The following is a 50,157-nucleotide window of genomic DNA, read 5'->3' as shown; positions in this document are numbered from 1 at the left end:
ATACAATATGGTATTTACATTCCCACTTTGTATGTGCTAAACTATTCATATCCATTATTGGATCCCTCCTATGTTATTGATAGTATGGTTGGCGAACCATTTCTATTATAACATAGGAGTTTTTTCTTGAAGCTGAAGCTTATGTGGATCACACCGGCATAGCCGGTGGTTTTTTTTATTGCTATACAACAAAAAAACCACTCAGGTTTCCCTGAGTGGTTCATAATCGTTAGTTTAAAATGGTTGATACTTAGTTCTCGTAATAAGCATCTTCTTTGGCAATGAACTTAACACCTGTGATTTCAACACTCTCAAGAGATGTTGGCCATCCCTTGCTCCAATCAGACTGTGACATCTGAATATTGAATCCTAAAACCTTAGTTCCATCGATATCTTCTGGTATAGTAATCGATACACTTTCAGCGCCTGGTTTCAATCCATCAACCATAGCCTGTCCGTCTGAATATCCGTTAAACTCACTAGCTCTGCAAGCTACTCCGACTTTACCATGTCCAATATCAGATCCATCTTCTCCGGCTTTCAAATTCAATTTGTAAGACACTTCGATACTCTTAAACAACTTAACATCAAAATTAGCTGGCAACTTGTCGCCGAAGTCAAGAGTTTTTCCATTTGATGAGAATTTTGATGTCACTCCTGTAAGATCTACATCAATATCTGTAACCTTAGTCTTTGGAGCCTCTGTTGGAGCTGGTGTTGCATCTCCAGCTGGAGCAGCTTCCTGTCCAGCAGGGCTAAATGGTGCTCTTGTAGCAACCGGTGCACCCTCTGGGTAAACTGTACTTGGATTAGCCTTGAACTTGATTGAAGTAATAGTTATGCTGTAAAGACTTTCTGGCCAACTATAGTTTGCATTGCTGTCCATTGGCTGAACATTTAATCCAACAGCTCTTCCCGTCACTCCACTGAGTGAAAGTGTTGCTGATGAAAGTCCTGGATTAATTACATATCCACCTGCTACTGGCTGAGAATCTGTTCCAAGACTCTTCATTCCATCAAGCATAGCTACATCATTTACGAGTGCGAGCTTACCATTAGTAAGCTTCGACTGATCGCCGCCCTCTTTGAACTTAAGCTCAAACCCTACTTCACATGAGGAGAAGTATGACATGTCGAACTTGTCTGGCAACTGGTCATCAAGATAAACATATCCTGCCTTATAGAAAGTCTTGGCATTAACCTTTGACATATCGATTGTTACATCCTTTACAGGCTCTGCAACTGGTCCTGCTGTTGATGCAGCATTTGGATCTGGAGTATTACCAGTAACATATGTAATGTTAACGATAGTCTGTCCGGCTGCTGTAGGTGTAGCTGATGGCTTTCCACTAATTGCAGTAGGATCTAATACGGATACATTACAAAGATAAGTCTTTTTTCCAACCTTTGCTGCTACAACGGCTGTGCCGAACTTCTTAGCCTTTATCTTTACACTCTTCTTTTTCTTGCTCTTAAGCTGAATGTACTTCTTTCCTTTTCTGATTGACCACTTTGCCTTTTTAGCATTCTTCACCTTCAGTGTTTTAGTCTTTCCAACTTTAATGCTTAATTTCTTTGCGCTAAGTTTTACTTTTTTAGCTGCATCTGCCTCTGAAAATCCAAGACTTCCAAGAACAACAGCACCTGCCAAAACGATACTTAGCATCTTTTTACTCTGATTACTCAATTGAAAAACCTCCTAAATTTTTTTTCAACCTTTTTAACTACTCTTTCTGCCGTCTCAAATGCTGAGATTATTCCTCATTAACTCATTATATACTGTTTGTGTGAATTTGGCAACTACTTTTTCCACGTACTTGGCGAAAACAGCAGTAGCATAGGGAAAAGCTCCAATCTTCCCACTATCATATCGAATATCAAAACAATCTTGGACATTGCCGAATACATGGAAAAGTTGCAGGTCGGGCCAACTTTATTAAGTCCAGGTCCTATATTATTAATTGTTGCTGCAACTCCAGTAAAATTCGTTGTAAAGTCAAAATTGTCCAACGATATCAGTATTACCGAAGTGAGGAATACGACTATATAAGCTACTAGGTAGACATTTACCGATCTCACGACCTCATGTTCTACCTTCTTTCCATCTACAAGAACCTTGTAGACATTTCTCGGATGAATCATTACTTTAAGTTCCTTTACAAGTGTCTTAAACCAAATGATTACTCGAGAGACTTTCATACCGCCTCCTGTACTTCCCGCACAGGCACCTATAAACATCAAGGTGACGAGGATTGTCTTCGAAAACTCAGGCCACTTATCAAAGTCCGTTGTTGCATATCCTGTTGTGGTTATAATTGTAACCACTTGGAATGCAGAATGCTTTAGAGCTTCGAGGGGTCCTCCGTAAAGCCTACTGATATTAATTGTTATAATTATGGTAGCAATGACTATGATTGCCCCATATAACTTTACTTCGGACATTTTCAGCGCATCCTTTACCTTTCTTTCAATAAAAATAAGATAATAGAAAGAAAAATTAACGCCGAACAGCAACATAAACACAGTAACTACTATCTGAATATAAGATGAAAAGCTTGCAAAACTGTCATTATATATTCCGAATCCTCCTGTTCCCGCTGTTCCGAAGGTGGTTGTAATGGCATCATAGACGCTCATTCTTCCGATTAATAACATTATAAACTCTAAAAGTGACAAAATTATGTAAAGTCCATATAAAATTTTTGCAGTGGACTTAACTTTTGGAACAATTTTTCCAACGCTTGGTCCCGGTGACTCTGCTTTCATAAGAAACATATTGCTTCCGCCGGCCAACGGAACAACCGCCATCATAAACACCAAGACTCCCATTCCACCAATCCAGTGTGTAAATGTTCTCCAAAAGTTTACACACTTTGGCAAATCCTCTACTGATGGACATATAGACGCTCCCGTAGTAGTCAGACCTGAAGCAGTCTCAAAAACAGCATCGATGTATGATGGTATGGATCCTCCCATGTAATATGGTAAAGCACCTAGTAAACTCATGAGGATCCAGCTTATGGCGACTACTACAAAACCCTCTCTTGCGTAAAACGAGTTGTCCTTAGGCTTAAATCTACTTATGAGCAAACCCAAAACGATACAAACTGCTGAAGTCAAGAAAAAATAACACATGTCCGACTCGCGATATATCGCTCCTACTACACCCGGCAAAACTAAGAAAACTCCCTCAAAAAAAAGCAACCACCCAAGTAAATATACTACCATTCTGTTGTTCATTTTCCTTATCTCCTATTACGACCTACTTAGCTTTTTCATGTATAACTTCTTCTATGTCGCTGATTCCCAATTTTTTGGTCACAACAACTACCGAATCTCCCGGTTGCAACATGTGGAATCCACGAGGAATGATAACCTCTCGTTTCCTGACTATACATGCCACAAGTGTATTCTCATCAATAGACATATTCATAAGAGGAATATTGGTAAAGCTTGATTTCTCTTTTACCACAAACTCCAAGGCCTCTGCCTTTCCATTGAAAAGGCTATACATTGTCTCAACATTTGTCCCCTTAGAATTTCTCATGGCTCGAACAAATCTCATGATTTTATCCGCGGTCACCTGCTTAGGATAGATAACCGTATCAATATTCAACTCTTTGATGAGTCCATCATAATTATCTCTGTTGATCTTAGTAACAATCTTTTTGTTGTTTGCCCCTGTACTTCTAGCATACATCGACAATACGATATTCTCTTCATCGAGATTTGTAAGCGTAACGAAGGACTCGGCTTTTTCTATACCCTCTTCGATAAGAACAACCTGATCAGATCCGTCCGCATTTATAATCTGTGCTTTTGAGATGGACTCTGACAGAAAATCGCATCTCTTCTCATCTTTTTCTATAAGTTTGACATTTATACCACTGTTAATAAGGTCTTTGGCGAGATAGTAAGCAACATCACCGCCACCGACAATCATAGTATCCTTAACTTTGTGAGATTCAAAACCAATCTTTTTGAAGAACTCACTCGCCTTGCCCTTTGTGGCCATAAACGAGATAATATCATCCGCCTGAAGCTCAAAATCTCCCCTTGGAATAAAGATTTCTCCATCTCTGTGAACCGCACAAACGAGGATATCTACCTTCAAAGAATGCTCCATATCTGACACGCGCATTCCTGCAAGCGGACAATTTTCCGTAATTTTCAGCTTGAGCATCTCCACTCTTCCCTTAGCAAATGTATCCACCTTCATGGCTGATGGATATCTCAACACCTTGGAGATCTCCGCTGCTGTTGCCAGCTCAGGATTAATTGTCATCGCCAAACCCAGCGACTCCTTGACAAAATCCGCCTCACTTATATACTCCGGATTTCTAACACGGGCTATGGTCTTACAATTTCCGACCCTCTTGGCAACTATGCAACACAAAAGGTTCAACTCATCAGAGCCTGTAACAGCTATAAGCAAATCTGCTTTATCGATGCCCGCGTCTGTCTGAGTTGCAATACATGCTCCATTTCCGGCAATACCCATGACATCATACTTATTGGATAACTCCTCGACTATTCCGTATTTCTTATCAATGATTGTGATATCGTTGCCCTCGTTGTATAACCCTTCCGCAAGAGTGGCACCAACCTTACCACAACCAACAATAATTATCTTCATCCTTTCGGACCTCCTCCATCTTCATTGTCTCCTCTTACTATTATACACATTATTGTTAAAATAACAACCATTAAAAATGCCACGGCGCTGACAAGTATGCCAAATGCCCGCTTTGGATATGTTATTCTTAATACAATATCCTTTTCCTTAATATGCAACAGATTCTTATCCGAGTAAAATGTTCCGCTAGATCTAAAATTGTCCTGATAAGCAATAGTTGTATTGACATCTCCTTCATCAGAGTGAATCACAATCTCCTCCAGACCATTTTCGATCTTCATAGGAACAATTCTTCTCTCAAGCATCTGCGTCCTGTCCACATCCAGGATCTCATCCATCACCTCGAAAACATCTGTATCCCTTGTCTCGATTGCATGATACATTACATTTAGTCCCAGGAAGTAGACATTCGGAATATTTTTCTTGGTTCCAAGCCAAGTCACTTCCCTATTATCAAGTTGAACTGTTCCGATGGAATTATCCACATGTGTCACATATCCTGTAAACCACTCGGTATAATCCGCCGAAAAGTCCTTGGCATTGATATATCTATCCCCGTAACGAAGCGCGGGAAAACGCCTCTTGATAGAGATTTCCTGGTTGTTTATACCCAAAAATGTCTCTTGTTTTGTGGTCGAGTCCTCCTGCATATGGGTTGTATCTATGACAATTCGAACTCCTGCTTTTCCCGCATCACTTATTATGCTCTCAGCCTTCTCCTTGTCATGATAAAGCATTCCACTGACAAAAACTGACTTGTATTTTTTCAAATCCTCAACTCTATAATCGTCTATATACTTACTCTCGCCCTCTTCAAAGGCCGGATAGTACATAGTCATGATATCCACATATTTGCCTATAGCCAAACCTGCATAACCTGATTTAACGCCAAATTGCTTAGGAACATTTTTCTTAAAAATAATCATATGCTCAGTTTCCTTGACGGGCCTATAGCCACTCTTTAGAGCACTTTCCTCTAAATCCGCCCTAGTACTTCCTCGCATGCCGATGCGGTCTTTGCGAACTGCAACCGTGTCATTTCCCATCTCAACGCATCTGTCAAACATATAATCATATCGATCATACTCAAGAGCAGTATTGAGCATTACTATATTGTGGCTTGTAGTTGCTCCCTGCCATGCCCATCCAAAGGTGCTATAAACTTTATTATCGCCTGTGCTAAGTCCCCATGACGGATAGGATCCAAACAAACTCAAATCCATCAATGCCACCCTATAATCCGTCACGCTCTTGATTTCCTCCACCTCTTCCTTGAGGACTTCCGAGGACTCCGTCTCGTACCTGGGAAGATTCATAGAAGGAAGGCAGTCAATCAGCAATATGGCAAAAACAATTATGCAATATTTTTTCTTCAGAGTTTTCCACTCCATGAGGGAGAACACGAAAAAACCATAGATTATTGTGGCAAACCTTGTCATCCAAAAAAGAGTGCTCATGGGAAGTTTGGACAATATCGGAACAAAATCCGTGGTGGATGTAATAAGTATCAGTAGAAATAGCACAAATCCCGCCTTCCTCTTCTTAGCCGCAAAAAAAACTCCAAAAATGGATATAAGCACGAAAGATATGCCGTAATAAAAATTATCTGTCATCCCACTAATTCTGTTCATAGGATTCAAAAGTGTAGTAATCTTGCCGGTCCACACCTTCATTACACTGTCGCTTGCAGACGATGATTCCATGGACATAATTCCTCCCGAGAGAGCAGGTGCAAGCCATACTCCCACTAATAAAAGTCCTGCAAACATGGATAGCATAACATATATTCCATCTTTGTAATTCTTATTCTTAAGCAAATCAAATATAAGAAAGACAAACGTCGCAAGTCCCATCATAGCCGTTATCATGACATGACTTAATAGCATGAGAGACGTGCACAAAACTATGCCAAGCAAGGCGCACTTTTTCTTTTCTCTCAGATATTTCCACACAAAATACATGACATAAGGTATGACGATTGCCGACATCATACGAGGCATATTTCCCTCACAAAAGTATACTCTCAAATTCTCAGGAAAGAAAAACCATAAAACCGCCAATCCCGTTGCAAACACAGGTCTTCTGATATCTCTTCCCCATATAATCCAAGGTATTCCACCAAGCACAATCGACACCCCGGCAAATAATCTATAGGCTCCCACTATGTCGCCACCGGAAAAATATTCCAACACAGCCACAGTATAGTAGGACAGTGGCGCCCAGTATCTGAAAATCTGAGTTCCATTGTACCAAAAAGGCGAATATTTTTGATACCATATGCCATTTTTCAGATTGTTATAAACCACATCTCCCTTATAGAGATGACTCCATATATCATTTCCGGAGGGATCAACTCTGTTAATTGTAAGATAAGAAACCACCGCTACTGCCGTGATTATCAAAACTATAAAACCTGCCAATGCAAGTAAATTGTTTTTTGATTTGTCGCTTATCTTATTCACTCTTTATATCCTCCAAAATCGAATCCACCAGCATCTCAATACTTCGCTCTCTCTCACTCTCGCTCTCATCTGTGATGCTCAAAACATAGGATCTTGCTGGAGTCTCGCTCATTTCCATGCTGAGGAGAATCCATCCCTCTTCCGTCAAAATCTCCGATATTTTGCCCTTGAAATAGTGACAGCAATTCTCCAAAGTTGGATTTGTCACATCAAAAGGCTCTATTTCATTGATGAACTTGTCCTGATAAGGTTCAATCACTTCCTCAATCTTTTTTTCCAAGCGGTCGAATCGTACAAATCCATCCCTCGCTTTTATCATGTAGAGCGCAATCTCCCAAGTATGAGGATGTATCTCTCCAAGCTTGCCCTTTATATATATGGCATGCCTTGCATTTAAGTAAAACTTGAATTTATATTGTCTGTATTTATTCATGCTTACTCCTCTCCAGATATCTATTTCTATCCATTCATTATCTCATAATAGCGCTCCAAAGGCCGCATATCCGGCTTGTCCTCGTAGAGCTTCAATTCATAATTCATATCTTTATCTTGCATATAACTAGCAAGTTCATCATCAAAAGTCTTTAATTTATGCCTTGCATAATTCTCATCTGTCTTGTAAAGAAGCACTATGAAAAATCCTTTTCTTATCTCACCTATAATAGTCTTCTTATCCGCATATTTCCTTATGCACTCTATGGCATCAAATATCTCATCCCTCTTATAATACCTATTTTCCATAAGTATCTTGCATGTTATAATGGACAGTGGTCGAAGTTTAACATCATCTGATTTTTTCAAAAATGTTTCGATAATTGCTACCTCATGAAAAGTCTTATTGTATTTGAACGCCTTTTCATCGACTACCTCCACCTGATCATTTTTCATTGATTCGAGATTATCAAGCTTTTCATTCTGCTCTTTTAAGGTCTTTCTCACCTTGTGAAGTCTTGTCTCCACTCTGTTTAGTCGCGAAGTCAACCACAGTATAGCCATGATAGAAGCCATGATAATCACTGCAAATGCTATATAAATATATATCTCGTGAACAAGCATTTCTCCCTGATCAAGAGCATATTCTCTGTCTGTCACTGCCCCAAAGGTATACGTAAAACCGTTAAATACCTCATCTCGGCTGACCATAACATAATCTGCCTCCGATATGCTTCTCAAAAAGATTTCCCTTTTTCGCTCTTCCGGCTTAATTCCACTCAAAGTCTTGACATCTCTGGCCATTATTACATCATCACCTTTGATGATAAAAAGCCAATTTGCTCCGGAAGTCTCCGCCTTGGTATATAGGTACTCCACAACTTCCTCATCAGATTTACCGGAGTACTTTAAATTTTCTACTTGATTTAAAATCTGCCTCAGATACTCCTGTTGCTTCTTTTCATATACATTTATATATTCTGTTTTTGAGCGATTGTTCTGGACAATTACAAAAACAGTACTGATAATCATCGCAGCAAAAACGGATATCAGAACCGCAACCATCCTTGTCTTTCTACTTGTAAAAAAACCAAAAAACTTTGACATTATTCTGCACCATGTCCTTCCATGTCATCCGATTCCGGATTATTTACCTCATTTCTGATTTTCTCTAATATCTCAGAAATACATTTGAAATCTTTCTTTACTGTCTTTTTAAAAGACATTTTTTCTTGGGTGAAGTTCTTTGTTTTCCAAGTCTGTACACCCTTAATAGAATTAACTATTCCTGCAAATCTAAACCAAAATACGATAAAATTAAAAATTGGCAAGAAAAACGACATATACCATTTTTTCGCATAGTAATTGCGCAAATCCTTAAATCTACTTAGGAACAATACGATAGTTAAATATAACATAAATGATGAAATTACATATAATATATATATAACCACTATCGACTCCACCACTAGTTTCATGGGATAATTGATAAATGCAAGACATATAAGCGCAAAGTACCATATCATCCTTGGAAAGGCAAACGTGTGATCAAACATCACAAGCCTCATGACAAAGTTAGAGAAAAACCCCCTTACCGGATCTAACTTGTTGCGCATAAACATGTGGATTACTTCCATCTCGCCGCGCTGCCACCTCTGCCTCTGGGTGTAGAGCTTGTTCATGTTTTCTATAGGTTCTACGAAGAAAATAGCCGAATCACAGAGTACAACTTTTTCTTTCAGATTATCTCTTATCTGAAATGTAACATGAGTATCTTCGCATATCGTATCTGTATTATACAAATGCGTCTTGAGAATCGAAGATTTTCTAAAGGCAGAAAATGCTCCTGACAAAGTAAACATGCTATTGTATTCCGACTGAAAATTTCTTCCCGCCAAGAACGCCTGACAGTACTCGAAAAATTCCATCTTCAAAAATAGTCGTCTGAAGAATCCCTTGGACTCATCGATTCTATCCGGGTTAGTCATAATCGCCCCCGTGACGCAGTAAACATCCTCATTATTCTCAAACTTGGCCACAATATTTCTTATGGCATCCGGGTGAAGCACTCCATCCGAATCCACATGTATGATATATTTTCCTGAACTATTAAATAAAGCTAGATTTAATGCCTTGGATTTACCCTGTTTAGAGCTCATCCAGTTAATTGTGAGCTCCGGATAATCTCTCTGACATTTACAAAATACCTCAAAACTGTTGTCAGTGCTCATATTATCAATGGCCATTATATATATCATCTTATTGTCATAATTGGAGTCATATACCGACTTTATGCACTGATAGAGGGTTTCTGCCGAATTGTAAACAGGAATAATCAAGGTTATCTCCGGCATATACTTTAATTCCATATTTCCCTCGCCCCTTATCTTTCGCTTCAGGAGTATCAGAAAATTAAAAAAAGTAGGTATAATCTCCATCATCAATGGAATTATTATCCATGCCACCCAAAAAACCATGGAACTGTATAACATATTAATCATTGATGTCATAACTGAACGCCCCCACTTTCTGCCTTATTATATGCGACTTCGTGAACACTAAGAAATAAAGGAGAATCGTGCAGAAGTAGAAAAATATTCTGGCATAGACGGTATGTGCATAGAAGTATATGCCCTCGCCAAATATATAAACCAGAACACAGATGAGTACAATTCTCAGAACATTTGTCACGAATATCGCGGCAATTCCCAAAAGGCTTACAATGATTCTCTCGTGAAACTTGTAAACCGGGAAAAACCACAACAACGCCAAAAAAGCCATCATCTCTATAACCCCCGAGCACTCGAAGTCGATATAGAGAGATAGGCTATCTCCACCATGTTGAATAAATAACATTCCGTTTTGGAAAAACGAGTCGAAAATCCCCGTCAAGGAACCTATAACTCCGGCCACTGCAGCAACCGACTTTTGAAGCGGTGCCACTACTACCGGCTCTAACCAGATGAGCATGAATACAAAAAGTCCCACGCTTCCCAATACAAACTCCCAGAAAAACAGATTACTTCTCTTACATACTGTAATTACATAAACCCATATTATCGCAAACATAATCGTTATCCAAGTCATTGAACTTTTTCCTTTTTTCTTCTTGTATATGCAAGGGATGCAATTGTCGCAATGATTATTGCTATAACTACTCCAATTACAGGTCCGGATGATGTTCCGGCTATAGTCAATCCCTCAGGTCCAAGATTGTCATTGGAAACTCTTATTGAATTGATACTGTCTGCTTCCACATTAAATATTTCACAAATATCCTTGATGGATACCTTGAATTCTATGTCATCTCCCAAAGTATTGGGATTTCCGTAATTCTTATCATGAACTGTCAATGCCGCACTTCCATCGCACAAATGTCCCTGATAATCGAGATAAATCAAAAATGCTGTGTTTACCCCAACAGGATATTGCCCGTAGGTCTGTCCATAGTCAATCTGCCCATGTCCGTTATCCGCTTGGATAAGCAATGCCTTTCTCTGACCATTTACATCAAGATTAAATCTCTGAAATGGCATCTGACTGGTGTACAAGTCGCTGGCATGCACATGTACATACAGATAATCATCATCGCAGTAAATATGCGCTTTGTGATTACACTCGGCATTGTTGGACATATACGTAATCTGAGTCTCGGGATAACTCTCCCAATCATCATAGTATCCGTCAATATTTATACCACTAGCTGCTTCCACTTTCTCAGTGCTTATAAATCCAATCACTGCCATCATGAAAACCGCTAATATCAAAGTATTCCACAGTTTTCTTCTCATTTCATCATCTCCTTGCGCTCAAGAAGCCACTCTATGCTCTGCATGTGCTTCTCCTCACTTTTAGATTGAGACATAATCTTGTTGGATACCATATATACTCGCAATGGATTATCCATAATTTCCAGCTGATAAAGCCATAATCCCTTGTCCTCAAGTAGCTTGAATATATCATCATAAAGCTTTTCTCCTATATCCTCAAGACTCGCCGTCGTCCCTGCAAATTCGGGTATCTCCGGCAAGAATACGCCGTCAAATCGGGATAGATAATTCTTTATATCCTTGTCAATTTCTCCGAATAAATATTCCTTCTCCTCATCTTGCTTGATATACAAGGCTATCTGAAAGGTATGGGAATGCATCCTCTCTTTCCCTCCGTCAGCACTGTGAGAAGCATTGAAATAATACTTATATATGTAGTATCTGAGCATTTTTCCTCCTGAACTTAACAAATTCTAGGTAATCCCTCGCCCTGCAGAATATCTAAGCTTCTCAGCCCACCTATAGAAGTTCTCAGGCGTAGCTCTCCCTTTCCTACCTCAGTTTTTTCAAGCACGTTTCCGATAATCGTAGCACCTTCCCCGTACTTTGAATTCTTGACAATCTCTAATGCCTTCTGGCCCTGGTCTTCCGGAACAAGAGCCACAAGCTTTCCCTCATTTCCCATATACAATGGGTCTAATCCGAGAATTCCACAAAAATCCTTCGTTCTTATATCGACAGGAATTGCATTTTCCATTAACTCAATCCTAAAATCACCGGCTTTTGCAATCTCTGTCATTACAGTTGCAAGCCCACCTCTAGTCACATCCCTGAGAACATGAATATCAATTCCGGCTTCTATCATTCCCTGTACCATCTCGACCAGAGGAGCATTGTCACTCTCTATGTCATTTTCTATGGCCATTCTCTCACTTAATATGGCAGCATGATGGTCTCCCATATTTCCTGAAACTATGATAACATCTCCCTCAGCTGCATTCTGCACAGAGATATCCACTCCGTCAGGTACGAATCCAAGACCGGTGGTATTGATGATAAGTCCACCATCGCCCTCGACTACCTTGGTATCCCCTGCAACAATAATGACTCCTGCTTCCCTTGCGGTCTCGGCCATGGAGTGAACCACTCTCTCGAGAATATCAATCTCTAGACCCTCTTCTAATACAAAACCACAAGTCAGATATCTTGGTGTCGCGCCTCTCATGAGAAGGTCATTGACGGTGCCACATACACTGAGCCTGCCTATGTCGCCTCCCTTAAAGATAAGGGGTGTCACCACAAAACTATCTGTAGTCATAGCTATTTTACCACAACCACTCTCTAAATCTAGGACAGCTGCATCTTCCATCCTGGACAAAATCTCATTGTCAAACTCTCTCTCGAAAATCTTGTTAATTAACTTACTCGTCGCACTTCCTCCACTTCCGTGCTCCATTGATATTCTTGCCATCTTCGTTCTCCTCTTCTTCTATTCCCCCGACAAATACTTGTGATAACAGCTTCCCTCCAGAGAAACCATACATGCTCCCTGTGGGTTCTGCGGTGTACAAGCTTTTCCAAAAAGGGGACAATCTCCGGACTCCAAAAGCCCCATCAATATCTCACCACACTTACAATGAGCATTCATCTTATTATCCTCTACTAACTCCAGACTTCCCATGTCATATTCTCTGTACTCATCTCTCAACACAAGACCGGAACCTTGTACGCATCCCATCCCGCGCCACACAGCATCACATGGTTCAAAATACTTATTAATCATCTGGTCTGCAATGGCGTTTTTACCGTGTTCTACAACTGACGTATAGTAATTATTGACACTATAATTCTTCTCTTTTACCATCTCAAGAAGCCCATATATTGCAATCACCAATTCCTTATCTGAAAATCCGCTGACTGCAAATGGAATCTCATGCTTCTTTGCTATCGGCTCAAATATCTCACTTCCTGTAACTGCACACACATGCCCGGGAGCGATAAATCCGTCAATCTTGGCCCCATTGTCTATCAACCACTCGATAACTCTTGGCATGGTCTTGATAGCCGTCAACAGCCGAATATTTTTAATATTTTTCTTTGTGATTTCATCCATCAGCAAGGCAAATACAGGTGCAGTGGTCTCAAATCCTATAGCAGCAAAGGTAAAGCAAGTCTCCGGTTCCTTTTCAGCGAGTCCTATGACATCCAGAGGAGAATAAACCATCTCCACGCCGGCTCCCTGGCCCTGAGCTTCCCTGAGAGTCGACCGGCTTCCCGGCACTCTGAGCAAGTCCCCAAAAGAAGCGACTTTATTGCCTTCTTTACTTGCAATCTCAATCAACCTATCCACATATGAGGACGGTGTGACACATACCGGACAACCCGGTCCACTTATCAACTTGATTTTATCGGAAAGAATCGAACGAATACCATACTTGGCAATCGCCGCTGTATGACTTCCACAGATCTCCATAAGCCTAATCTCCGGCCCGTCATAATTCCTCAACTTTTCGACAATATCACTAATCTCCATCTTCTTTGCCTCTCTTATCATCTTCTATCGAGAATCACATGCCACCCATTAACTCGATAATCTCTTCTGCCTCAGTCTTCTTCACCTTCTGGATAACACATCCCGCATGAACTAACACATAGTCATCCACCTGTACATCCACAAGTCCGACATGAGCATTTACTTCATTGCCGGAGAAGTTTACGACAGCAGTAGAGCCATCTATTTTCTTAACAATTCCAGGCATAGCAACACACATAATTATCATCCTTTCCTTATTCCACCAACTTGCAGGCAAGCAATGCCTGTCCCACACACAAGCCGGCATCTCCCGGCGGTAGTTCTTCGCTTATATAAACCCTGCCGCCAATATCTTCTATCCTTTTAATTATCATCTCAGTTAATATCTTATTGCAAAATGTTCCGCCAGACAAGACAAGCTTATAGTCAATCTCATCCACGGCGCAAACTGCATTATATATGCCGATAATATAATTTGCAATACCCTTAATAAAGCTAAAGCTCAACATGTCTACAAATGTAGACTGTTCTTTTTTGCTTCTCTTTCCCTTCGCAAAGAATTCTGAAAGATGCTCCAGAAGGGCATTTATCATATCTACAGGTGTAGACATATATGTGATATCCACACTTGGTATCTCATCATAATCCATACCAGCATATTTTTTCATATGGCTTATCGCTCTGTATTCTAGCTCTATCGGGCATTCTCCCTCGTACTCATTATATGAGGAGATTCCCAGGAGTGCGCTGACTGCGTCAAACAATCTTCCCATGGAACTAGTCATATAGCTGGACAGCTCCATATCCATAGCTAGACTTATCATATTGTACTTTTCGTCGTAGAGCCACGGAACATTTTTCATTAAACTACACTTGTAGTCCTCGGGTAATCTTGAGTTTCTGATATATCCATAAAGTGTTCTCTCCGCATTTTTAGCACTTGCATCTCCACCTGGAATATCAACCATTTTAATCTGGCTCTCTCTCTCAAAAGTTATGCTGTCCTCATCATGGTAGCACGTAAAAATCTCTCCGCCCCAAATATTTCCATCATCCCCATATCCGGTTCCATCAAATGCAACTCCGAGAATGTGTCCTCTTATCCCATGTTCAGCCACTACAGCCGCAATATGAGCCTTGTGATGCTGTACATGTTTGAGAGATTTGGCATTCTCATCTGCGTCTAGTCTCTGCACTGTCAGATAACCGGGATGCTTGTCACAAACTTTTGGCATATCCTTGGCTCCGAGAAGCCTCTTCATCCTAACTTCCTCAGCTATATAAGCAGGGAATGCATCATAATTTCCCATATCACCAAAAGGCTGACTCACGTAGGCTCTTCCGCCCTTACATATGGCAAAACTGGTCTTAAGATCTCCACCTGCTGCGTGAATCTCATCTTGGAAGTCCACATTTATCGGAAGGGGTACAAATCCCCTAGAACGTCGTAAAATCTGTCTTCTTCCCGCCACAAATCTAACTATAGAATCATCTAGCGGAGTCACAATTATGCGGTCATTGCTGAGAATTCTCAGCTCGATATCGGGATAGGTTTTCTCCAGGTAGCGAAACCAACCCTCTACCTCTCTTCGCTCCGTCAACATCAAATCGCCTGAAGAATTAGCGCTTGTCATCACAAGCTGCTTCATCTCTTTCATTATTAACATTTGAATAGGATTACAAGGTAACATCATTCCCATAAACGGACTATTTACCGTAACTCCCCTTGCAATCGCTTTTTTAACATTCTTTTCTTCTTTTTTTTCCAGCAAAACTATAGGCCTTGCCGGAGATAACATCTCTGCTTCTTCTTTCTCGGAAATATCGGCAAACTTCTTGGCAGTATCAATACTATCTACCATTACGGCAAAAGGCTTTGTAGCCCTCCCTTTGATGGTTCTAAGGTTGGCAAGAGCCTCTTCATTGGCAGGATCACAGGCCAGATGAAAACCGCCTATCCCCTTTATTGCCAGTATCATTCCTTCCTTCAGGTCTTTGACTGCTTGTCTTATACATATATTGTCAATCTCACACAAATCGGGTTGCTCTACATCTCCATAACTAAGCTTAGGACCGCAATCCGGGCATGCAATAGTCTGGGCATGACATCTCACATCAGTCGGTGTGGTATATTCGACATTGCACTCATCACAAGTGTCAAACATAGACATGGTAGTATTCTCTCTGTCATAGGGAAATTGTCTGATAATGCTATATCTCGGTCCACATGAAGTACAGCTGATGAAAGGATGTCTGAACCTTTTATTCGATTCATCAAACAACTCAGCTTCACATCTTGGGCAAGTTGCTATATCAGCCGGAATAATAGGAAATTGCTGTAACTTGACCTCTCCATGTTCATCACTGTTAATAATTCTGAACTCTTCAAAGTTTGGATTGACAGAAACTTCCTCCTCTGTAATCTTAGTTACAACAGCACCTGTAGGGCACTCAGTTTCCAATTTTTCGCGGAATTCCTTGATTCTACTACTGTCTCCTGAAACCATTATAGTAACTATTCCACCTTGGTTTCTCACCCAACCTGTTAGATTTAATTTTTTTGCCATTAAAGAGATAAAAGGGCGGTAACCTACACCCTGTACCAGCCCCTCTATCATATATTTAACTGTTATATTATCCACTGTTACTCCTTGTTCTCAGGAGCCTTATCTGCAGCCGGCTTTGGTGCTGCTGGTTTGGCAGCTGGCTTTGGTGGTGGTGGCACCTCAACCTTAACCGTCTGTATAGTCTTTTCAGATGAAGGCTCTGTATAACCAGGCACGATGCTGAGACATTTCTTTGGACATTTCTCAACACAGTATCCACACTGTATACAATCATAACCGTTAATTGCCCATGTTCCACCTGCGCGATCAACTTTGATTGCTCCCGGTGGACAACTTCTCATACACATTCCACAGAGAATACATGGATCATCATCTAATACTACGTGACCTCTTGTGCGCTCAGGATATTCCTTGGGCTCAAATGGATAAGAAGTCGTAGCTGGCTTTGAAACTAAGTTCTTAAGCGCGATTTTGGTAAAACTCATTATCTTACTCATTTCTATTCCTCCTTATCTCTCTGTACAACTAATACATGGATCAATTGTAAGTACCAATAGTGGCACATCGCCGTACTGAGCTCCCTGCAAAATCTTTACCAATGATGGAAGGTTTGCAAAAGTAGGAGTGCGGACACGCATACGATCCAAGTTCTTAGTTCCATTAGCTCGTGAATAGTAGAATGCCTCTCCACGTGGCTGCTCAAATCTTACAAAAGCTTCTCCCTTAGGGAATCCCTTAGCCATAACTGAGAGTTCCGTATCCGGAATCTGAGCAATTGCCTGACGGATAATCTCAATTGACTGGAATATCTCACCAATACGAACTTCACATCTTCCATAACTATCACATCTATCGCTTGTGATTACCTGGAAATCAATATCTTTGTATGCTGCATATCCTGTCTTACGCATGTCAACTTCGATTCCGCTGGCTCTCATCATAGGTCCAACAGCTCCACATGCAATAGCATCTTCCTTTGAAAGAATACCGATGCCCTCAAGACGAGACTTAACAGTATAATCATTCATGAATACCTTAGTAGCCTTCTTAAGCTCTTTTTGCATACCATCTAATCTCTTCATAAAATCAGCTAACATCTCTGCAGGCATGTCCTTCAAAACTCCACCAATTTTGTTGACAGAGAAGATAACACGTCCACCGGTTGACTCTTCAAACATATCGAGAATTTTCTCACGAATCTTCCAACACTCCATGAAAAGTGCCTCAAAACCAAAGGCATCAGCCAACAATCCAAGCCAAAGAAGATGGCTGTGAAGTCTTGACATCTCGCACCATATTGTTCTGAGATAGTTAGCGCGCTCAGGAACCTCAAGTCCCATGATTTTCTCTATCGTTGAGCAATATCCCATACCATGCATAAATGAGCAGATACCACAGATACGCTCTGTTACATATGCCATTTCATTGAAATCTTTTTTGGCAACCAAACTCTCCAATCCACGGTGAATATAACCAATTGAAGGAAGGGCTTCTACAACTGTCTCATCTTCCAAAACAAGGTCAAGATGGATTGGCTCCGGCAAAACCGGATGTTGTGGTCCAAAAGGAACTATACTTCTCTTTGCCATTTACTTTTCCTCCTTCTTAACAAATGGTGTAGTCTCTTTGATTCTATAAAGCTTATCCTGACAATCTACAGCCATATTGGTTACATTAAGTCCAAACAACTCATGCATCTCATTTTCATAGAATACCGCCGAATCATAGATCCTGGAAATACTTAGTACTTCCTCGTCCTTGCCAACTTCTAATCTAAAGTGAACAACCTCCAAATCTTTACAAAATGAATAGCTCACCTCATATGTTGTGCCATCAACGAACGCACAGCAAATCTGACCTAGGCGCCAGTTTTCATTGCGTTTTTTCTGAACTTCAGGAAGAAATTCATCTTTTTCTAACTTGATAATATCTTGTCCAAGATCTTGCATTATTCCTCTCCTCCTTCAGTCTCTACTGCTGCAACAGTTTCCTCTGTTTCAGCCTCTTCATCTCCAGGTACTTCATCGACTTCCACAAAGTCGCCATCTTTGCTCTTCTCCTTGAAGAGAGCAACAGCCTTGACAACACCATCAATGATTGACTCTGGTCTTGCAGCGCATCCAGGAACGTAAATGTCCACCGGAATAACTGTATCTACTCCACCTTGAATATTATAGCACTCCTTGAAGACGCCTCCTGTACATGCACATGTACCGATGGCAAGAACCACCTTAGGATTAGGCATCTGATTATATATCTGTTTAACTACCTCTGCATTCTGTGTATTGATTCCTCCTGTCACTAGGAAGATATCCGCATGCATAGGATTTCCTGTATTTACTACGCCAAATCTCTCTACATCATATACTGGAGTTGTACATGCGAGAACTTCGATATCGCATCCATTACAACTTGATCCATCATAATGCAAGAGCCATGGGGATTTATGTATACTATTCATATCTCTCAATCCTTTCTTTCCGTTTTTATCTCATATACTCAAGAATCAACAAGTTGACGCCGCCACAAACCAATGAGATAATCCATGTCAACTTAAACATAAGCTGCCACTTTACACGAGCTGATGTGTTGTCTATCAGTATTTCCAAGAAAAATGCTGCGAAAGCAACAACAACAGCAACGACATAACTGATTGGATTGCTGTTTACAAAGAACAATCCTACGATTCCAAGAAGGAATACGTATTCATACCATTCTGCAAGAGTAGTAAGCGCGAACTCCGGACCTACCATCTCCACTGTGATACCTCTTACGATTTCCTGGTGTGCATGATGTGATGCACTGAGGTCGAATGGTGACTTTCTAAACTTAATAGTTAAGATATATACAAATCCCAAGAAGAATCCTGGCAACATAATGATTGCCGGCTTATCCATCTTGATAATATCTTCTACTTTGAAACTACCTGTTGCCAGATAAAAACCTATAGCTGTCAACAAAACCATTGGCTCATATGACATCATCTGCATCATCTCACGATGTGTTCCTATAGAAGCAAATGGCGAATGTGTTGATGAAGACGCCAAAATAAGGAACATAACTACTGTTGACAATACGAAGAAGCACATGAGAAGGTCCATTCCTGCGAAGAACATCGCTCCGGTAACGATCATAAATATGAGATATGATATTACCATGAACAACTGCATCTTGTTAACTGACAGGAACTGCTTATCAAACAACTTCTTAAGGTCATAGAAAGGCTGCAATACTGATGGTCCCTTTCTTCCCTGCATTCTCGCAGAAAGCTTTCTGTCAATACCATCGAGAAGCCCGCCGATAAAAGGAGCAAGTATAATAAATGCAACCACTGTTATAATCTTACACATCATTATAATGCACCTCCAATCACAATACCGAGGAAGATGAGAATAATAGCAATTCCTCCCCACATAGCCGGTTTAAACAGCTTTGCTTCACCAAACCAGTCATCAAGATACCAGTTTGATACTTTAAGTTCCTTAGCTTCACCCATAGCATCGACAAAGTTTTTATTGTCTCCGGTATTGGCTCCGCCCATGTATGCCATAACATCCTTGTGCTTAACACTTCTTGCCACACCATATGTGATAAGCGGAATGACAAAAATTGCAGACACAAGAATAACCATTGTCCAAATATTTGACTCAGAAATCGCAGGAACTGCTGAACCAAATACATCCTTTACATAAGGCTCAACAACCTTGATTGAGATAATTGGAAGACTTGTCACAGCAATCAAAAGCATGATTGCATGAGCGAACATAGAGAAGTACTCATTACCCTCTGTAACGTCTTTTTCATTTTTCTCTCCGATTCCAAGGATCTTTGCAAACCACTTTGTCCAGTAGAACATAGTTGTCGCACTACCAAATGCAATGAAAAGAACCATAATAGTACTTGGCGCATCCACAAATGCTTTGAGTGCTGCCCACTTCGAAATAAGCATTCCAAATGGTGCCAAGAACATTCCGGCAATACCAAGCATCAAGATAAATGCAAGCTTGGGATATCTCAAAGCTAAGCCCTGCATATCCTCTATATCCCTACTACCTGTTGAGTTTTCAATAGCTCCAACACACTGGAACATCATAGACTTGGTAATAGCATGGAAAATAATGAGGAATGCCGCTGCCCATATAGTTTCCTTGGTTCCAATTCCCGCACATCCAACAATCAAACCGAGGTTTGAGATTGTAGAGTATGCCAAAACCTTCTTGCCGTCACTCTGTGATATAGCAAGAACTGACGCCATGAAGAATGTAAATCCTCCGGCGAGATATATCATCTGACCTGCAGTATTGCCATTCATAGCAATCGCAATTCTCACGAGAAGATAAACTCCCGCTTTAACCATCGTCGCACTGTGAAGCAATGCTGATGAAGGTGTAGGTGCAACCATGGCACCGAGCAACCATCCTGAGAATGGGAACTGCGCTGACTTAGTCAAAGCAGCAAATCCAAGCAATGCTATAGGAATAAGCAAGCCATATTGATTTCCGTACTGTGAAGCAATCTTCACGATAAAGTATAAATCAACACTTCCTATAAATGTAAATGCAAATGCTATCGCAAGTGCAATACCCAGTCCGCCCAAAAGGTTCATCCACAAAGCTTTAAATGAATTGTTTGTGGCTTCTTCTGTCTGTGTATATCCAATAAGAAGGAAAGAACATACACTGGTAACTTCCCAGAAGAAGTACAACCAGATAAGGTTTGCTGAAGTAACAAGACCAAACATTGCTCCGTAGAAAAGGAACATGATGCTGAAGAAAAATGCTCGGCGATCTTTGACCTCTGAGTGGTGTACATGGTACCCTCTCATGTATCCAACTGCGTAGATACCGATTCCGACGCCGACGATACCGATAATGAGAATCATGATGACACTCAACCAGTCCATCTTCATGTGATCTCTAACAATAACAAGCTTTGGTCCAAATAACTCCAATCCGGTAACAAGACATGTCTGTACAATCGCAAGTACGCTGATGATGCCCTTCTTAGCTTTGACTGACAAGTAGATAATCACAAGCATAAGAACATACTCAAGTACCAAGATTGCATGATCCCATATCTCAGTCTGTGGCAAATCAAATGTTAATACTTCGCCTTTTTTAAACCACAGTACCGCAACTGTAACTGCAAGCCCAGCAATCACAGTCCCAAACAGATAAGTAAGAATTCCTCTTACCTTATCATTGGATACTAGAGCCATGATGAGCGCCATAACGATAGGCGCACAAATTAGTACGGTAATCAAATTTTCCATATCTAACTCTCCTTAATATAATGTTAGCCATAAAAGCCTTATATATTATAACACAAACTCACTAAAATTGTAATGAATTTTATTAATTATTTTCCCGATTTTTCTCGATTTTTCAAGTTTTCTCGCCCCAAAACTTTATAATACAAAAAATGTCTTACAAGCAAAGCTTGTAAGACCAGCAATATGCGTTTCAAAAAAAATGCTCCTCGTTTTCACGAAGAGCATTAAAATAACCACGTTATATGTAAGGAATTTGATAGGCTTACTCGAATGTCAAAATGTCTGTAAATCCGGTTATTTCAAACACTTCCATGACATCGTCGTTTACATTCTTGATGACCATCTTTCCCTGCTTATTCATCTTCTTCTGAGTACTCAAAAGAACACGAAGACCAGCAGATGAGATATATACCAAATCCTTAAAGTCAATAACAAGATCTGTTATTCCTTCAATGCTATCAAGTATAATAGTCTCTAGCTCTGGTGCCGTCGATGTATCCAATCTCTCGGATACTGCCAATGTTAGTTTGCTTCCGTCCTTGATCTTATCTACTTTCATAGTTTTGCCTCCTTAAATTTCTCTCTAAGCTACTTAACCAATATTCTTGACAATTTTCAGAATATTTTTCCCATTAGTATACTCATAAACTACATTGTCCATGGTCTTCTTGACCATAAATATACCCAATCCCCCGATCTCACGCTCTTCTGCTGATAAAGTTACGTCAGGATCCTCTTTTTTAAGCGGATCATAAGGCACACCGTTATCAATAAAAGTAATCTCAACCGAAAGTGGATCTTCGATAACTTCTACTCTTACAGTAGCCTCTCCTACCTCTGGATTGTATGCATAGTTTGCAATATTGGAAAATAGTTCGTCAATTGCAATATCAATCTGCATCTGAGCTTTTGGTGGACAATCAAATCTCTCCAACTCCGCATCCACAAATTCCGTGACTTTGCGAACATTATCAATGCTAGCAACAACTGTTACCTCTTTCATAGTACCCCCCTTGTCGACTAGACGAATCTAAAACCAAGCAGAGCTCCCTTCATACTTAATCTAAATTCTTCTTAATTGCCTCAAGCAACTCATCATACTCTTCAAAAGCAGGCAACTGAGGATACTCAGCCTTAATCGCATCTGTGCTCTTGAAAAGAAATCCAGCCTTGCTGTTAAGAATCATGCCCAAATCGTTGTGACTGTCGCCACTTGCGATTGTGTCATAACCTATAGACTGCAATGCCTTAACTGTTGTGAGCTTTGACTGCTCACATCTCATTCTAAAACCAGTGATCTCACCGTTCTCTGCAACTTCAAGTGTGTTGCAGAAAATAGTCGGCATGCCGAGCTTCTCCATCAACGGCTTTGCAAACTGTGTAAATGTATCACTGATAATAATTACCTGAGTCAAGCTTCTCAATTCATCCAAGAAAGCTTTGGCACCCGGCAATGGATCAATAGTTGCAATTGTATCCTGAATCTCTTTGAGACCAAGTCCATGTTCTCTTAAGATGTCAAGTCTATAATTCATCAACTTATCATAATCTGGTTCGTCTCTAGTTGTCCTCTTGAGTTCTGGAATCCCAGTAGCCTCAGCAAACGCTATCCAAATCTCTGGAACCAATACACCTTCTAAATCTAAACAAACAATATTCACTTTTGTTTCCTCCTTTATTTGTTCCCGATAATAGCGTTATTATATCATATTTGGGAAGATATATCAACTATATTGAAACTTTTCCATTATCTTGATTATTTTGCTCTCATCCATGGCGAAGGCCTCCACAACCAATGGATCAAAGTGATTTCCGGCTCCCTCCTTTATGATACTCATAGCCTTTTCAAAGGAGAAAGCATCCTTATATACTCGCTTTGACACCAAGGCGTCAAACACATCTGCCACGGCCATAACTCTCGCAGAAAGCGGTATGTCCTCTCCCGAAAGACCCTCCGGATATCCCTTGCCATTCCACTTTTCATGGTGATAAGCCGCCAGATTTCTCGCCTCTGCCAAGTAAGTAGATCCTGATATACTTTTCATGGCCTGATCAATTATATCTCTTCCGGCTGTAGTATGTAGTTTCATCAACTCGAACTCTTCGTCTGTGAGTCGACCCGGCTTGTTGAGAATTCTATCTGACACACTTATCTTTCCGATATCATGTAACGGAGCTGAATGGTAAACATCATAGATAAACTCCGGTGTAATCTCATCCGTATAAGCTCCCATCTTGAGAAGGTTTTCCATGATCAACTTGGTATATTCGGCCGTTTTTCTAACGTGATCACCTGTGCTCTGGTCACGGCTCTCGACCAAATCCGCCAATATCATAATCAGACCTATTTGCATCTGAGATATCTGATCATTTTGCTTCTCCATCTTCTCCACAAAACTCATACTCTCCTTGGTTGTGGCAAGAATGGACTTATAGAGATTCTCAATCTCATCTCCTGTTTCAATTCGCAAGTCCTCTAGTATCTCTACGTTCTGCTTTCTGGTCTTTTCGCTGTCATATGCAAAATCGCTTGCACTTATGGAAATAGCATTAATAGGATAGACAATGTCATATCTCGCAACCCACAATGCCAGTGATATTAGGAGAATCGTAAAGGCCATGAAGGAGGAAATAATCTTCACCAAATAAGCTATTTCATCATTCCTTACATCATCCATTGAGATATCTGCCGATGCATAACAAACCACATTCCCTTGGCCGTCCCGCACGGGAACATATGCTGTCAAAAGCCACCCGTAGGTATCATCCGTAATCACCGCCGGAATCTCTTCACCTCTCAAAAGCGCCGGAACATTTTCCTCAAAGGACTTGTCAAATGGCAGTATATCTCCCGGTTTGTCCTTTTCATCTCCTATGCTATTTACATCAAAGACAACGTGACATCCATCTTCTTGGATCTTATATACATAAACATACTGAATATTTTTCGTTTTAACTGCAAGATTCTCTAGTTTTTTCTCAATCCCCACATACTCAGAATTAGAGCTTCCCTCTCTGATATATGTTTCTATATGGTCCGGATTAATTGTAGTGGCCACAAGCTCTGCCACACTTCTTGCGATAACTTCGTTCTTATCCACGAGAGAGACCCTATAAAGGTAAAAACTCACGCTACACCCTATCAGCGTAATCATGATACAAGTCATAACAAGAAGAAAAATAGTCTTAGTTTTCAGGGACCACTGCCTGATTCTCTTTCTTCCTGACGCCTTGTGTTCTCCCCTGGTCATAGGGCGCTGCTTCCAGCCCTCAATCATCAGCTTCTTCCTAAAGTCTTCGCTCACAAATCTCAAAATGACATATACGACAATCAGCGATATTAACTTGTCGATGAAATCGCCGCAAAGGGAGTCAAGTATCTCCAGGAGAAGTCCATTGCTGACAAACCCCTCCGGCAAAAAATTGGGCATATATATGCCCGTTCTATACGTCTCATAGACATAGTGTGATATGACTGCTCCGACTCCGCCGCCAACAGCTGCCACACAAATCAAGCAGAGGAGTTTCCCATAGAGTTTCTTGAGAATCCCTCTGTCATTGAGGACTGACACAATAAACGCAATCATAACATTGATTATACAAAAGTAAAATGATGTGCCACCCGTGACTCCCGTCAAAATATTGGTTGCCAATCCCGTAAATATTCCGGGAAGCATACCACCGGTTAACGCTATTAAAATTGTCCCTATGGTATCAAGATAAATAGGCGCACCAAAGAAACTTACAATCTTCGATCCTGTGTAATTTACAAGTACTCCGAATACAATTAATGCCAACGCTTTGGCATATTGCATTCTTCGATTAGTTCTAATATCCATACTCTTTTCCATACTTTTTCTCACTCCAGTAACCGCTTACTATCTGTTGTCACTTATAACAACACCCTTAACCCTAGCCTGGATAGCAAGCTCTGTTCTATTATCAAATCCTGTTTTCTCTAGCATATGCTGAATATGACTTCTAACGGTATTAACTGAAATATTCAGTCTGGCAGATATCTCTTGGTTGCTGGCTCCCGTCGTCAGCTCCCGCAAAACAAGCAATTCTGTGCTTGTCAAATCATCACTTTGGGCGCATCCAATCTCTTGGACGGGCGCTTTGTCAGGATATACCGACTCCCCCTTCATAGTCCTGTCGAGAATATCCATAAAATCCATTCCCTGAACTTCTTTGTACCAGAAACTATCTACACCATAGGCCTTGGCCTTCTCGATGTAACTAACTTCAGGCATAGATGTCACAATAATAATCTTGACCTGCGGATATGTTTTTTTGATCTTTTTTGCCGCATCCAAACCACTAATCCCCGACGTCATCACCACGTCCATGATAATAACATCCACCTGATACATGGCAAGATATACATCTACCGTCTCCGCATTGTCCAGCGAATACAAAAGCTTATAATCATCTGAATTCTCGATATAATTCTCAAAAACCTGTCTGGACATATTCTGGTCATCAACGACTATAACATTATACATAACTGATCCTCTTTTATACCTTCGGGAAACTGATACTGAGTTCAAACCGCGGCGTGGATTCAATCCACATCTTGCCCCCGGCATTCTCCACTTTAGTGCGCAACATTCCCAGCCCTCCTGTCTCGCATATATCAGCTTCCGGCACCTTTCCATTATTAGTAATTTTAATCATTATTCTCCCGTTATCATCCCTGCTCACAATGTTCATCTGAGTGGCCTTCGCATGCCTGATTGCATTAGTCAAGCACTCATGAACTGCTATTACTATTATATCATTTTTTAGTACTATTTGTGAAGTTATATTATCAATTTTTATCTCAACTCCAACATTTTTTGCCGCCTCTAACAACCTGTCAAAAGAATTAGTGTCATCCCCTCTTGTTCTAAACCTTTTGAGCATTGACATGTTGTCTCTCCACATTTTGCCCAAATCCCTGACACCTTCCGCAGAAAAGCCATCTTCTAGGGCTTTCCTCGTGGCCAAGCCCGCATATCCCAAGCTGTCGTGAATATTTATCTTGGCCTTGAGCTCCTCCTGCTGGATCGTTATCATTTTGATAGATTTGTTGATTTCCTCTCGCAGCTTTATGTTCTTTTCCTGTTCTTCATTATACTCTTCCAACTGCTTGTTAATATTATATAACTCCGTGACATCCGCCGCAATCAACTCACTCATCATGGCATTTCTCACATTTATATAATCAAAGTTGAATGCCATGACTCTTCCATCTCCGATTTCCACAATAGCAGTCTCATCATCCGACACCCCTTCAAATGCACGTCTCTTCAGGTCAAACCCATTATCCACAATTCTCCCCATGAGTTTCTCTGAGACATCCATCATGAAGTGGTTCATCAGCCTTATTAACCCCGTATCCGTATAATAGCAGATACCCATGGGAAGGGTGTCAAGGCTCTCCTTTAAGTTCATGGCATCAATTCGAGACTTTTTATTCCTAAAAATCCTTTTATTCAAGACAAATAGTCCGACAGACATTTCCACCACACCAAATATATAAAGCCACACAGGAAAAGACAGAAGGAAAAGCTCAAATTTTGTATACTCTCTTCCCGAATAATAGCCTGCCATCTCCCGTCCGGTTACGATGCTAGCCAACATAAATACAAAGCATTTTATAGCAAGCACCATCCCGATATATAGGCTTATCTTGTCATATTTATATGCTGATAACCGGTATATAACCATGGTATAGACGCCCAGAAATGCAATAAATATAATAGAATTAGCAACTGCTATTTCCCTGGGCATATTGTACAAAGGTTCCATACTCTCTCCTTTATCCCTTCGCGATATACTCGATATAAAGCATATCGTCCTCTCTGTATACTCTTGTTCCCAAAGCAAATTCTGCCTTGTCCGGAGTTGCCTTACCACCCTCCATCACTGCTCTGAAGATTATATTATCCTCTTGTTTAAAAATACTTACCATAACCGCTTTCAATTCATCTATTGTCGCTTCAATTCCCTTACAAAAGTTCTCTAGTGCCTCTACTTGTGTGTGAGTTTGTGTGACGAAATATTTATCACAAAAACACTTGCACAAAACTCCCTTAATCCTCATATTTTCCATTATTTCATTTACGGCAAGGAACAGTTCCTCCACGCTGGATTCTTTGTTCGTATCTTCTATTATCATATAATTGCTTCGTCGCTTTACGTATGCATTGTATATGCAAATCTTGTAAAACACTTCTTTGTTTCGCTCCTCATCATCTCCTATCTCCCCGAGAAGAGATTCAATCTTCTCTATTTCAGGTGCGAGAATGACGGGAATCTGGTCATAAATCTTATTCTTAACCTCAAGTGCTGCCTGCTTTTTCTTAGTCTCAATGGCATTTTCAACCAAGAGTTCTCTGTTCTCAAGCTGCTCTCTCATCTCTATTAATTCATGTCTGTATGCCTCGAGAAATGAGATATCCTCGATCCACTCAAATTCTCCGCCCACAATCTTTTCTCGGTGAATTATCGTTCCCTCTTTTTTGTCCCTGAGACTGGCGTAATCCGTACTGTATTCCGTTCCACCTGCGTTGTTGTAAAAACATGCGGGAATAGAGGATTTTACGAATATTTCTTCATAATCATCGTTACTGAGAATATATCCGACTTGAATACAGGATTCTATAAATAGCATTATCATCAAACAATACCCCTGACTGAGGGGAATGAATTCTTTAATCGATTTGCCCCAAAAAATCGGAAGTCTAGTATTGTGAAGGGTCACATATAGAATTCCCAACACCAACGGCATCATAGGGATATATGCACGCTTTCTGATTTGAGGTAGATTACAATTAATTAGGACTACCAAAAAGGAGAAAAACATCATGGAAACCATCCAAACCACCAGAATATAATATCCCCAGCGATAAGAATAGTCTGATATATCTCTCGGATTTACATCAAATATACACTCGTGTAAATCGTTAGTTAGAACAAATAACATAAGGGCCACTGCCATTATCCAAAGGGCTCTGAAATCTCTGCTTTTGAGGCTGTGTGGCGATGTTTCTCCATTAGTTGTCACTACTCTAAAACAGAGCAAAGGAAGCGCAATCATAGGTATATAATACATATACCAAAGATACTTCTTTATCATGTCCGCACCCTGCCATATAGCTATCTCGTACTTGGAAAAGTGCAATAAAAAGTATATCAAAATAAACCATCCTATGATGGTTATCTTTCTCCTGATATCTGCATGTATAATTCGCTGTCTGACTGACTGAATCCAAATTACTATTGCAATAGAAAAAAGAACCAACATTGGATAGCCATGCCAGCTTGCCTTAGATGAAAATACTATTATCATAATAGCTATAATAATAAAGGGCACAGCATTGATAATATTGACGATGGTTTTATTCTTATTCATATACTTAGCCTCCAATGATAATTTTACATCATTTTAAGCATTTTGTAAACAAAGCACAGCAAAGCCCCGGCACCTATAAGGTACCGGGACTTTGCCAGCAATTTATGCTCGTACAATTCGACTAAGTGGAATCCTCGTAAGCAAAGATTCTAACTACTGTACGGTTACTGTAACAGTTTTTGCATATCCATTTCTTGCATATACATAAACTTTACATGTTCCTTTTGCTACCGCTTTGATGTTTCCGCTTCCATCAACTGTTGCAACTGCTTTGTTGTCTGATGAGTAACGGAACTTCTTAGCGTGTGCGTTGCTAAGATTCTTCTTCTTCTTGCTAACAAGAACTGTCTTAGCACTAATCTTTGTAGTTCCACCTACATTCAGTGTTGCAGTTGGAGTTTTAAGAGTGATGCTCTTAACATTTGAATACTTAGTATTCTTTCTTCCAACTACGTGAGCTGTAATAGTCTTTGCAAGTCTTGTCTTACCCTTGTAAGCTGCTACATAAACCTTGAAGTTCTTCTTGAGGCTAATCTTCTTACCTCTCAACTTAGTGATTGATACGCCCTTAGCGCTCTTAACAGTCTTAACTGCCTTTCCGAACTTCTTGCCGCAATACTGTACATAAACCTTGTAAGATGTTGCGCCCTTTACAGCTCCCCAAACTACTTTTATCTTCTTGCCAGACTGGCTTACCTTGAGCTTAGAATTAATTGCAATCTTGTTTGCCAAAGCCTGAGCTGCTTTCTTAGCTGCTGCCGCTTTCTCAGCTGCTGCTTTGTCAGCTGCCGCTTTCTCTGCTGCCGCCTTCTCTGCTGCTGCCTTGTCGGCTGCTGCCTTCTCAGCTGCTGCCTTCTCAGCCGCCGCTTTCTCTGCTGCTGCCTTCTCAGCCGCCACCTTCTCTGCTGCTGCAAGAGATGTCTCTGCTGTTGTCAATGTATTCAATGTTTCAGCTGATACTTTGGCCTTTTGAGCCTCTGTCAATTCACCATATGCTTTTCTCGCTGATTCAATTGCTGACTTGTCAGCAGTTCCAATCTTGTCGCCTGCAGGAAGCTTGCTAATTGCATCTGCTACCTTGTTTGCTGCTTCTGTATCAGCTGCATCCTTTTCCTCCTTGGTAAGTTCTGCATTTGTCTTAACAGCATTTACAGCATCCTTAACATTCTTAAGTGCTGTCGCAATCTCATCGCTTGTTTTAGCTGCATTGATTGCATCCTCAGCATCCTTCTGAAGTTTAGCAATCTCATCTTTCTGATCTGCACGATAGATTCGATCAACATTCTTATTGTCTACAAAGTCACCCAGACGCTTAATTGCATCAGCCTTAGCTTCTTCCAGCTTCTTAGCTTTCTCTTCAGCTTCTGCTTTCTTATTATTCGCATTCCACCTTGCATCGTAGATAGCCTCCCAAAGATCATAGAGTGCATCATCTACTACAGCAGCTGCTGCAAGTTTGTCTGCGTTGCTTGCATTCTTAGGAAGTTTACTCAACTCTTCCTTAGCTGCTTCAACCGCCTTAACTGCTTCCTTGATTGCATCATTATCTGTAGGATCTACATACTCATCCTTGTCATTTGCAGCAATAGTTTCTTCTGCATCCTTGAGAGCTTCTTCAATATCTGCTGCTGCTTCAACTACACTCTCTTCTGCCGCTTGTGATTCTGCCTCTGCCTTTTCTATGTCTGCCACTTCAGCATCAGTGTTAACTGCAGCGAGAATTGCCTTAGCTTCTGAAAGTACCTTCTCTGCATCATCAACATTGTCAAGTGCATCGATTACCTTCTTACCATCAACATATGCTGCTGCAAGTTCTTCTGCCTGCTTAGTATAGCTTCCAGATGTTGCGAGAGTATCATAAACATCTTTGAGTCGCTTATTAAGTGCTTCCTTGGCCTCTTCTACAAGTTGCTGATATTTCTCAGCAGATGTAGGTACCTTATCCAAATCACTTAGAAGATCTGCAATAATGTCTGCCTTCTGAGTCTCATACTCCGGATCCTCAGGATCAAGAGTTGCTATAGCTTTTGCTGCCTCGAGTTCAAGAGAATCAATCTCTCTCTTCTCAGCATAATCATAATCGTCTTTCTTAGCATTGAGTGCTGCAACATCCTCATTTGCAAGTACATCATTTTCAAGCGCGTCCTTAACAAGGTTTGCATCCGGTGAATCCTTCCATCCATTGATATCGGAGAGAACGATTACCTTAATCTTAACCTTCAATGCTTCAGCAAGTTCATCTTTACTCAAATCTGATGATACATCATCCGGAAGAGTAACAACACCGTTTGTAAGGAATGTCTGATCCTTATCCTGAATGCTTCTCTTGTACTGTGAATCCTTGATTCCTTTTACATCCCATGTTACATCTGCCTTAGTCTCAGCGCCATCTTTCAAGAGAATTGTCACCTTGCTTGGAAGATTGAGTCCAGCCACTGTCTTAGTAGCTCCATTATCTACCATGCTAGTTCCAACAATCTCAGCCTGAGTTGTCTCATCAAATGTAGTCTTAACCTTGTCAAACAGATTGTTATCAACAGTGTAGTCTGTTGTTGCCACAAATCCTTCATAGAGGTCTGTGTCTGCAACTACTGCCTTAACTTTGTAATCCCCTGACTTGGTTGGAACACCTGTCTTATAAGTAGTATCACTCTCTGTTGCAACCTTGTAAGTATATTCAATCTCAGGTGAACCTGTCTCTGCAACCGGTGTATCGAGTGTTACTTTGTATACTACCTTTGAAGCATCCTCATACGGAACATTTTTCTTTGCTGTATCTCCAACGTATACTGCCAATGTTCCTGATGCCTTAGCCTTCTTAACAGTTACTGTTGCCTTTGCTTCAGCTGCTGCCACTCCAGCTGCCTCTGCAGTCTTAACATCAACTGTATATTTGCCTGCCTTAGTGAATGTAATCTTGTTATCATCACCAAGTGTTGCTCCATCAGCCTCCTCAATTGAGTAGGACTCTACTCCTGCATTCTTAGGAATAACGAATAGTGATGTCGCATCATATGCTTTGCCATCATATGTAATCTCATCGTCCTTAGACTCGATCACAGGTTTCCAGATAGCATAGAGTTTAACATTTCCTGCAACTTCTTCGGATTTTGCGTAAGCGCTGATACCATCTTCTGAATCAACTGCTCCTACACTAAGTCCATCTGTGTACTCAGGCTTGCTTGCCTTGGCGTCTTTGGACCATCCAAGGAATTCATATCCATCTGCTACATACTGATTCTTGTCGAGAGCTGCAGCTTTGTCATATGTCATTGTCTGAGTATTCATAGCGCCTTTTGCGTCGCTATTGTTCTTATCAAAGTTAATCACATAATCTGTAGCTACCCATACAGCATAGAGTGTAATATTTGTTCCCTCTGCTGTAGCAAGAGCTCTATCGAGAGTCTGGCCCGGATAGAAGTCTACCGCATTTGCGTTAGCGCCCTTCTCAAGTGACCATCCAAGAAGTTTGTATCCTGTTGGAGCTGCAAATGATACCTCATCTGCGCTCTTGAATGTATAAGCATCACCGCTCTCTCCTCCTGCAAGGAATGGATATGTGATTGTTGCTACATCCTTCTCTGCTACAACATCCTTGTCGCCATCTCTATATGTAATTGTGTAGTTGTTAGCCTTAAACTCCGCATAGAGTGTAATATTGTCGCCAATATTCTTAATTACATAATCCTTATCAGGATTTACTGGGTATGGATAAGTTACTGTTGAACTGTCTCCATCCTCAAAGTCTTCCTTAGTAGACCATCCAAGGAATGTATAACCTGTCTTCTTTGGTGTCTTCATGATGACTGTCTCAAAGTCGACTACGAAATTATCCATCCAAGGAACTATCTGAGTTTCAGGTACGTTTGTTGCTCCATCAGCCACGAAACGAACTTTGTACTCAACTGTTGTCTTGTATACTGGATACAATGTTACATTAGCCTTGTCATTGTTGTAGAGTCTAGCAACCTTATCAGCCGGATATTTCTTATTCAAGATAAATCCATTATCAGCATTGATTGTCTCTTCAATCTCCTCTGTTGTTGACAAGTACTGCTTATTGACATCTGTTGTCCATCCAACAACTGTGTAGTCATTGGTGTAAGCGAGATTTCTTACTGTATGAGGCATTGTGAATGGCTGACCATACTTAGTTGCCACTGCATCAATCTTCTTACCGTCCTGAACAAACTCAACCTCAAAGTCATGTGGCTCCCAAACAGCTTTCAGAACAACCTCTGCAACGCCGTTCTTGTCCTGCTTAGCTTTGTCATCTCCGATAAGATCCTCATCGAGTACACGAACTACGTTTCCTGAAGAATTGTAACCCTTAACTTTAGAATTACCTTCGAGAACATATCCGCCAAAGTCAAATCCATATACTGATGGAAGATTAATATCCTTAAGTGATTGTCCAAATTGAATCTCATATGTAGGATATTTATTTGTTGTATCATATGTTTCAACTTCAACATCATTCATGTAAACTCTCTCGTACTCTCTTTCTTCGCTAGTTCCTACAACTGTTGTCTGCTTGAAGTGATTTCTCTTGTAGTCAACTAGATATGTTGTATATGTCTCAACATCGTCATCAAGTACGATTCTGTATGTCTTTGGTCCATAGACTGCATAGAGTTTTACAACTCCATTCTTGTCTGTTGTAAGGTTCTTAACTTGTGAACCTCCATCATAAACTACTGTTCCACCCGGCTTATTAGCCCATCCAACGAACTTGTATCCCTTATTAGGATTACTTGAAGATCCGTCATCGAGCTTAACTGCCTTATCATATACAGCTGGAGTTACAAGATTCTTCACCTTATCTCCTTCTCCAGTTGTCAATGCTTTCTCAACCCATTCGTTACCATCTTTGACATAGTCATAATATTCAATAGAATATGTCTCAGGCTCCCAAATAGCGCTGAGTGTTGTATTTTTCTTGATAGTAAATGTAGGTGCCGGATTAGTTCCCTCTGGTTCAGTGTAAACTGCAGCTTCTGCAGCTCCTGATTCAACTGAGCCCGTCTCTACCGAATCAGTCCAACCCTGGAATTCATATCCATCTCTGGTAGGTTTTGGATCAAACTTCACTGTAACCTTATTTCCATCGTAGGACTTACCATCTGCACAATAGAGATTATTGTCTACAGGAACTTGTCCCTTACCGCCGTTGAAATCATATTCCACACGGTATGTCTTATATTCTCTCCATACTGCGTAGTATGTGGTAGAAGTAGAAATACTATCTTTATCAACAACAAAGTATTCCTTAACAAAATCGACAATACCATCTCCAAAGTCCTGTGGGAGAGTTAGTGGGAATGTTGTCCATCCTATAAACTTGTAACCTTCTCTGCGAAGTCCCTCTGGTGATGTTGTGTCAGGTGTCTCAAGCTCAATATCAATTGTCTCCGTTGTTGGAGAAATTGTATTTACATACAAATCTTGCTCTGGAACTTTGCCTTTACCACCATTAGCATTATATGATACTGTGATAGGTGTATCAACTCTCCATACTCCATAGAGATTCTTATATAATCCCTTTTCCGAAGTGAGATTTGAGATTACCTGCTTATCAGTAAATGCTATTACCGGATTCACATCGTTAGGATTCTCTGTCCAACCAACAAACTTGAATCCGTTGTATACAAACTGATATGGTAAAATGCTCTGATTAACAGCATCATATGCAAAGTCTTGTGTATAAGCTGTGCTATCATTTTCAACCGCCTTGGCGCCATCGGCAAGTGTTGTCATTCTGACTGGAACGACATTCTCCAAATCCTTAGCGTTCTTATACTTAGCATCAACTTTTACTGCATTTCCAGGATAGAATCCAAGTGAATATACATGTGGTTTCCACTTAGCTACCAATGAAACTAAGTAATCCGGATCCACTGCTTCATATGTAACTCCCGGTTTATAAACAACATTGCTATCTTCTGAATCCACCCATCCTACAAAGTCATAACCAACTCTCTCAGGTATGATTGTGTCATCAAGTACATATCGTACTACAGTCTCATTTTGACCTATTATCTTTGTACCAATAGTTACAATTGTACTTCCTCGCCAAGTTCCTCCGTTTACGTCATAAACCAACTTGTAAGTACTTGTATTCTCAAAAATTGGATAGAGAAGGAAACTTGCCTTATCTCCTACGATAAAGCTCTCACCTTGAACATACTTCATATTTGGTGTGTTCTTTACGATTGACCAACCAACCAAAGTCTTGTTCTCTGGAGCCTTGACTACCTGCTGTCCCTCGTGAATACCAAGTTTAATAGTAGAACCAGCTGGATACTTGTACTGCTTCACATTTTCATTCTCGGTACCTGCTAAGTCACTGTAATATGTTACAATTACTTCACCTTTGCCCCATACGGCATAGAATGTTGTATTCTCATATATTGTTCCCGTTGATATTCCGGTTACATTTGGTTCAGTGGCATCTGGAGTGGTTGCCCATCCCTTGAAAGTATATCCACTGTCTCCGCTATCACCTCTCTGCATTGATGATGAATATGATGCAATATTTGTTGCAGTATAAGCACCACCATTTGAGAGCTTGTAGCTTACTTCATAAGTCTTATATACATCGCCGCCATTGAATTTACCTCCGTTGGCATCGAATGTAACTTTTACTTTTGAAATATCCCAAACTGCATACAAGTTCACTGAAGTACCGGATACAGGTAAATCCTTAACACTCTCTCCCGGTGTATAATCAGGTTTTGTTGCATTTGGAGACTTAGCCCAACCAATAAATGCTGCTCCATTTGGTCCTACGACATATGGAACAGGTTGTCCATCAAGATTTCTTCCAACAGTAAACTGAGTACCATAACGCTCTGTTGTTTGGACAACATCACTTGTCTTGCGCGTTCCGTCCTTACTATCGTAATTGCTATAATAGTAGTTAACCGTGTATGTCTTACCCTGCCAAGCAGCATAATATGTTTTAGCTGTATTACCCTTGGTCTTAGCTTCAATCTTGGTAACTGGTGTTGCTCCAACATATGATCCTTTATTGCCATTAGTTACTGAATTAGCTGTGGCTTCATCTTCATACCATCCAACAAAACTGTAATTCTGAGGAACAGTCATGTCAGTTCCAGTAGGTAATGTCTTCTCAACCCCTGCATAGTACTTATCAAAGCCAGTTGCTGTTACAAGATTAGATTTAACCATCTCAGACGGATCAACATAGTTGATATCATATACATACTGTTTTGAATTTGTTACAGTTGCATTTATGTTAGATGTAATATTGCTGATTATGTATGTATATGTTGGACATCCATCCTCATCTACATCTGTCTCACTAGGCTTATATACTGTATCTCCAACTTTGACAACCATAGTATCTGAATCAAATGTTGTATTAAGCGTTACAACAAGCTTGATATCTCCACCATATGGTATTCCATCGGCATCAAGTGCAGCGCTCTTGTAATCCAGATTTTTCTTGTCCGCAACAGTTGCACCAAGAAGTATTCTCTCTGCACCTGTTCCTGTCTCATATCCATACTCTGTTGTCGTACCTTTGTCCTCTGTACTATATCTGTACAAAGCCTTGAATTTATATACAAATCCATTCTCAATTGTAGTAACCTGATGAGCACCTTCTGACTCATCAATCTTAAAATTGAGATTTACGTCGAATTTATCCTGAGTCCAAACTGCTGATACAATAACATCTTTTGCTGGCATAGGGAATGAAACTGAGTCAGTGAATACAGTGGCGTGTGCTTCAGATGCAACCCATTCACACAGTGTACCATCAATTCTCAGGTAGCGTGTCTCTCCGCCTACTGTAGTAGAAGCTCTCCATCCCTTGAAGGTATATCCCTTCTTAGCGATTTGAGCAGCACCAAGAGAAGTAGTGTTAACTATCTTTCCAGCTTCATAATCCTTCTTGTTAAGGGTCTCCTTAACTTCTTCATTAACGTCCTTTTTGAATGATCCACCATTCAAATCATAAGTTACAACAGGATTTTTCTCCCACTGAGCGTAGAATACTGTATCCTTTGTAATCTCAATATCATTTGTGCCGTTGAGATAGATCTTTTCTACATCTGTCTCAATAGCTTCCTCTGCCCATCCTTTGAAGGTATATCCCTTTCTGTCAGGTACATACTCTTCAGGAATGCTGTAGAGATATTTTCCTTGATCATTTTTCTTTACTATATCTGTAGAAGGAATGTGATATGCAGGTGCAATATCATTTCCATTTCCACTATAGCTTATTGTATAACCATCAACCTTCTTATAAATTGCATAAAGGTTAACAATCTTATCATTGTCATTTCCTGTTGCAAGTGTTCCCTTGTACTGCTGACCTGGCTTATAATCAGGTTCTGTAGCTTTAGGATCCTTGCTCCAACCTACAAACTTAAAGTTCGGATGCTCTTCTTCATTGATTCCAGCTTCGTCTGCTGTAGCTGCCATGAAGTTACCATACTGAACTGTTCTAAGTTTTCCAAGTCTCACATATGTTCCATTATATGAACCATACTGATCTCTAGCGTCATTTGACCACTCACGATCATTGTAAGCTATGTAATAATAGTCCTTAGACCACAAAGCATATACTTCAATGTTAGTAGGCGTAATCCATGATCCATATTGTAGATACTTGTCTTCGAGAAGCTTACCTTCCTGATCGAATACCATCTTGTTAGGGTCCGCCTTAGTTGGGTCTGTATACTTCTCTGTGTAGTATCCCATAAATGTATAGCCCGGTCTCTGAGGAATAGTAATAGTTCTACTGAACTCAGGAAGAATAGCACCATACATAGCATATACCTTCTTGTCAGGTGTTGCTCCGTCAAGATCATCATAGAAGCTTATGATTGTCTCAGAGTATAGACCTCTGTACTCAGCTGAGTCAAGAGCAATAGTTCTTCCCGTTGCCTTAGTGCCCCATGATGTGGTTGACATCTCTTGAACTGAGCCTTGGTTCTTGGAAACGGTTGCATCTTTTCCAGTGACATATTCACAAGCTGCACTACCAGCTCCGTTTGAACCTGAAGATCCTGAAGCGCCACAATTGTTATATGCATTATTTCTTGCTGTATTAAAACTTCCGGTAACAGGACTACTATCTCCAGTACCTCCGCCGCCACCGCTGTATCCACTTCGTCCTCCGGGAGCACCTGATCCAATACCAGCAGCTGCATTCGTAGCTGCGCCACTTTGTCCAGCTTTTCCGCCACATGCATACTGGTGATCCCTACCAGCCGTCCAACTTCCTTCTTGCGAAGCATCTGATCCATTGCTAAATGATGTAACTGTTGGTCCCTGACCTGCAGCTCCACCGGTTGCCTCTACATCAACACTTCCTATGATGTAAACATTTCCTGGTCTGCTTGCATTAGAACCATTATTACCATTTTGTCCAGAAGTACCAGAACCTTCATCATTATCGTCGCCGCCACCGGAACCATCGTATCCGGTACCTCCGGTTGTCTCAGCTCCTCCAGTTCCACCGGATGTACCGATTCCTGCTCCGGCTCCACCGGCGCCATTGCCGCCTTTTCCGCCGTTACCTGCATGGTATTTACTAGATGCATTGTCACCATTGGAACCATTGCCTGCACTTCCGCCTTTACCACCGGTAGCAACGAGTTTACCTTGTCCGGTTACAATCAATGTAACTCTTTCGTTGACATCGGTGGTATTTGGATTGTCTGAAGGAACATAGATACCTGCTCCTCCTCCTGTTCTTCCATTACCATCTGCACCTTTTACAGTAAGCGTTACACCCTTAGGGATGTAAATAATTACTGATGACTTTCCACCATTTACCTCGGTGTAAAGTGCACTTGTGCCTGCTGTAGTAGCAGTGATCGTTGTATTTTCTTTTACAACATATGCTCTACCGCCAATAAGGTACGAACCCGGTGATGTCGGCAAAGCAACCTCATCACTCTTATAGCTCACTGCTGCTTTGACTTCACCTTTGTCTTCTGGAATGTAAATCATTCCGCTCAAGACCATTGCAAGAGATAATACTGTACACAGTACTCTCTTCATCGCAACTTTTGGTGTCAGTCGTTTTCTTGTCTTTTTGCGTTTTTCCATATTTGATCCTCCTTAGTCATATATTTGTTGCCTATCTACAAATGTAGTGCCAACTAAAAAACACCCAGCAAGAACTGCTACGCAAAACTAGCGTAACCCTTCTTACCGGGTGATTTTTTACAATTTCTCACATAATAAAAGCACGGAACGAGATAATACCACTCCATGAATTTATCATACTTCCAAAGTATGCTATGAAAATTTTCGTACACAAATAAAACCAGATTTCCTTTTTTCATACTTCATACCTTTTTCCTTACCAACTGCTCACGGTTACGGTATTAACGATCTCCTGTGCAATTTAAACAAAACCTTTTTCATCTATGTCCATCATTATAACATAAATAACCAAAATAAACAACCACTTTTCTTTTGAATAAAAAAAGAGTATAATATAAAAAGGTGTGTAAACCACGAAAAAAAAGGATGTGCTAGAATGATTATAGAGAATAAAAAAATTGGTTTTATTGGTTTGGGACTTATCGGTGGCTGTGTGGCAAGATGCATCAAGAAAGCATCCCCATCCACTGAGATTATTGCATACAACAACAGATATCCGGATGTGAAGCCGGGATTAAAGCAGGCTTTGGAAGATGGTGTGATTTCTAGATTAGAAAAGAGCATAGAAGATGGCTTTGGAGATTGTGACATTATATTTCTCTGTGCCCCTGTGCGAATCAATGTCGAGTATCTTGCCAAACTCAAGAACATTATCAAGCCCGATTGCATAATAACTGATGTAGGAAGCGTCAAGTCCAATATTCATGCCGCTGTAACAGAACTTGGCATGGAAGAAAATTTCATAGGCGGTCATCCCATGGCCGGGACGGAGAAAACAGGTTATGAAAACTCAAGCGTCGATATCCTCACCGGAGCATTTTACCTGCTTACACCGACTGGGAAAACTCCAGAGTTTTTTATTGATACCATGAAAGAAATCATCGATTGTTGCAAATGCAGGGCATTTGTATTAGAGCCCGGTGATCACGATATGGCAGCAGCAGCTATTAGCCATGTGCCACACGTCTTGTCCTACGCTCTTGTGAATACAGTTCAGGATAATGACAATGAGCAACAATACATGAAGCAGTTTGCGGCCGGCGGTTTTCGAGATATGACAAGGATAGCAGCATCCTCACCAGAAATGTGGCAGAGCATAGTGCTATCCAACAAAGATTGCATCATTGAATTTATGAATAGTTACATCGGCCAACTTGAGGCATTTAAAAAAATGCTCGATGAGGACGATGAAAAAGCAATATACGATTTCTTCAAGAAATCAAAGGAATACCGAGATACTTTTTGATGACATCTAGGTTTCTGCTTGCTACCTCTCTTCCGTGGAGGTAGCCTCGGAGAACATTTTCAGGGTCCTTCTCCATATTTCCTATTCCGAGTTCAGCATCCGGAGCAAGGACAAGGCAACGCCCTTCCTTCTCCATGTCTACGATATAGTCAAGGGTTTCGTTGTACATTTTATGACGATTTGCAACCGCACGAACAAGAGCCGGATACTGCTTGTAGACATATCTCACAAGCGGTGTAAAACGGTTCTTCTTTTTTACATATCCATCAGGTTGAGTCTTAATCACTATATTTTTCTTGTATCCCCTATTAATCATAAATTTCAGAGGAATCGAGTCTGACACACCGCCATCTAGGAGTTTTCTTCCATCGACTCTAACGATTCGGCCGGCAAGGGGAATCGTGGCAGAACCTCGCATCCACTCCAAATTTGAGGGATTCATCTCATCTGCTTTCTTGTATACTGCTTTTCCTGTCAGAACATCCGTGCAGACCATATAAAATTCCATAGGATTCTCCTTGAATGCCTTGTAATCAAAGGGATCAAACTTATTCGGTATCTGATTGTAGCAAAAATCAGCATTAAAAGCATCTCCGCTTTTCAAGAAGGACTCGAGGCCGCTGTATCTCTTGTCATCGCAAAAAGCAAGATTGTATCTTAGTCCTCGGCCAATCTGCTTCGACTTATAATTACAACCAAAGCAGGCTCCGGCAGATACTCCCACTGCCCCGTCCACATAAATATCATTTTCCATTAATACATCAAGGATTCCAACAGTGAAAATAGCCCGCAAGCCTCCACCTTCCATGACGATTCCAGTCTTCTCTGTATTTGACATAGCTTCTCCTTTTCTTAATTCCAAACTCCGTACCAATTATCCTCATGAATAGTATAGCAACTCTCTCCCACTTCCAAATTGCCTAGCATCTCTAGCTTCGTGACATTTTCATGACCCTTTTCTATTCTATCAAGCAATAGAGAAACTGCCAAGCTCGCCATGTCATTTTTAGGGATTTTGACAGTTGTGAGCCTAGGATTGGACTTTTCTGCCCTTGTGATTCCATCACTTGAGATAATCGATGGAGCATATCCGCTTTTCTTGTGCTCCTTGAGATATCTTATCATGCCCAATGCAATGATGTCATTGGCGGTATAAATGGCCGATGGCCTGTCGTCCACCTCAGAAATCTCACCCATTACTCTATATCCATCTTCTTCACTCTGAAAACAATCCATCACATAGCCCAACTGGGGTTCGATATTGTGAGCTTTCATAGTCTCGAGATAACCGTGATACCTAACTTCGTTAAAGCACGGCCCCACATAGCCTATCTTCTTATGTCCCAGGCCAACCAGATAATCGATAGCCTGCATGGCAAGTTTCCTTCCGTCACAGATAACTTCATCGACAAGAAAGTTGCTTGAGTTTCTGCTGATGGCAATGATATCTCCAAATCTATCCCTGAGGATGGCCATGGCGTCTATATTGCATTTTCCAACAACAATGAGCCCTTGAATATCCGGGCACTCTTCCCTCATCTCCGCCACAATTGTATCCATGTCTATATCACTGATGTTTTTGTCGTCAGAGAAAGCTGAATTATACCAGATTTTCTCGAGTTTGCACGCTTTTTCCAAGAGTGCCTTCTCGATTGAATATGTCAATTCCATGAAAAACGGATCCGTCTTTTCTACATCAACCCGAGTAATTAGAGCTCCTACTTTGATTTGGCTCGTCTCTGTCGGAATATTTTTCCCCATTTTGAGGCTCCTGGCCGAGGCATTGGGAACATAGTTGATTCTTCTGGCCGCGTCCCAAATTTTCTTCTTTAGCTCCTCCGAAGAGCACTTGTATTCCGGATTATTTAGCACTCGAGACACAGTTGAGATAGATGTTCCGGTCATCTCGGCAATTCTCTTAATTGACATAAACTCCTCCTAATCCACGAGATTTTATACCACAAAATACCCGTCAGTACTGTATAGATATGACTCAAGATGAACGTTATGAACGTCATTTTCGATGAGTTCCTTGTTCTCTAATAGATACGCTTTGTCTTCAGTAATTGCAAACATTCTATAGATAATTACCCGCATCTTTTCGCCTATTTCCACAGGTCTTCTTTCGAGAGATCTGTGGGTTGTGAGGATAATTCCGTTGACATTGAGCCTTATTTCAAGGCTATTTCCACGGAACATAATGTCTGTAATTACACCTTCTTCAGAGCATCCTATCACATCCTTGAAGCGCTCATTATCTGTCTTAAATGCCTCAACAAACTCCGGCCTAATAATGGCACCCTTATAATCTCCCTTCTCAAAGCCGTGAAGCTTATAGTAATCTTCTACAAATGTAGACTGCCCGATAAACTCCGACACAAACGGAGTTTCTGGCGTTTTGTAAATCTTCTTCGGACTGCCAATCTGCTCTACTCTTCCCCTATTGGTGACAATAATCTGGTCAGCCACTTCCACAGCCTCGTCCTGATCGTGTGTCACAAATATACTTGTAATTCCAACCTTGTAAATCATCTCTCGAAGCCAACTTCGAAGTTCCTGCCTAACCTTTGCATCGATAGCAGCAAACGGCTCGTCTAACAAAAGAACCTTGGGATTTGGCGCCAGCGCCCTGGCAAATGCCACTCTCTGTCGCTGTCCACCGGAAAGTTGGTTGGGATATCTCTTCTCCATACCCTTCAAACCGGTGAGTTCGAGAAGTTCGTCCACGCGCTCCCTAATTTGCTTTTTAGGCATCTTCTTGATTTCAAGACCAAAGGCGATATTCTGATAAACAGTCATATATCTGAATAAGGCATAGCTCTGGAAAACAAACCCGATTCCCCTATCTGAAGGCGATACATCGTTAACTCGATCGCCGTTGATGATAATATCACCTGAATCAGGCGTCTCAAGCCCCGCAATCATCCTGAGAATGGTCGTTTTTCCACTTCCGCTGGGACCGAGAAGTGCCACAAGACTCCCCTTTTCTATTCCAAAACTCACATTATCCGAGGCCTTAAAATCCCCAAAAGTCTTATTAATATTCTTTAACTCTATATACATAATATCACCTTTCTTCGCTTTCTATCTCCATATTTTTCTTGGCACGATACTCGAAAATGTTCCGAAGAATCAATACAACTACTGCAATAATCACAAGAATCGACGAAACTGCAAACGACGCCGTAATAGCCTCTGTAGATCCCGCAAGATAAAGGGCATCGATTTCCAGAGGAAGTGTAAAGGTTACTCCCCTAGTCTTTGAGAGTGCATTTACCGCACCAAACTCACCCAGCGCCCTTGCTGCACAGAGAATAATTCCATAGATAAGTGCCCACTTTATGTGTGGGAAAGTAATCTTCCTAAATATGGTAAAGCCCTTTGCTCCCATGAGAGCAGCTGCTTCCTCTTCATCTGTTCCCTGAGCATTTAGCACAGGTATCAACTCCCTGGAAACAAATGGAAACGTTACGAATATAGTTGCCAACACCACGCCCGGTAAGGCAAATACAATCTTAATATCCGTTCCAAAAGTCTCATTAATTGAGTCTATTATAGGGGCTGCCCATCCCATTCTTCCGAAGGTCATAATGTATGACAATCCTGCTATTACCGGCGATACTGAAAATGGAATATCAATAAGTGTCGCCAGGAATTGCTTGCCCTTAAATGAGAATTTAGTCAATGCCCAGGACGCTATGAGACCAAAAGCAGTATTGACAAAAACAGTGATTACAGTCGCTATTAATGTGACCACAAGGGCTGAAATCACGTAGTCTGTTGTGATGGACTCAAAGTAAAAATCAAATCCTTCCTTAAGCGAATTTCTGATAACGGATATCAGTGGAACAACCAACATAAGACATATAAATACAACTGTTATAGTTATTAAGATGACCTTTGTGGCCTTATTTTCACCTGTTTTTTTCATGATCATCCTCCTAACAATTATTGGTTCTTCTAGCCTGTTTCACCTGTATGATATTGATAAGTAAAAGCAGGATAAAAGATATAATCAAAAGTACCAATGCCACACTTGTAGCCCCTTTATAATCAAGATAATTAAGCTTCTGCATGATTATATAAGATACCACCTGTGTGTGGTCTTTTTCGCTGTTACCTGAGATATAAATAACACTTCCATACTCTCCGATTCCCCTGGCAAAAGCAAGTCCAAATCCCGTGAGTAGTGCAGGTCTGAGCTCCGGAAGGATGACTTTGCAAAATGTTCTGACAGGACTGGCTCCCAATATATATGAAGCTTCCTCAAACTGCCCATCAAACTTCTCAAGCACCGGCTGAATAGCTCTGACTACAAAAGGTATTCCGATAAAGATAAGTGCAACAAGCAATCCAAGCTGAGTATAGCTCACCTTGATTCCAAACTTAGCCAAAGGCTCACCAAACTCTCCCGTTGTTGAGTAGAGCTTTGACAAAGTGATTCCCGCAACTGCTGTAGGAAGAGCAAAAGGAAGCTCAATAAGGCCATCGAGAATCCTCTTCCCCGGAAAATCATATCTAACCAAAACCCATGCAGTTATGAGTCCGAATATGCAATTAATAACCGCTGCGATAAACGCATATAGAATACTCACGCCAAAAGCGCTTAAAACTGCGGGAGTGGAAACTGTCTCCCAAAACTCCCCAGGCGTAGTTTTAAATGCATTGGCAAGCACCGACCCAAGGGGGATTATTATCAAAATTGACAACATGGCGATAGTGATTCCAAGTGTCAAGCCAAATCCGGGAATTACACGTTTTCCACTGTACTTCTTAATCTTTTTACTCAATTTTTTTGCACCTCTGTAATGCTTATTTTAAACGCACAAAATCTGCAGACCATTTTCATAGGCCTGCAGATATATTAGTTACTTACTGTGAATCTCATCAAAGATTTTTCCATCCTGGAAGAAAGTCTCATATGCTTTGTCCCAACCGCCAAAATCATCGATTGTACATAATTTCATGTCAAGGTTAAATACATCCTTGTAGTTCTTGAGGATCTCTTCGTTGGATGGACGATAGCCATTATCTCCAATTATCTTCTGTGCATCATCTGTATAGAGATAGTTGAGATAATCCTTGGCAACTTCTGTCACACCATCCTTCTTGGCATTCTCATCCACAATTGCCACACTTGGCTGAGCGAGAATACTGATACTTGGAGAGATAATCTCATAGTCATTAGGATATTCCTTGACAGTTGCAATCGCCTCGTTCTCCCATGCGAGAAGAACATCTCCCTGACCATTTTCAACGAATGTTGTTGTTGAGCCTCTGGCACCTGAATCCATAACAGTTACATTGTCATATATCTTCTTGACGAAATCCTTAATCTTTGCCTCGTCTCCGCCAAACTTCTCCTTGGCGAACTGCCAAGCAGCAAGGAAGTTCCAGCATGCGCCACCACTGCTCTTAGGGTCCGGAGTGATAATCTGTACACCATCTTTGATAAGATCATCCCAGTCTTTGATTCCCTTGGCATTTCCCTTTCTTACAAGGAAAACAATTGTGGATGTATATGGTGATGAATTCTTATCGAACTCCCCAAGCCAACCCGGCTCAATCAATCCAGCCTGCTCCACAAGCGTGATATCATGTGCAAGTGCAAGTGTTACTACATCTGCCTCAGCTCCCTCAACAACTGAACGAGCCTGTCCTCCTGAACCACCGTGAGACTGAACAATCTCAACATCTTTGCCCTTTTCCTTCTTATAATACTCTGCAAACTTCTTGTTGTACTCCTGGTACAACTCTCTTGTAGGATCATAGGAAACATTAGTGATCCTCACCTTTCCATCTGCAGCCTTCTTCTCTTCTCCACTCTTACCACACGCTGTCATGCTTCCGACAGCAAGAGTTCCAACGAGAATCATCGCACCGATTCGCTTCATCTGTTTTAAGTTAAACATTTTTTACCCTCCATATGTTTGCAAACGTTTTCATCTAATATATATGCGTAAAATACATACTTTTGTATTTCCAATAGGTATTATAAGGGATTGTTCTACAATTGTCAACAGCTTTTTTGTGCAAACGTTTTCACGCTTGGTTTTTTGACATTACATCTTATATATAGTATAATTTTCTTTAGTGTTTTACACGAAATCAATGATTCAAGGAGAGTATAAATGAAAGACAAGTTAACAAAGAGAATACAAAGGTTTATCTACGGCGAATCACCGGTCGATCTAGCAATTATAGCCGCTTTCATCGCTTTGGTAGTCCTAAGCGTCTATGCGGTCTATGGCATTTATCCCTTCGGCAAGGAGACCATATCTCGCGGAGACATGACTCAACAGACAATTCCCGCAGGAATGTACTACGTATGGGATGTTTTGCATTTCAAAGCCAGCCCGTTCTTCACATGGAATACCGGTTTCGGCATGAACATATCCGGTGCAGCAAGTCTTGGAGCACTTCTAAGTCCCTTGAACCTGTTCCTCTATCTCACGCCAAAGTATAATATTTGTAATTTTGTCAATATTCTCATCATATTAAAAATGATTAGCATTGCCTTTGCAATGTACTACTATATTAAGAGAACCGGTGCCAAAAGTAGCATCCGCGTTCTCGGTGCCATTTGCTATGCCTTTGGTGCAGCATCACTTGTTCACTTCCAAATCATTATGGTTATGGACGCTGCATTCATGCTTCCACTCATCATGATCGGTGTGGACAAGATAATAAAGGAAAAGAAATCGCTATTCTTCACTCTTGCTCTCGCGTTGTCAATGGCCATAAACGTATACATGGGATGCATCACCCTCGTCTTCGTATTCTTGGCCTCTGCCAGCAAGATTGTTCTTGGAAAATATGACTTTTCCACCAAAAAAGCTGCCTCTATCCGCATCGGCCTCAGTGTAATATTCGCCTTGATGCTAAGCGCAGTTTTCACAATTCCAGCACTACTTTGCATCCAAAATACTCCGCGAACCAATTCCGGAACATTTATGGAAATATATAAAGCAGTCCTTGGCTCCAAGTGGGACGAGGGCAACAAGTTGACTCTCACAAGACTTGTAGTCAACACATCTCTCCCCCTCGCCGCCATTGCTTATTTCCTTATTACAAGCAAGAAAAATATTCTGCGAATCATCAATAAACACAAAGATGTTCTCCTAGTTGTCATTCTCATGATTCTTTCCGTTCTCATATCCGCCACAGAGCTTTTGTGGCACGGCGGAAGTAGAGCCATGTGGCCTGTAAGATTTGTCTTTGCTGTATCATTTGCATTAATTGATGGTGCTGTCGCTCTCTCCAGAGACCGTGAAGACTTTGGAAGTTTCTTCAAGAAAAAGGATCTTCCTTGGGGTGTCATCGGAGGTGCATGCATCATTATCGGTGCATTCGTTTTTAAGAATATTTATAATAAATATACAGAAAGCTCTACTTATGTAGAAAAGGGTGACGGTGGAATTTTGATGATCGTCGAACTTTCTACACTTGTAGTTTTCTTGATTATTCTGTTTATAAAGAAATTTAGAAAGGCAGCATATGTCGTGCTTTGTGCGCAGTTATGCTTTACTACAATTGTCTCATATGCATTGAACAAGGACACCTACGAATACTTCAATCCAATCCACCTAAAAAATACTAATGCCGTTGGAAAACACATGAAAACAGATATCAAAGATTTCGAAAGAATAAAAAATGTCGATTATCAGGTTGACTTGCTGGAGCACTCTCTTGTAACCGGCACGGAGTCCATATCCAATTATTGGCATGTAATCAGCGAGACTATTCAACCGACATTTGCAAGTCTGGGATATTCAACAAACTGGACCCAACTTGTAGATACCGGTGGAACAGCATTTACTGATGCACTCTTCAATACAAAATATTATATGTCAGCAGATGAGATGAGTTCTGATATGTATACAGCAGTTGAAGATATTGCCGCCAATAAAACCGATATAACACTTTATAAAAGTAATTTTGAACTTCCTTTTGTCAAGGGAATAAATGTTGATAAGTTGGAAGCAGGTGGCGGAATATTTACGACGCAAAATGCACTTTTCTCTGCTTTTACAGGTTCTGGGACACCGCTTATAACAGATGTTACATCGAATATTGTAAATAACACCTACACTCTCGATGCTACCTCATCCAGAAAAGTGCTCTATTTCTATGCTACAAACCAGGGAAATGATCCGGTAGTCGTCAATGTCAACGGAGAAAATGTTCAATTCCCTAATTCGGCAAACAAGGAAATCGACACATATCCTACTGATTTCTGCAATAAACTTGTCTGCCTTGGATGTTTTAATAATACCAAAGCACAAATTGCATTTGGTGGAAACCAACAGTATATCCATCTAGGCGTCATGGACTACGACTATTTTCTTCAACAAATGGATGTAATAAAGAATGCAAGTCCAAAGGTATCCGACCTTAAACGAGGATGCACGGGCTTATCCTTCTCATATAAAGATAAGAAGACAGGAAACCTTTTCCTCCCTATCAAGTATGAGGAAGGTTGGACATGCACTGTAAACGGGAAAAAGGTTGATGTGAAATCAATAGACGGCATGATAAGCATTCCGGTTACTGATAACAACGGCGAAGTACGACTTGACTTCAGTTCACCTGGCCGAGGCGTGGGTGCTGTTCTATCAATCATCGCCTTGATAATTGTCACATTGTTCACAATACTCTTTAGGAAAAAGATGATACCTGAAGACAAGACAGAGAAAATCATGAACGCCCTTGGTCTAATTGCTTTTGTTGTACTTGTTGCGGCATTTGTAGCATTTATAATAATTATGTATGTGATTCCTGGATGGTGCGATCTGACGGATTATCAACAATTAAACTAACTCCGACTTGAAATACGGATGAAATTCTCACTTTGGGGTTTTCATCCGTATTGTGTTGGTTCTATACGGCGGAGTTTGGTCGCAAAAAACCTTCTGGAACTAAATCCAGAAGGTTTTTATATACTTGCTAAATACCAAAATATTAATTATTCTACTTAACCTTAATCGTCTTATGGCCAAACCAGATGCTTTCTCCATCTTCCTTTGTTCCTCCATCGTCCGCTAACGAAGTGGTTGCTCGCTGCTTTAGTCTTACATAATACTTCTTGCCAGACTTCAGTTTAGGAACTGTCACCTTAATCCAGTTTTTCTTGTATTTTTGTTTAGCCTTAAAGGTTTTCTTAAATTTCTTATATGCTCCCGAAACTTTAATCTTAGTTTCTTTCGCACCTATATTTTTATATGCACTAGTCTTCTTATTAGGATAGCTTACATCGATTTTCACTTCATCACTTCTATCTTTTTTGGTTGAGTATCCAACAACAAGCCATGCAGAATTATAGTTTGTGCACTTTACCTCAAAACTCTTCTTCTTGGCTTTATATTTGACCTTGGCAAACTGAAATTGTCAATATTGGTTGGCAGATTTCTTTGGGAAAATTTATCACTATGCCGCAACGGGCTGTGAATCATAGTATTTCCTGCGTTTAGCTGCAGGAGGGAGTCCTCCGTTAGCAGAGCAGATCCTTCGGTTGTTCCAATAGGACATGAAGTACCTCCAGATAACTGTTTTTAACTCTTTGACAGTCATAGATTTGGTATCATATCTATCGTAGAGAAGCTCCGTTTTGAACCTTGCCCACATACTCTCGCATCGAGCATTATCATGACAGCGACCACCGTCACTATTCATACTTTGAACTACGCCGCATTTT

Annotated in this window: 38 protein-coding genes; 2 read left to right on the top strand and 36 right to left on the bottom strand. The window is 40.8% G+C overall.

All coding sequences use genetic code 11. The annotated features are described in order from the left end of the window. Positions 1–250 precede the first annotated feature (250 nt). The 28 genes from L877_RS13465 to L877_RS12420 all read right to left on the bottom strand — a co-directional run bounded on the left by L877_RS13465 (position 251) and on the right by L877_RS12420 (position 39,157). On the bottom strand, positions 251–1,687 hold the full coding sequence (locus L877_RS13465; protein ID WP_026835358.1) for a hypothetical protein: 1,437 nt from the start codon (positions 1,685–1,687) through the stop codon (positions 251–253). A gap of 113 nt (positions 1,688–1,800) precedes the next feature. Further along, a complete protein-coding gene (locus L877_RS0106310; RefSeq protein WP_026835357.1) occupies positions 1,801–3,240 on the bottom strand; it encodes a TrkH family potassium uptake protein in 1,440 nt (479 codons plus the stop codon). Positions 3,241–3,262: 22 nt separating this feature from the next. Next, positions 3,263–4,636: a Trk system potassium transporter TrkA gene (gene trkA, locus L877_RS0106305; protein WP_026835356.1), complete on the bottom strand. Its 1,374-nt coding sequence runs from the start codon at positions 4,634–4,636 to the stop codon at positions 3,263–3,265. Next, positions 4,633–7,098, bottom strand: coding sequence for a 6-pyruvoyl-tetrahydropterin synthase-related protein (locus tag L877_RS0106300; protein ID WP_026835355.1), 2,466 nt, complete (start codon positions 7,096–7,098; stop codon positions 4,633–4,635). Before L877_RS0106300 ends, trkA begins: the two co-directional genes overlap by 4 nt. Next, positions 7,091–7,531, bottom strand: a complete 441-nt coding sequence (locus L877_RS12440; RefSeq protein WP_034785250.1) for a 6-carboxytetrahydropterin synthase — start codon at positions 7,529–7,531, stop codon at positions 7,091–7,093. The genes L877_RS0106300 and L877_RS12440 overlap by 8 nt, the downstream gene beginning before the upstream one ends. A 26-nt stretch (positions 7,532–7,557) precedes the next feature. Next, a complete protein-coding gene (locus L877_RS0106290) occupies positions 7,558–8,637 on the bottom strand; it encodes a hypothetical protein (protein ID WP_026835354.1) in 1,080 nt (359 codons plus the stop codon). Continuing rightward, positions 8,637–10,031 (bottom strand): TIGR03111 family XrtG-associated glycosyltransferase, encoded by a 1,395-nt coding sequence (locus L877_RS0106285; RefSeq protein ID WP_341349137.1) that lies wholly within the window; start codon positions 10,029–10,031, stop codon positions 8,637–8,639. The genes L877_RS0106290 and L877_RS0106285 overlap by 1 nt, the downstream gene beginning before the upstream one ends. Next, complete coding sequence (gene xrtG, locus L877_RS0106280; RefSeq protein WP_242837128.1) at positions 10,024–10,599, bottom strand: exosortase family protein XrtG; 576 nt, start codon at positions 10,597–10,599, stop codon at positions 10,024–10,026. The genes L877_RS0106285 and xrtG overlap by 8 nt, the downstream gene beginning before the upstream one ends. 14 nt (positions 10,600–10,613) lie before the next feature. Continuing rightward, a complete protein-coding gene (locus L877_RS0106275; protein WP_026835351.1) occupies positions 10,614–11,321 on the bottom strand; it encodes a Firmicu-CTERM sorting domain-containing protein in 708 nt (235 codons plus the stop codon). After that, positions 11,318–11,749: a 6-carboxytetrahydropterin synthase gene (locus tag L877_RS0106270; RefSeq protein WP_026835350.1), complete on the bottom strand. Its 432-nt coding sequence runs from the start codon at positions 11,747–11,749 to the stop codon at positions 11,318–11,320. Before L877_RS0106270 ends, L877_RS0106275 begins: the two co-directional genes overlap by 4 nt. A 14-nt stretch (positions 11,750–11,763) precedes the next feature. After that, positions 11,764–12,771, bottom strand: a complete 1,008-nt coding sequence (gene hypE / locus L877_RS0106265; RefSeq protein WP_026835349.1) for a hydrogenase expression/formation protein HypE — start codon at positions 12,769–12,771, stop codon at positions 11,764–11,766. Positions 12,772–12,789: 18 nt separating this feature from the next. Then, positions 12,790–13,833, bottom strand: coding sequence for a hydrogenase formation protein HypD (gene hypD, locus L877_RS0106260; RefSeq protein ID WP_026835348.1), 1,044 nt, complete (start codon positions 13,831–13,833; stop codon positions 12,790–12,792). A 34-nt stretch (positions 13,834–13,867) separates the two neighbouring features. Beyond that, entirely contained in the window at positions 13,868–14,071 is a 204-nt protein-coding gene (locus L877_RS0106255) for a HypC/HybG/HupF family hydrogenase formation chaperone (RefSeq protein ID WP_026835347.1), read from the bottom strand. 16 nt (positions 14,072–14,087) lie between these two features. Continuing rightward, entirely contained in the window at positions 14,088–16,451 is a 2,364-nt protein-coding gene (hypF, locus tag L877_RS0106250; RefSeq protein ID WP_278244186.1) for a carbamoyltransferase HypF, read from the bottom strand. A gap of 26 nt (positions 16,452–16,477) precedes the next feature. Then, positions 16,478–16,897 (bottom strand): 4Fe-4S dicluster domain-containing protein, encoded by a 420-nt coding sequence (locus L877_RS12435; protein ID WP_051437716.1) that lies wholly within the window; start codon positions 16,895–16,897, stop codon positions 16,478–16,480. 12 nt (positions 16,898–16,909) lie between these two features. Beyond that, positions 16,910–17,989, bottom strand: a complete 1,080-nt coding sequence (locus L877_RS0106240) for a hydrogenase large subunit (protein WP_026835345.1) — start codon at positions 17,987–17,989, stop codon at positions 16,910–16,912. Beyond that, on the bottom strand, positions 17,990–18,349 hold the full coding sequence (locus L877_RS0106235) for an NADH-quinone oxidoreductase subunit C (RefSeq protein WP_034785248.1): 360 nt from the start codon (positions 18,347–18,349) through the stop codon (positions 17,990–17,992). Continuing rightward, a complete protein-coding gene (locus L877_RS12430) occupies positions 18,349–18,861 on the bottom strand; it encodes an NADH-quinone oxidoreductase subunit B family protein (protein WP_084554804.1) in 513 nt (170 codons plus the stop codon). Before L877_RS12430 ends, L877_RS0106235 begins: the two co-directional genes overlap by 1 nt. Before the next feature lie 25 nt (positions 18,862–18,886). Beyond that, entirely contained in the window at positions 18,887–19,753 is an 867-nt protein-coding gene (locus L877_RS0106225; RefSeq protein ID WP_423219304.1) for an NADH-quinone oxidoreductase subunit H, read from the bottom strand. Continuing rightward, positions 19,753–21,672, bottom strand: coding sequence for an NADH-quinone oxidoreductase subunit 5 family protein (locus L877_RS0106220; protein WP_026835342.1), 1,920 nt, complete (start codon positions 21,670–21,672; stop codon positions 19,753–19,755). The genes L877_RS0106225 and L877_RS0106220 overlap by 1 nt, the downstream gene beginning before the upstream one ends. Before the next feature lie 262 nt (positions 21,673–21,934). Beyond that, positions 21,935–22,231: an STAS domain-containing protein gene (locus L877_RS0106215; protein WP_026835341.1), complete on the bottom strand. Its 297-nt coding sequence runs from the start codon at positions 22,229–22,231 to the stop codon at positions 21,935–21,937. Between the two features lie 33 nt (positions 22,232–22,264). Beyond that, the gene (locus L877_RS0106210; protein WP_026835340.1) at positions 22,265–22,675 is read right to left on the bottom strand and encodes an ATP-binding protein; all 411 of its coding nucleotides are present in this window, start codon (positions 22,673–22,675) and stop codon (positions 22,265–22,267) included. Positions 22,676–22,730: 55 nt separating this feature from the next. Continuing rightward, positions 22,731–23,333: a bifunctional phosphoserine phosphatase/homoserine phosphotransferase ThrH gene (thrH, locus tag L877_RS0106205; protein WP_026835339.1), complete on the bottom strand. Its 603-nt coding sequence runs from the start codon at positions 23,331–23,333 to the stop codon at positions 22,731–22,733. Between the two features lie 63 nt (positions 23,334–23,396). Next, a complete protein-coding gene (locus L877_RS13460; RefSeq protein ID WP_051437715.1) occupies positions 23,397–25,523 on the bottom strand; it encodes an HD-GYP domain-containing protein in 2,127 nt (708 codons plus the stop codon). 27 nt (positions 25,524–25,550) lie between these two features. Next, the gene (locus L877_RS0106195; protein ID WP_026835338.1) at positions 25,551–26,177 is read right to left on the bottom strand and encodes a response regulator transcription factor; all 627 of its coding nucleotides are present in this window, start codon (positions 26,175–26,177) and stop codon (positions 25,551–25,553) included. 13 nt (positions 26,178–26,190) lie between these two features. Continuing rightward, complete coding sequence (locus tag L877_RS0106190) at positions 26,191–27,465, bottom strand: sensor histidine kinase (protein ID WP_026835337.1); 1,275 nt, start codon at positions 27,463–27,465, stop codon at positions 26,191–26,193. Positions 27,466–27,475: 10 nt separating this feature from the next. Further along, the gene (locus L877_RS0106185) at positions 27,476–29,071 is read right to left on the bottom strand and encodes a hypothetical protein (protein ID WP_026835336.1); all 1,596 of its coding nucleotides are present in this window, start codon (positions 29,069–29,071) and stop codon (positions 27,476–27,478) included. A 153-nt stretch (positions 29,072–29,224) separates the two neighbouring features. Next, positions 29,225–39,157: an InlB B-repeat-containing protein gene (locus L877_RS12420; protein WP_034785245.1), complete on the bottom strand. Its 9,933-nt coding sequence runs from the start codon at positions 39,155–39,157 to the stop codon at positions 29,225–29,227. A 436-nt stretch (positions 39,158–39,593) separates the two neighbouring features. Here L877_RS12420 and L877_RS12415 point away from each other — a divergent pair, with 436 nt between their 5' ends. Continuing rightward, positions 39,594–40,463 carry a prephenate dehydrogenase gene (locus tag L877_RS12415; protein ID WP_051437714.1) on the top strand — a complete coding sequence of 290 codons (870 nt, stop codon included), beginning with the start codon at positions 39,594–39,596 and terminating at the stop codon, positions 40,461–40,463. Here L877_RS12415 and L877_RS0106160 read toward each other — a convergent pair. From L877_RS0106160 to L877_RS0106135, 6 genes are all read right to left on the bottom strand, one after another. After that, positions 40,429–41,301 (bottom strand): patatin-like phospholipase family protein, encoded by an 873-nt coding sequence (locus tag L877_RS0106160; RefSeq protein WP_026835335.1) that lies wholly within the window; start codon positions 41,299–41,301, stop codon positions 40,429–40,431. The two genes, L877_RS12415 and L877_RS0106160, sit on opposite strands and share 35 nt — an antisense overlap. A 14-nt stretch (positions 41,302–41,315) precedes the next feature. Continuing rightward, a complete protein-coding gene (locus tag L877_RS0106155; RefSeq protein ID WP_026835334.1) occupies positions 41,316–42,392 on the bottom strand; it encodes a LacI family DNA-binding transcriptional regulator in 1,077 nt (358 codons plus the stop codon). Positions 42,393–42,416: 24 nt separating this feature from the next. After that, the gene (locus L877_RS12410; RefSeq protein ID WP_051437713.1) at positions 42,417–43,526 is read right to left on the bottom strand and encodes a sulfate/molybdate ABC transporter ATP-binding protein; all 1,110 of its coding nucleotides are present in this window, start codon (positions 43,524–43,526) and stop codon (positions 42,417–42,419) included. A gap of 4 nt (positions 43,527–43,530) precedes the next feature. Beyond that, positions 43,531–44,394: a sulfate ABC transporter permease gene (locus L877_RS0106145; protein ID WP_034785243.1), complete on the bottom strand. Its 864-nt coding sequence runs from the start codon at positions 44,392–44,394 to the stop codon at positions 43,531–43,533. Positions 44,395–44,404: 10 nt separating this feature from the next. After that, entirely contained in the window at positions 44,405–45,253 is an 849-nt protein-coding gene (cysT, locus tag L877_RS0106140) for a sulfate ABC transporter permease subunit CysT (protein ID WP_026835332.1), read from the bottom strand. A 78-nt stretch (positions 45,254–45,331) separates the two neighbouring features. Beyond that, on the bottom strand, positions 45,332–46,375 hold the full coding sequence (locus tag L877_RS0106135) for a sulfate ABC transporter substrate-binding protein (RefSeq protein ID WP_034785241.1): 1,044 nt from the start codon (positions 46,373–46,375) through the stop codon (positions 45,332–45,334). Between the two features lie 219 nt (positions 46,376–46,594). Between L877_RS0106135 and L877_RS0106130 the strand changes: the two genes are divergently transcribed. Next, on the top strand, positions 46,595–49,282 hold the full coding sequence (locus L877_RS0106130) for a YfhO family protein (RefSeq protein ID WP_026835330.1): 2,688 nt from the start codon (positions 46,595–46,597) through the stop codon (positions 49,280–49,282). Between the two features lie 151 nt (positions 49,283–49,433). Here the strand turns inward: L877_RS0106130 and L877_RS0106125 are convergent, their stop codons facing one another. Together L877_RS0106125 and L877_RS0106120 are read right to left on the bottom strand one after the other, a co-directional pair. Continuing rightward, the gene (locus L877_RS0106125; protein ID WP_026835329.1) at positions 49,434–49,727 is read right to left on the bottom strand and encodes a hypothetical protein; all 294 of its coding nucleotides are present in this window, start codon (positions 49,725–49,727) and stop codon (positions 49,434–49,436) included. Positions 49,728–49,889: 162 nt separating this feature from the next. Then, on the bottom strand, positions 49,890–50,157 hold a 268-nt coding region (locus L877_RS0106120; protein ID WP_026835328.1), incomplete at its 5' end, for an integrase core domain-containing protein.

This window comes from Eubacterium xylanophilum ATCC 35991 (assembly GCF_000518685.1).
Taxonomy (GTDB): domain Bacteria; phylum Bacillota; class Clostridia; order Lachnospirales; family Lachnospiraceae; genus Eubacterium_F; species Eubacterium_F xylanophilum.
Note: the sequence above shows the minus strand (reverse complement) of the source record. Positions and strands in the feature narration are given on the sequence as shown.

Coding starts and splice junctions, on each gene's coding strand:
- L877_RS0106255 (WP_026835347.1), bottom strand. CDS start 14,071: ATGTGTGTTGCTATGCCTGGAATTGTTAAGAAAATAGATGGCTCTACT.
- L877_RS12440 (WP_034785250.1), bottom strand. CDS start 7,531: ATGAATAAATACAGACAATATAAATTCAAGTTTTACTTAAATGCAAGG.
- L877_RS0106145 (WP_034785243.1), bottom strand. CDS start 44,394: ATGAAAAAAACAGGTGAAAATAAGGCCACAAAGGTCATCTTAATAACT.
- L877_RS0106190 (WP_026835337.1), bottom strand. CDS start 27,465: ATGGAACCTTTGTACAATATGCCCAGGGAAATAGCAGTTGCTAATTCT.
- L877_RS0106130 (WP_026835330.1), top strand. CDS start 46,595: ATGAAAGACAAGTTAACAAAGAGAATACAAAGGTTTATCTACGGCGAA.
- L877_RS0106215 (WP_026835341.1), bottom strand. CDS start 22,231: ATGAAAGTAGATAAGATCAAGGACGGAAGCAAACTAACATTGGCAGTA.
- hypD (WP_026835348.1), bottom strand. CDS start 13,833: ATGGAGATTAGTGATATTGTCGAAAAGTTGAGGAATTATGACGGGCCG.
- L877_RS0106240 (WP_026835345.1), bottom strand. CDS start 17,989: ATGGCAAAGAGAAGTATAGTTCCTTTTGGACCACAACATCCGGTTTTG.
- L877_RS0106185 (WP_026835336.1), bottom strand. CDS start 29,071: ATGAATAAGAATAAAACCATCGTCAATATTATCAATGCTGTGCCCTTT.
- L877_RS0106310 (WP_026835357.1), bottom strand. CDS start 3,240: ATGAACAACAGAATGGTAGTATATTTACTTGGGTGGTTGCTTTTTTTT.
- L877_RS12435 (WP_051437716.1), bottom strand. CDS start 16,897: ATGAGTAAGATAATGAGTTTTACCAAAATCGCGCTTAAGAACTTAGTT.
- L877_RS0106210 (WP_026835340.1), bottom strand. CDS start 22,675: ATGAAAGAGGTAACAGTTGTTGCTAGCATTGATAATGTTCGCAAAGTC.
- L877_RS12430 (WP_084554804.1), bottom strand. CDS start 18,861: ATGAATAGTATACATAAATCCCCATGGCTCTTGCATTATGATGGATCA.
- L877_RS0106290 (WP_026835354.1), bottom strand. CDS start 8,637: ATGTCAAAGTTTTTTGGTTTTTTTACAAGTAGAAAGACAAGGATGGTT.
- xrtG (WP_242837128.1), bottom strand. CDS start 10,599: ATGTTTGCGATAATATGGGTTTATGTAATTACAGTATGTAAGAGAAGT.
- L877_RS0106220 (WP_026835342.1), bottom strand. CDS start 21,672: ATGGAAAATTTGATTACCGTACTAATTTGTGCGCCTATCGTTATGGCG.
- L877_RS0106225 (WP_423219304.1), bottom strand. CDS start 19,753: ATGATGTGTAAGATTATAACAGTGGTTGCATTTATTATACTTGCTCCT.
- L877_RS0106135 (WP_034785241.1), bottom strand. CDS start 46,375: ATGTTTAACTTAAAACAGATGAAGCGAATCGGTGCGATGATTCTCGTT.
- L877_RS0106270 (WP_026835350.1), bottom strand. CDS start 11,749: ATGCTCAGATACTACATATATAAGTATTATTTCAATGCTTCTCACAGT.
- L877_RS0106275 (WP_026835351.1), bottom strand. CDS start 11,321: ATGAGAAGAAAACTGTGGAATACTTTGATATTAGCGGTTTTCATGATG.
- L877_RS12415 (WP_051437714.1), top strand. CDS start 39,594: ATGATTATAGAGAATAAAAAAATTGGTTTTATTGGTTTGGGACTTATC.
- trkA (WP_026835356.1), bottom strand. CDS start 4,636: ATGAAGATAATTATTGTTGGTTGTGGTAAGGTTGGTGCCACTCTTGCG.
- hypE (WP_026835349.1), bottom strand. CDS start 12,771: ATGGCAAGAATATCAATGGAGCACGGAAGTGGAGGAAGTGCGACGAGT.
- L877_RS12420 (WP_034785245.1), bottom strand. CDS start 39,157: ATGGAAAAACGCAAAAAGACAAGAAAACGACTGACACCAAAAGTTGCG.
- hypF (WP_278244186.1), bottom strand. CDS start 16,451: ATGATAGAGGGGCTGGTACAGGGTGTAGGTTACCGCCCTTTTATCTCT.
- L877_RS0106160 (WP_026835335.1), bottom strand. CDS start 41,301: ATGTCAAATACAGAGAAGACTGGAATCGTCATGGAAGGTGGAGGCTTG.
- L877_RS0106195 (WP_026835338.1), bottom strand. CDS start 26,177: ATGTATAATGTTATAGTCGTTGATGACCAGAATATGTCCAGACAGGTT.
- L877_RS13460 (WP_051437715.1), bottom strand. CDS start 25,523: ATGGAAAAGAGTATGGATATTAGAACTAATCGAAGAATGCAATATGCC.
- L877_RS0106285 (WP_341349137.1), bottom strand. CDS start 10,031: ATGATTAATATGTTATACAGTTCCATGGTTTTTTGGGTGGCATGGATA.
- L877_RS0106155 (WP_026835334.1), bottom strand. CDS start 42,392: ATGTCAATTAAGAGAATTGCCGAGATGACCGGAACATCTATCTCAACT.
- L877_RS0106235 (WP_034785248.1), bottom strand. CDS start 18,349: ATGCAAGATCTTGGACAAGATATTATCAAGTTAGAAAAAGATGAATTT.
- L877_RS12410 (WP_051437713.1), bottom strand. CDS start 43,526: ATGTATATAGAGTTAAAGAATATTAATAAGACTTTTGGGGATTTTAAG.